The sequence below is a fragment of the Pseudomonas syringae pv. tagetis genome (assembly GCF_022557255.1).
GTDB lineage: Bacteria > Pseudomonadota > Gammaproteobacteria > Pseudomonadales > Pseudomonadaceae > Aquipseudomonas > Aquipseudomonas caricapapayae.
In genome coordinates this window covers 346029-403699 of record NZ_CP092923.1, presented here as the reverse complement: position 1 = coordinate 403699, position 57671 = coordinate 346029, and the positions used below count along the sequence as shown (strand labels likewise).

45 protein-coding genes (2 of these 45 cut by a window edge) are annotated in these 57671 nt (G+C 60.0%); 27 read left to right on the top strand and 18 right to left on the bottom strand.

The annotated features are described in order from the left end of the window. The 14 genes in view from MME58_RS01800 to MME58_RS01735 are tightly spaced (each overlapping or abutting the next) and all read left to right on the top strand, a layout consistent with a single transcriptional unit that may run on beyond the window. A protein-coding gene (locus MME58_RS01800; RefSeq protein ID WP_055004886.1) for a glycosyltransferase family 2 protein crosses the window boundary here: on the top strand, positions 1-420 show its 3' portion. 315 nt of this gene lie to the left of the window's left edge; the window shows 420 of its 735 coding nt (coding positions 316-735); its start codon lies off the left edge, out of view; its stop codon occupies positions 418-420. Further along, positions 417-1364, top strand: coding sequence for an LpxL/LpxP family acyltransferase (locus tag MME58_RS01795; protein WP_054988010.1), 948 nt, complete (start codon positions 417-419; stop codon positions 1362-1364). Before MME58_RS01800 ends, MME58_RS01795 begins: the two co-directional genes overlap by 4 nt. Further along, positions 1345-2892 carry an HAL/PAL/TAL family ammonia-lyase gene (locus MME58_RS01790; RefSeq protein WP_055004887.1) on the top strand — a complete coding sequence of 516 codons (1548 nt, stop codon included), beginning with the start codon at positions 1345-1347 and terminating at the stop codon, positions 2890-2892. Before MME58_RS01795 ends, MME58_RS01790 begins: the two co-directional genes overlap by 20 nt. After that, a complete protein-coding gene (locus MME58_RS01785; RefSeq protein WP_054988006.1) occupies positions 2882-3319 on the top strand; it encodes an acyl-CoA thioesterase in 438 nt (145 codons plus the stop codon). The genes MME58_RS01790 and MME58_RS01785 overlap by 11 nt, the downstream gene beginning before the upstream one ends. After that, entirely contained in the window at positions 3316-3930 is a 615-nt protein-coding gene (locus tag MME58_RS01780; protein ID WP_054988005.1) for an outer membrane lipoprotein carrier protein LolA, read from the top strand. The genes MME58_RS01785 and MME58_RS01780 overlap by 4 nt, the downstream gene beginning before the upstream one ends. Beyond that, a complete protein-coding gene (locus MME58_RS01775; RefSeq protein ID WP_055004907.1) occupies positions 3914-6262 on the top strand; it encodes an MMPL family transporter in 2349 nt (782 codons plus the stop codon). Before MME58_RS01780 ends, MME58_RS01775 begins: the two co-directional genes overlap by 17 nt. Beyond that, positions 6259-7431: a hypothetical protein gene (locus MME58_RS01770; RefSeq protein ID WP_055004888.1), complete on the top strand. Its 1173-nt coding sequence runs from the start codon at positions 6259-6261 to the stop codon at positions 7429-7431. Before MME58_RS01775 ends, MME58_RS01770 begins: the two co-directional genes overlap by 4 nt. Further along, positions 7418-8665, top strand: a complete 1248-nt coding sequence (locus tag MME58_RS01765) for an NAD(P)/FAD-dependent oxidoreductase (RefSeq protein ID WP_054988003.1) — start codon at positions 7418-7420, stop codon at positions 8663-8665. The genes MME58_RS01770 and MME58_RS01765 overlap by 14 nt, the downstream gene beginning before the upstream one ends. After that, the gene (locus tag MME58_RS01760; protein WP_055004889.1) at positions 8662-9396 is read left to right on the top strand and encodes a class I SAM-dependent methyltransferase; all 735 of its coding nucleotides are present in this window, start codon (positions 8662-8664) and stop codon (positions 9394-9396) included. The genes MME58_RS01765 and MME58_RS01760 overlap by 4 nt, the downstream gene beginning before the upstream one ends. Continuing rightward, complete coding sequence (locus MME58_RS01755; protein WP_055004890.1) at positions 9393-9875, top strand: hypothetical protein; 483 nt, start codon at positions 9393-9395, stop codon at positions 9873-9875. The genes MME58_RS01760 and MME58_RS01755 overlap by 4 nt, the downstream gene beginning before the upstream one ends. Further along, positions 9872-11068 carry a beta-ketoacyl-[acyl-carrier-protein] synthase family protein gene (locus tag MME58_RS01750; RefSeq protein WP_054988000.1) on the top strand — a complete coding sequence of 399 codons (1197 nt, stop codon included), beginning with the start codon at positions 9872-9874 and terminating at the stop codon, positions 11066-11068. Before MME58_RS01755 ends, MME58_RS01750 begins: the two co-directional genes overlap by 4 nt. Next, on the top strand, positions 11065-11520 hold the full coding sequence (locus MME58_RS01745; RefSeq protein ID WP_054987999.1) for a hotdog family protein: 456 nt from the start codon (positions 11065-11067) through the stop codon (positions 11518-11520). Before MME58_RS01750 ends, MME58_RS01745 begins: the two co-directional genes overlap by 4 nt. Continuing rightward, positions 11517-12245 carry a 3-oxoacyl-ACP reductase FabG gene (gene fabG / locus MME58_RS01740; protein ID WP_054987998.1) on the top strand — a complete coding sequence of 243 codons (729 nt, stop codon included), beginning with the start codon at positions 11517-11519 and terminating at the stop codon, positions 12243-12245. Before MME58_RS01745 ends, fabG begins: the two co-directional genes overlap by 4 nt. Beyond that, positions 12245-13471 carry a beta-ketoacyl-ACP synthase gene (locus MME58_RS01735; RefSeq protein WP_055004891.1) on the top strand — a complete coding sequence of 409 codons (1227 nt, stop codon included), beginning with the start codon at positions 12245-12247 and terminating at the stop codon, positions 13469-13471. Before fabG ends, MME58_RS01735 begins: the two co-directional genes overlap by 1 nt. A gap of 173 nt (positions 13472-13644) precedes the next feature. Here the strand turns inward: MME58_RS01735 and MME58_RS01730 are convergent, their stop codons facing one another. Beyond that, a complete protein-coding gene (locus tag MME58_RS01730; protein ID WP_054987996.1) occupies positions 13645-14535 on the bottom strand; it encodes a LysR family transcriptional regulator in 891 nt (296 codons plus the stop codon). Between the two features lie 115 nt (positions 14536-14650). Here MME58_RS01730 and MME58_RS01725 point away from each other — a divergent pair, with 115 nt between their 5' ends. After that, positions 14651-15907 (top strand): MFS transporter, encoded by a 1257-nt coding sequence (locus tag MME58_RS01725; protein WP_055004908.1) that lies wholly within the window; start codon positions 14651-14653, stop codon positions 15905-15907. Between the two features lie 141 nt (positions 15908-16048). On the opposite strand, the gene MME58_RS01720 is transcribed toward MME58_RS01725, so the two are convergent. Continuing rightward, the gene (locus MME58_RS01720; protein ID WP_054987995.1) at positions 16049-17185 is read right to left on the bottom strand and encodes a hypothetical protein; all 1137 of its coding nucleotides are present in this window, start codon (positions 17183-17185) and stop codon (positions 16049-16051) included. Between the two features lie 420 nt (positions 17186-17605). Here MME58_RS01720 and MME58_RS01715 point away from each other — a divergent pair, with 420 nt between their 5' ends. Genes MME58_RS01715 through MME58_RS01705 form a run of 3 tightly spaced genes read left to right on the top strand, consistent with a single transcriptional unit; the run spans position 17606 to position 21295 of the window. Beyond that, entirely contained in the window at positions 17606-18955 is a 1350-nt protein-coding gene (locus MME58_RS01715) for a GntP family permease (protein ID WP_054987994.1), read from the top strand. Then, positions 18956-19816, top strand: a complete 861-nt coding sequence (locus MME58_RS01710) for a MurR/RpiR family transcriptional regulator (RefSeq protein ID WP_055004892.1) — start codon at positions 18956-18958, stop codon at positions 19814-19816. 3 nt (positions 19817-19819) lie between these two features. Further along, positions 19820-21295 (top strand): N-acyl-D-amino-acid deacylase family protein, encoded by a 1476-nt coding sequence (locus MME58_RS01705; RefSeq protein ID WP_054987992.1) that lies wholly within the window; start codon positions 19820-19822, stop codon positions 21293-21295. 59 nt (positions 21296-21354) lie between these two features. Here the strand turns inward: MME58_RS01705 and hemE are convergent, their stop codons facing one another. The 13 genes from hemE to MME58_RS01640 form a co-directional block, all read right to left on the bottom strand. Then, complete coding sequence (hemE, locus tag MME58_RS01700) at positions 21355-22419, bottom strand: uroporphyrinogen decarboxylase (protein WP_054987991.1); 1065 nt, start codon at positions 22417-22419, stop codon at positions 21355-21357. Positions 22420-22560: 141 nt separating this feature from the next. Continuing rightward, positions 22561-25785, bottom strand: coding sequence for a dermonecrotic toxin domain-containing protein (locus MME58_RS01695; protein WP_055004893.1), 3225 nt, complete (start codon positions 25783-25785; stop codon positions 22561-22563). Between the two features lie 328 nt (positions 25786-26113). Then, positions 26114-27661 (bottom strand): amidase family protein, encoded by a 1548-nt coding sequence (locus MME58_RS01690; protein WP_054987989.1) that lies wholly within the window; start codon positions 27659-27661, stop codon positions 26114-26116. A 166-nt stretch (positions 27662-27827) separates the two neighbouring features. After that, positions 27828-29246 carry an FAD-dependent oxidoreductase gene (locus tag MME58_RS01685; protein ID WP_054987988.1) on the bottom strand — a complete coding sequence of 473 codons (1419 nt, stop codon included), beginning with the start codon at positions 29244-29246 and terminating at the stop codon, positions 27828-27830. Between the two features lie 122 nt (positions 29247-29368). Further along, positions 29369-33814: a glutamate synthase large subunit gene (gene gltB, locus MME58_RS01680; RefSeq protein WP_054987987.1), complete on the bottom strand. Its 4446-nt coding sequence runs from the start codon at positions 33812-33814 to the stop codon at positions 29369-29371. A 358-nt stretch (positions 33815-34172) separates the two neighbouring features. Then, on the bottom strand, positions 34173-35798 hold the full coding sequence (locus MME58_RS01675; RefSeq protein ID WP_054987986.1) for an SPOR domain-containing protein: 1626 nt from the start codon (positions 35796-35798) through the stop codon (positions 34173-34175). A gap of 10 nt (positions 35799-35808) precedes the next feature. Further along, complete coding sequence (aroB, locus tag MME58_RS01670; RefSeq protein WP_054987985.1) at positions 35809-36912, bottom strand: 3-dehydroquinate synthase; 1104 nt, start codon at positions 36910-36912, stop codon at positions 35809-35811. Positions 36913-37027: 115 nt separating this feature from the next. Beyond that, on the bottom strand, positions 37028-37546 hold the full coding sequence (gene aroK / locus MME58_RS01665; RefSeq protein ID WP_054987984.1) for a shikimate kinase AroK: 519 nt from the start codon (positions 37544-37546) through the stop codon (positions 37028-37030). 4 nt (positions 37547-37550) lie between these two features. Next, the gene (locus MME58_RS01660) at positions 37551-39656 is read right to left on the bottom strand and encodes a type IV pilus secretin PilQ (protein ID WP_054987983.1); all 2106 of its coding nucleotides are present in this window, start codon (positions 39654-39656) and stop codon (positions 37551-37553) included. Between the two features lie 47 nt (positions 39657-39703). Next, positions 39704-40231, bottom strand: a complete 528-nt coding sequence (gene pilP / locus MME58_RS01655; protein ID WP_054987982.1) for a type 4a pilus biogenesis lipoprotein PilP — start codon at positions 40229-40231, stop codon at positions 39704-39706. Then, positions 40228-40851, bottom strand: coding sequence for a type 4a pilus biogenesis protein PilO (pilO, locus tag MME58_RS01650; protein WP_055004894.1), 624 nt, complete (start codon positions 40849-40851; stop codon positions 40228-40230). The genes pilP and pilO overlap by 4 nt, the downstream gene beginning before the upstream one ends. After that, entirely contained in the window at positions 40848-41429 is a 582-nt protein-coding gene (locus MME58_RS01645; RefSeq protein WP_054987980.1) for a PilN domain-containing protein, read from the bottom strand. Before MME58_RS01645 ends, pilO begins: the two co-directional genes overlap by 4 nt. After that, positions 41429-42493, bottom strand: a complete 1065-nt coding sequence (locus MME58_RS01640; protein ID WP_002551652.1) for a pilus assembly protein PilM — start codon at positions 42491-42493, stop codon at positions 41429-41431. The genes MME58_RS01645 and MME58_RS01640 overlap by 1 nt, the downstream gene beginning before the upstream one ends. A gap of 209 nt (positions 42494-42702) precedes the next feature. Here MME58_RS01640 and MME58_RS01635 point away from each other — a divergent pair, with 209 nt between their 5' ends. Beyond that, positions 42703-45141 carry a penicillin-binding protein 1A gene (locus MME58_RS01635; protein WP_371913042.1) on the top strand — a complete coding sequence of 813 codons (2439 nt, stop codon included), beginning with the start codon at positions 42703-42705 and terminating at the stop codon, positions 45139-45141. 118 nt (positions 45142-45259) lie between these two features. Here the strand turns inward: MME58_RS01635 and MME58_RS01630 are convergent, their stop codons facing one another. The 3 genes from MME58_RS01630 to rpmE all read right to left on the bottom strand — a co-directional run bounded on the left by MME58_RS01630 (position 45260) and on the right by rpmE (position 47750). Next, a complete protein-coding gene (locus MME58_RS01630) occupies positions 45260-46528 on the bottom strand; it encodes a malic enzyme-like NAD(P)-binding protein (protein WP_054987978.1) in 1269 nt (422 codons plus the stop codon). A gap of 183 nt (positions 46529-46711) precedes the next feature. Continuing rightward, a complete protein-coding gene (locus MME58_RS01625; RefSeq protein WP_054987977.1) occupies positions 46712-47515 on the bottom strand; it encodes a thermonuclease family protein in 804 nt (267 codons plus the stop codon). Positions 47516-47528: 13 nt separating this feature from the next. After that, the gene (gene rpmE, locus MME58_RS01620; protein ID WP_002551648.1) at positions 47529-47750 is read right to left on the bottom strand and encodes a 50S ribosomal protein L31; all 222 of its coding nucleotides are present in this window, start codon (positions 47748-47750) and stop codon (positions 47529-47531) included. A gap of 171 nt (positions 47751-47921) precedes the next feature. Here rpmE and MME58_RS01615 point away from each other — a divergent pair, with 171 nt between their 5' ends. The 8 genes from MME58_RS01615 to phaZ all read left to right on the top strand — a co-directional run. Then, positions 47922-50141, top strand: a complete 2220-nt coding sequence (locus MME58_RS01615; RefSeq protein ID WP_054987976.1) for a primosomal protein N' — start codon at positions 47922-47924, stop codon at positions 50139-50141. A 97-nt stretch (positions 50142-50238) separates the two neighbouring features. After that, on the top strand, positions 50239-51981 hold the full coding sequence (gene argS / locus MME58_RS01610; RefSeq protein WP_055004895.1) for an arginine--tRNA ligase: 1743 nt from the start codon (positions 50239-50241) through the stop codon (positions 51979-51981). Between the two features lies 1 nt (position 51982). Beyond that, positions 51983-52678 (top strand): SPOR domain-containing protein, encoded by a 696-nt coding sequence (locus MME58_RS01605; RefSeq protein WP_002551645.1) that lies wholly within the window; start codon positions 51983-51985, stop codon positions 52676-52678. A gap of 413 nt (positions 52679-53091) precedes the next feature. Beyond that, positions 53092-53622 carry an ATP-dependent protease subunit HslV gene (gene hslV / locus MME58_RS01600; RefSeq protein ID WP_003392345.1) on the top strand — a complete coding sequence of 177 codons (531 nt, stop codon included), beginning with the start codon at positions 53092-53094 and terminating at the stop codon, positions 53620-53622. A 66-nt stretch (positions 53623-53688) separates the two neighbouring features. Beyond that, the gene (hslU, locus tag MME58_RS01595) at positions 53689-55026 is read left to right on the top strand and encodes an ATP-dependent protease ATPase subunit HslU (RefSeq protein ID WP_054987974.1); all 1338 of its coding nucleotides are present in this window, start codon (positions 53689-53691) and stop codon (positions 55024-55026) included. Positions 55027-55139: 113 nt separating this feature from the next. Next, positions 55140-55514, top strand: a complete 375-nt coding sequence (locus MME58_RS01590) for a gamma-butyrobetaine hydroxylase family protein (protein ID WP_162838970.1) — start codon at positions 55140-55142, stop codon at positions 55512-55514. Between the two features lie 311 nt (positions 55515-55825). Continuing rightward, complete coding sequence (phaC, locus tag MME58_RS01585) at positions 55826-57505, top strand: class II poly(R)-hydroxyalkanoic acid synthase (protein WP_055004896.1); 1680 nt, start codon at positions 55826-55828, stop codon at positions 57503-57505. A gap of 64 nt (positions 57506-57569) precedes the next feature. Next, positions 57570-57671, top strand: the beginning of a protein-coding gene (gene phaZ, locus MME58_RS01580) for a poly(3-hydroxyalkanoate) depolymerase (protein ID WP_055004897.1). The gene runs 756 nt beyond the window's last position; only the first 102 of its 858 coding nucleotides appear in the window; the start codon lies at positions 57570-57572; its stop codon lies off the right edge, out of view.

The window sequence follows — 57671 nt, the reverse complement described above, 5'->3', positions numbered from 1 at the left end:
TCGCGCCAGTACCCGGACGCGCTGATCTGCGGCTATCCACGGTTCGACGAGAGCGTCCCCAAAGGCCGCCTGTACGCGCGCTACCTGACTCACGTCTGGGTGTGGATCAACACGCTGTCGTTGCACATTCGCGACTCCATGTGCGGCTTCCGGCTTTACCCGCTGGCTCCGGTGCTGGCGCTGATCGACAGCGTGCGGATCGGCAGGCGCATGGACTTCGACTCGGAAATTCTCGTGCGCCTGTCCTGGCGTGGTCAGGCGATGCGCTGGCTGCCGACACGGGTTCATTACCCGCAGGACGGCCTGTCGCACTTCCGCCTGTTTCACGACAACGCATTGATCTCGAAAATGCACGCCAAACTGTTCTTCGGCATGCTGATCCGCCTGCCGGTGCTGCTATGGCGGCGGTGGCGCTCATGAGCGTCGACAAGTCGCCCAGGGAACATTGGGCCAGTCATCAGGAGCGTGGCAGCTTCATGCTCATGAAACTCACTGCCTGGGGGATGCGCGTGCTCGGTCGTCGCCTGCTCAGCCCGGTGTTGTATGGCATCGTGCTGTACTTCTTCGTGTTCGGCCGACGCGCCCGACACAGCATCCACGAATACCAGCAGCGCCTGGCGGACTGGAGCGCCAGGCCGGAACTGCGCCCCAGTCAGCGCAGAGTGTTTGGTCAGTTCATGGCGTTTGCCGATGCGTTGCTCGACAAGCTGGACGTCTGGAACGGCAGGCTGGGCATCGATCAGATCGAGATCATCGACCCGGCGCTACTGCGCCAGAACCTGCGCGGCGAGCGCGGGCAGATGCTGGTCGGGGCGCACCTGGGCAATCTTGAAGTGTGCCGCGCGCTGGCCGAACTCGGTGAAAAAGTCACTATGAACGTGTTGGTGCACACCAAGCACGCCGAACGCTTCAATCGCCTGCTCGGTGAGGCCGGAGCGACCAATCTGCGTCTGATCCAGGTCAGCGAGCTGGACCCGGCCATCATGCTGCAATTAAGCCAGCGCCTGGACGAAGGCGAGTGGCTGGCCATCGCCGGTGATCGCGTCGCGCTGCATGGCGGGCGCAATGTACGGGTCGACTTTCTCGGTCAGCCTGCCACCTTCCCGCAAGGCCCCTGGCTGCTGGCCGGCCTGCTCAAATGCCCGGTCAATCTGTTTTTCTGCCTCAAGGGAGCGAAGGGCTACAGGGTGATTCTCGAACCGTTCGCCGAGGCCATCGAGTGGCGGCGCAGCGACCGCGCCGAAGTCATCGCCCACTGGGCCACGCGCTATGCCGAGCGCCTTGGGCACTATTGCCTGGAAGCGCCGCAGCAGTGGTTCAATTTCTACCCATTCTGGAAGTCCGATGACGAATCAAGCTCCTGACCCGATCACTTTCGGCGAGCATGCCTTGCGTATCGAAGATGTGCTGGCACTGGCCAACCGTGAGGTGCCGAGCGTGCTGCAAAGCGACGGCGAGTTCCGTGCACGCATTGCCCGTGGCGCGCAGTTTCTGGATTCGCTGCTGGACAAGGAAGGCGTGATCTATGGCGTCACTACCGGCTACGGCGACTCTTGCGTGGTCGCCGTGCCGCTGGAGCATGTCGAGGCATTGCCGCGTCATCTGTACACGTTTCATGGCTGTGGGCTGGGCAAACTGCTGGATGCCAAGGCCACTCGCGCAGTGCTGGCGGCGCGCTTGCAGTCGTTATGTCAGGGCGTTTCCGGTGTGCGTGTCGAACTGCTGGAGCGTTTGCAGGCATTTATCGATCAGGATGTGCTGCCGCTGATCCCTGAAGAGGGTTCGGTGGGTGCCAGCGGTGATCTGACACCACTGTCGTACGTGGCGGCGACACTGTCAGGCGAGCGCGACGTCATGTTCCGCGGTGAACGCCGCCAGGCCATCGATGTGCACCGTGAATTGGGCTGGACGCCGCTGGTGCTGCGCCCCAAGGAAGCGCTGGCGCTGATGAACGGCACCGCCGTCATGACCGGTATCGCCTGCCTGGCGTTCGCCCGTGCCGATTACCTGCTACAACTGGCAACCCGTATCACGGCCATGAACGTGGTGGCGCTGCAAGGCAACCCGGAACATTTCGACGAGCGCCTGTTCGCCGCCAAGCCGCATCCGGGCCAGATGCAGGTGGCCGCATGGCTGCGTCAGGACCTGGCCATCGACGCACCGACTGCGCCGCTGCATCGTCTTCAGGACCGCTATTCGCTGCGTTGCGCGCCGCATGTACTCGGCGTGCTGGCCGACAGCCTGAGCTGGCTGCGTTCATTCATCGAGATCGAGTTGAACAGTGCCAACGACAACCCGATTATCGATGCCGAGGCCGGCCGTGTGCTGCACGGCGGACATTTCTACGGCGGGCACATCGCCTTTGCCATGGACAGCCTGAAAACCCTGATTGCCAATGTCGCAGACCTGCTCGACCGGCAACTGGCGCTGCTGGTAGACGAGCGTTACAACCACGGTCTGCCGAGCAATCTGTCGGGGGCCAGCGCCGAACGGGCCATGCTCAATCATGGCTTCAAAGCGGTACAGATAGGCACCAGCGCATGGACCGCCGAAGCCCTGAAAAACACCATGCCGGCCAGTGTGTTCTCGCGCTCTACCGAATGCCACAATCAGGACAAGGTGAGCATGGGCACCATCGCCGCGCGTGATGCCATCCGGGTGCTGGAACTGACCGAGCAGGTTGCCGCCGCCACGCTGATCGCCGCCAATCAGGGCGTCTGGCTGCGCAGCAAGGCCGCCGATGCGCGCCCACTGCCTCCGGCGCTGGCAGCCATGCATCAGCAGTTGGGCGAAGACTTTGCCCCCGTCATCGAAGACCGGGCGCTGGAGAGCGAACTGCGCCTGTGCCTGGAACATATCGCCAACCGCCACTGGAGGTTGCATGCGCAGTAAGGGTTTTCTGCACATCGACACTGAAATCGTGGTGCCCTTTTTCGACGTCGACATGATGAACATTGTCTGGCACGGGCATTACATCAAATACCTGGAAGTCGCACGTTGCGCGTTGCTGGACTGCATCGGGCATAACTACATGCAGATGCTCGAATCCGGTTATGGTTGGCCAGTGATCGACCTGCAATTGCGCTATGTGCGCAGCGCAGTGTTCGGCCAGACACTGAACGTGCGGGCCAGCCTGGTGGAGTGGGAGAACCGTCTGAAGATCAATTACCTGATCACCGACGCACACACCGGCGACCGCCTGACCCGCGCCAGCACCGTGCAGGTCGCGGTAGACAGCCAGAGCCGGGAAATGCAACTGGCCTCGCCCCGGGTCTTTATCGATGCCGTAGAAACAGCCATAGAGAGCGCCTTGCCATGAACCGCCCGCTTCGCACGTTGATTTTGCTGGGTTTGCTGTGTCTTTCTTCTCTGGCGCAGGCTTTCGACCTGCAGCAATTGAGCGACCAGCTCGCCCGACCTGCGGTGGTGCAAGGCCGTTTCATTCAGGAAAAACACCTGCGCGCCCTGCCGCAACCGTTGCTCAGCAAGGGCCGCTTCGTGCTCGCCAAGGATTTCGGACTGCTCTGGCTGCTGGAAACACCGCTTGAACAGGATTACCGCATCAATGCCAGCGGTATTGCCCGCCGTGAAACCGTGGGCGACGTCGACACCTGGAAGCCCGTCCCGAACAAGAACGCCGGGGCCGAGCAGAACCGTTTGTTTCTTGCTGTATTGCAAGGCGACAGCAGCGGCCTGCAACGGGACTTCGATTTGCAGCTCAAGGGTGACGCAAACGCCTGGCATCTCACGCTCACGCCGCGCTCGATGCTGCTGCAACAAGTGTTTAAACAGATCAACATTGAGGGCGGCGAACTGGTTCAGCGTATCGAGTTACTGGAAACCCAGGGCGACAGCACAGTCCTGAAAATGATCGACAGCAGCAGCTCCCCGACACTGACCGATGCACAGCGTCATGACTTCAACAACTGAGCGGCTGTTGCCGCGACTGTTCCTGCTGATTCTGGCGGGCGTAGTGGCGCTGGCCGGCTGGCAGTGGCACGACCGCTCGCCGTTGTCGGCCAACCTCATGGAGCTGGTGCCGGGCACTGACAACGACGCGCGGGTAGTCAGCGCCGAAAAGCGTATGCAGGAGCCGCTCAATCGCGAAATGCTGGTGCTGGTCGGCCACGCCGATCGCCAACAAGCCGTCGAGCTGGCACGCACGCTGGCCGAGCAATGGCAATCGAGCGGCCTGTTCGAGAAGGTCCAGTGGTCGCTGCAGGCTGATCTGCCTGCGTTGCGCACACAATTGCTGCAAGGGCGTATCGCCATGTTACCGGCAGTGGATCGCGCCCTGCTGATCGACGACCCGAAAACCTTCATCGAGCAGCGCGTACAGACGCTGTTCGACCCGTTTTCCGGGTTCAGCCTGGTGCCGGGTCAGGATGACTGGCTGGGGCTGACCGGACGTATCCAGAACGGGCTGCCGAAACAGGGCTCGGTCGAGGCGGATCTGGCCAGCGGCGCGTTGATTGCCAGCGCCGAGGGCAAAAGCTGGGTGCTGCTGCGTTCGCGAACCCGAACCGATGCCTTCGACTTGCACCTGCCAGGCCAGGTTGCCGACCTGCTGGCGAAAGCGCGGGTGCAGGCGCAGCAGGCCGGTGGGCAATTGCTCGCCGCCAGCGGCCTGCTGTACGCCGCCGACGGGCAGAAGCAGGCCAGTCGGGAAATCACCTGGGTCGGCGGTGGCGCAACGGTCGGCATTCTATTGCTGCTGTTGCTGGCCTTCCGGCGCTGGAGCGTGCTGCTGGCGTTTGTACCGGTGGTAGTCGGCATGCTCTTCGGTGCAGTGGCTTGCGTGGCGCTGTTTGGCAGCATGCACGTCATGACGCTGGTGCTGGGTTCCAGCCTGATTGGTGTGGCGGTGGATTACCCGCTGCATTACCTGTCCAAGAGCTGGAGCCTGAAACCCTGGCGCAGTTGGCCCGCCTTGCGCCTGACCCTGCCGGGCCTGACGCTGAGCCTGATCACCAGTTGCATCGGCTATCTGGCGCTGGCCTGGACACCGTTTCCGGCACTGACACAAATTGCCGTGTTCTCCGCCGCTGGCCTGATCGGCGCTTACCTGACAGCGGTGTGCCTGCTGCCGGCACTGCTCGCAAACGTCCAAATAAGCCCTGCGCAATGGCCGCTGAAGCTGGCGCAATTGATGCTCGATTGCCGCGCCGCGCTGTTGCAGCGCATCAGCACGCCAATCCTGCTGGCGCTGCTGTTGGCCTTCTGCGGCAGCGGGCTCTGGCACCTGACCACCAAGAACGATATCCGCCAATGGGTAGCGGCACCTCAGGCGCTGACCGATGAAGCCCAGGCCATTGCGCGGATCACCGGTTATCAACCCACCAGCCAGTTCTTCCTGGTGCGCGGCAAGGATCAACAGCAGTTGCTGGACCGGCAGTCCGAGTTGACCCAGCGGCTCGATCAACTGGTCAGCATGGACAAGCTGCAGGGTTACATGGCCCTCAACCAGTTGCTGGATTCGCCTGCCGAGCAACAGTTGACCCGCGACGCACTGAGCAAATTGCCGCAACACTGGGCCCCCTTGGTGCAGCTTGGCGTTCCGGCCAGTGCCCTGAAAGCTGAACTCACTCAATTGCAGGCGTTGCCCACGCAAGACATTGATGAGGCGCTCAAGGGGCCGCTCAGCGAACCGTGGCGAACGCTGTGGCTGGGGACCACCGATGAAGGCGTGGCAAGCATTGTCAGCCTGCGTGGCATGAACAGTATGGCGTTGCTCCGCGTGCAGGCCATTGGCCTGGAAGGCGTGCAACTGGTCGACCGTCTGGGCGAGCTCAATGAGGTGTTTGCCCACACGCAGATCAGCGCAGCGGAATTGAAGCTGGCGTCATGCGTATTGATTGTTCTGCTGCTGATTGTGCCGTTCGGCTTCAACGGCGCATTGCGCATCGTCGCCCTGCCCCTGCTGGCCGCCCTGTGCAGCCTCGCCAGCCTGGGCTGGCTGGGTCAGCCGCTGACCCTGTTCAGCCTGTTCGGCCTGCTGCTGGTCACGGCGATCAGCGTCGACTACGCCATTCTGATGCGCGAGCAGATAGGCGGCGCGGCGGTCAGCCTGCTGGGTACGCTGCTGGCAGCGGTCACCACCTGGCTGTCGTTCGGGCTGCTGGCTGTTTCCGGCACCCCGGCGATCAGCAATTTCGGTCTGGCAGTCAGCCTGGGTCTGGCCTTCAGCTTTCTTCTGGCACCGTGGGCCAGCCCGCGCAAAGCGCCTCAGGCACCTGCCGAGTCAGCGGAGACGCGCGCATGATGGTCGCAGTGTTCTGGCTGATGGCGCTGGCGTTGTTTGCACTGGCCACCTGGGCGGGGCGACGGCTTGGCCTGATTCCCATCGTCAGCCAGTTACTGCTGGCGACTTTCGGCCTGCCGCTGCTGATGCTGTTCTGGATCGAGCCTCACTGGCACCTCAGCGGCGCACAACTGGTGTCTCCGGTCTGGCTGAAAAGCCTGTACGGCCTGGCATTTGCCATCGTGCTGGGGCAGATTCTCAGCGACGTGATCGACCTGCGGCTCGATCGCCAGAGCCTGAAAATCGCCGTACCGAGCTTTCTGGTGCCCTTCCTGACCGGGCTGACCTGCGCCGTATGGCTATTGCCGGAGCAAACCTGGATCAGCTCGCTGGCCATCGGGCTGGTGTTCGCCATCACTGCGATTCCGGTGCTTTATCTGTATCTGCAGCACATCGATTACCCTCCCGCTGCCACCCGGCGTCTGGTGCAGACCGCGATCCTCATCGATCTGACCTGCTGGAGCCTGTTTGCCCTCGCTCAGGGCAGCCTGCACCTGAGCAGCCTGTTGCTGCCGCTGCTGGGGGCCTGCGTACCGCTGCTGTTTCGTCTGCTGCGCCTGCGCCAACCGCTGGTGTACAGCCTGACATTCTTCATTCTGCTGATGGTCGCCGAGCATTACCGGCTCAACGCACTGATTTTCGGCATCGGTTATCTGCTCTGCATGGCCCGTCTCGGCCAGGCCTGGGTGCCGCCACTGAGCACTGCGCGGCTGGGCTCCCTGCAAACCCGGCTGGCCATTCCGCTGCTGCTGACCTTCGGCATTGTGCAGATCAACGTGCACAGTGCGATCGGCGAGCTGGGCGCGGTGCAACTCGCCGCGCTGATCGTGCTGCCGATTGTCAGCAAAATGCTGGGCAACTGGATCGGCCTGCGCCGGGCTCCGCTGTCATTCGCCGGTGCCCGCCGCTGGCGCGAAAGCGTGCTGCTGAATATTCGCGGCTTGAGCGAAATCGTTTTCCTCAACCTGCTGCTGCAACAGCAACTCATCAGCCCGGCGTTGTACTTTGCACTGATGCTGATGAGCCTGCTCGCCACGCTCATGCCGGCCCTTACCGGCATGGGGCGTGCGCCCTTGCCGTCCCCTCCCGCCACCGTCCAACCGGAAAGGAATACCTGTGCCCATCACTGATAGGGAAATTCGTCAGGTCGTTGTCATCGGTGCCGGCCCGGCCGGTTCAATCGCGGCTGCCCTGCTCAAACGCCAGGGCCACGATGTGCTGATCGTCGAGCGTCAGCGGTTCCCGCGCTTCTCCATCGGCGAAAGCCTGTTGTGCCATTGCCTGGACTTCGTCGAAGAAGCCGGGATGCTCGACGCCGTGCAAGCCGCCGGCTTTCAGCTCAAGAACGGCGCTGCCTTTGCGCGTGGCGAGCAGTACAGCGATTTCGACTTTGGCGATACCTTCAGCCACGGCAAGCCGACCACCTTTCAGGTGCAGCGCAGCGAGTTCGATAAACTGCTCGCCGACCAAGCCGAACTGCAAGGCGTGGAAATTCGCTATCAGCAGGAAATCATCAGCGCCGACTTCGACAGCCCGCAGCCGGTATTGCATGTAAAGCGCGAGGACGGCAGCGAATACAGCGTGCAGGCGACCTTCGTACTCGACGCCAGCGGCTATGGCCGCGTGCTCCCGCGTCTGCTGGATCTGGAAGCTCCATCGGGCTTTCCGGTGCGTCAGGCCGTGTTTACCCATATCGAAGACCGCATCGAAAGCCCGCCCTTCGACCGCCAGAAGATCCTCGTCAGCATCCATCCACAGCACAGCGATGTATGGTTCTGGTCGATCCCTTTCAGCGAAGGTCGCTGTTCGATAGGCGTCGTGGCCTCGGCCGAGCGTTTCAAGGACAAGCCCGACGATCTGGACGCCTGCCTGCGTGCCTTCATCGATGAAACACCGCAACTGGCCAAGGTGCTGCAACACGCCGTCTGGGACACGCCTGCGAGAACCATCGGCGGCTATTCGGCCAACGTCAAAACCCTGCATGGCAAAAGCTTTGCGCTGTTGGGCAATGCGGCGGAATTCCTCGATCCGGTGTTTTCTTCAGGCGTAACCATCGCCATGCGCTCGGCCAGCATGGCCGCTGGTGTGCTGAATCGGCAGTTGCAGGGTGAAAGCGTGGATTGGGAAACCGAGTTCGCCGTTCCGCTGAAGCGCGGCGTCGACACCTTTCGCGCCTATGTCGAAGGCTGGTACGACGGTACGTTCCAGAACGTGATTTTCTATCCCGGCAGCGCTCCGGACATCCGCCGCATGATCAGTGCCATTCTGGCCGGTTATGCCTGGGATGAGCGCAACCCGTTTGTCAGCGAGCCCAAACGCCGCTTGCGCACGCTCTCGGAAATCTGCGCGGACGGTGGCTCATGAATCGATCGTTCCTGAGTGACAGCTACGTCGAAGAAACCCGCTTCGGTCTGTGGTTTCTGCGTAGCCATACCTGGCAGTACCGCGTGTTGCGCGTGGCGATAGACGACTTGCGCAGCCTGTTCGCCAGCGCGCCGCCGGTTGCGCCGGTGTTGCTCGACGCCGGTTGCGGGCAGGGCCGCTCGTTCCAGCACCTGAACAAGGTTTTCAAGCCGTCCAGATTCATCGGCATCGATGCCGACCCGCACAGCCTGGAGATGAGCCGTCAGGAAGCGCAGGCAAAAGGCGTGCAGGTCGAACTGATCGGCAGCGATTGCGCGGCTTTGCAAGTACCCGACGCCAGCGTCGATTTGCTGTTCTGCCATCAGACGTTCCATCATCTGGTCGAGCAGGAACGGGCGCTGGCCGAGTTTTATCGCGTGCTCAAGCCGGGTGGCTATCTGCTGTTCGCCGAGTCGACCGAGGCTTACATCGACACTTGGGTGATTCGCTGGCTGTTCCGTCACCCGATGCACGTTCAGAAAAGCGCGGCCCAGTACCTGCAGATGATCCGCGATCAGGGTTTCGAGTTCGATGCGCAGCATATTTCCTACCCTTACCTGTGGTGGAGCCGCGCCAGGGATTTCGGTCTGCTCGAAGCCCTGAAACTGCAAAAGCCCAGGCTGTTCGGGCAACGGGAGGAAACGCTGGTCAATGTCGTGGCCCGCAAACCTTTGGAAGTGGGAGCATCATGATTCGCGTACTGTTTTTAGCTTTCCTGCTGCTTGGCGGTTGTGCTGCACAGGCCCCGCTGCCGACCAGTGCACCGACCATGCAATTGCCGATGCAACTGCATATCGAACGCCGAAAAGCTGATCAGCGTCAGGACTGGGTGCTGGTCATCCAGCGCGAAAACGCCGGTTTGCGTTGGTCGATGATGGACCCGCTGGGTATCCCGCAGGCGCGTCAGTTGCTGATCGACGGGCAGTGGCAAGCCGATGGCTTGCTGCCGCCCAATCCCGAAGCCCGCGAGCTTTTTGCTGCACTGATGTTTGCCATGACGCCGGATCTGGAAATGCATGGCCGCTACCCCACGGCTTATCGCCAGGGTATGCAGCGCCGTCTGGACGATCGCTGGCTGGTCGAATACCAGTCGGCCAATGCCTTCACCCTCCGCCTCAAGGACGGGTTGAGTTACAAGGTCACACCGCTGAACAACGAGAACATGCCATGACTGCCTATCTCAATGCGCTGGGCCTGACATGCTCGCTGGGCGACAGTCGTGAAGAGGTGTCGCGCAGATTGTTTGCGGGCGACAGCTCGGGCATGGTGTTCGAAAGCGGCTGGGTGCCGGAACGCGCATTGCCGGTAGGCGCGGTCAAATCCGCACTGCCGCCCATTCCGCCTGCCGTGCATTTGCATCACAGCCGTAATAACCAGTTGCTGCTGGCTGCCGCCCTGCAGATCGAGGATGACATCAGCCAGGCCATCACCCGCTTCGGCGCCGGACGGATTGGCGTGATCATTGGCACCAGCACTTCGGGCATCGATGAAGCGAGCGAGAGCATGGCCGTCTGGCTGCGTGAGCGGACCTTCCCCGACGATTACGATTATCGGCAACAGGAACTGGGCGCACCGGCGAATTTTCTCGCCGCCTGGCTGCAATTGAGCGGCCCGGCCTACGTCATATCGACAGCCTGCACGTCCAGCTCGCGGGCGTTGCTCAGTGCGCGGCGGGCGCTGGACATGGGCCTGTGCGATGCGGTGCTGTGCGGTGGCGTTGACAGCCTGTGCAGGCTGACCCTGCAGGGGTTTTCGGCACTCGAGGCCATGTCGCCGCAGCTCTGCAACCCGTTCTCCAGCAACCGTAGCGGGATCAATATCGGCGAGGCGGCCGCGCTGTTTCTGATGACTCGCGAAGCCGACAGCAGGCACTCGATTGCCCTGCTGGGTGCAGGTGCCAGCTGCGACGCTCACCACATTTCGGCCCCCGAACCCACCGGACGTGGTGCGCGCGATGCCATGCTGCAAGCGTTGCGCAATGCCCGGCTCGAGGCGGAGCAGATCGGTTATCTGAACCTGCATGGCACCGCCACGCCGCATAACGACGCGATGGAAAGCCTGGCCGTGCAGGCGGTGTTCCCGAATGGCGTGCCCTGCTCGTCGACAAAACCGCTCAGCGGCCACACCCTGGGCGCGGCAGGCGCGCTGGAAGCGGCGTTTTGCTGGCTGAGCCTGGCACCGGAGAATACCGAACAGGCCCTGCCCCCGCACCTGTGGGACGGCGAGGCCGATCCGCTCTTGCCTGCGCTGCACTGGACCCACTCAGGCTCGCGCCTGACACCTGCAAATGCTCGTTACATGATGAGCAATTCGTTTGCCTTCGGTGGCAACAACATCAGCCTGATTATCGGAGATGCCCCATGATCGATTGGCCGCTCGCCGAACTCATCCCTCATGCCGGCGACATGATTCTCATCGATCAGGTGCTGGGTTTTGACGAAGAACAGATTCAAACCCGCCTGACCGTGCAAGCCAACGGCCTGTTCAACCAGCCGGACGGCAGCCTGCCTGCCTGGCTCGGCATAGAGCTGATGGCCCAGAGCGTTGCTGCCTATGCCGGCTGCCAGGCACGCAGCAAGGGCGAAGCGGTCAAACTGGGCTTTTTGCTTGGCAGCCGCAAGTTCGACTGCAACGTAACGCGCTTCCCGCTGGGCAGTGAACTGACTGTCCATGCCGTGCGCTCCTTGCAGGACGACAGCGGCATGGGTGTGTTCGAATGCACGCTTACCGGACCTGGGATCGAGGCTTTTGCCCGACTCAATGTATATTGCCCGCCCAACACTGCTGACTATCTGGCTGAAGGAGCCCCGGCATGACTGAATCAATACTGGTCACCGGCTCCAGCCGTGGCATCGGCCGCGCCATCGCCCTGCGCCTGGCCCGGGCCGGCTACGACCTGATCCTGCATTGCCGCACCGGGCGCAACGAAGCCGAAGCCGTGCAGGCCGAAATCGTTGCGCTGGGCCGTCAGGCCCGCGTGCTGCAATTCGATGTATCGGACCGGGCTGCCTGCAAGGCGATTCTGGAAAACGATGTGGAGACCTACGGCGCGTATTACGGCGTGGTGCTCAACGCCGGGCTGACCCGTGACGGCGCATTTCCGGCGCTTAGCGATGACGACTGGGATCAGGTGTTGCGGACCAATCTGGACGGTTTCTATAACGTTCTGCACCCCTTGACGATGCCGATGATTCGTCGGCGTGCGGCCGGTCGCATTGTCTGCATCACCTCGGTCTCCGGCCTGATCGGCAATCGTGGCCAGGTCAATTACAGCGCTTCCAAGGCGGGGCTGATCGGTGCGGCCAAGGCACTGGCCATCGAACTGGGCAAGCGCAAGATCACCGTCAACTGCGTCGCGCCGGGGTTGATCGACACGGCAATGCTCGACGAGAACGTGCCGGTGGACGAACTGATGAAAATGATTCCGGCGCAACGCATGGGCACACCCGAGGAAGTCGCTGGTGCGGTGAACTTCCTGATGTCGGCCGAGGCGAGCTACATCACCCGTCAGGTACTGGCCGTCAACGGGGGACTGTGCTGATGAAGCGTGTGGTCGTCACCGGTATGTCCGGCATTACCTCGGTGGGCAGCGACTGGCCGACTATCGAGGCGAGCTTTAGCGCCAATCGCAGTGGCATCCGCCGGATGGACGAGTGGAACCGTTTTGCAGAACTGAATACCCGACTGGCTGGTCCTGTGGACGACTTCGCAGTGCCCGTGCACTGGACGCGCAAGCAACTGCGCAGCATGGGCCGCGTGTCACGACTGGCGGTGGCCGCAGCAGAGCAGGCACTGATCGACGCCAGGTTGCTGAATGATCCGATCATTCGCGATGGTCGCATGGGTACAGCGTGCGGGTCGTCCACTGGCAGCACAGATGAAATCAAGGCCTTCGGCAACATGCTGATCAATTCCGTCGCAGTGGGCCTGAATGCCAACTCCTACGTGCGAATGATGCCGCACACCACCGCCGCCAACATCAGCATCTTCTTCGGCCTGACCGGACGCCTGATCCCGACTTCCAGCGCCTGTACCAGCGGCAGTCAAGGCATCGGCTATGCCTACGAGGCGATCAAGTTCGGTCGGCTGCCGCTGATGCTGGCGGGCGGTGCCGAAGAGTTGTGCCCGACCGAGGCGATGGTCTTCGACGCGCTGTACGCGACCAGCCTCAAGAATGACGCCCCCCACACCACACCACGCCCATACGACAGCGGGCGCGACGGCCTGGTGATTGGCGAAGGCGGCGGCATGCTGGTGCTTGAAGAGCTTGAGCACGCCAAGGCACGCGGCGCGCACATTTACGCCGAGATCGTCGGTTTCGGCAGCAACGCCGACGGTGCCCACAGTACTCGTCCCGAGCAGGCCACCATGCGCCGCGCCATGGAACTGGCTCTGGAAGACGCCGGCCTGCCGCCCGACGCCATCGGGTACGTCAACGGCCACGGCACTGCGACAGAACAGGGCGACATCGCCGAAACCCTGGCCACCAGCAGCCTGTTCGGCTCGCGCATGCCACTCAGCTCACAAAAAAGCTTCCTCGGTCACACGCTTGGCGCATGCGGCGCGCTGGAGTCATGGTTCAGTATCGAGATGCTCAACAGCGACCGTTATATCCATACGCTCAACCTGGTGGACATTGATACTCAGTGCGGCGAACTGGACTATATCGTCGGCGAACCCCGGCGGATGAGTAATGAATATGTGATGAACAACAACTTTGCCTTTGGCGGGGTGAATACGTCATTGATATTCAAGCGTTGGGGGTGAGACCACGCACGTCTCAACTATCGTGCGTCGCTGCGCGTCGCATGCCGTTCTGGACGCTCTGCGTCCGGTATTGATTCTACGGCGCGGCGCAGATTTGTGACGCAGAGCGTCACGACAGGCATTCCCACGCTGGAGCGTGAGAAACGATAGGTCTACCGGCTCCGCTTATCAAATCACCCGACATTGCGCGTTAACAGTTCGGTGAACGCCTTGGCCATGGGTGACTGTTCGTCCTTGCGCTGCACCAGCCACACGGCACTGGTCGCGCCGGGATCGAGGACGTTGCGATAGACCACGCCGTCGATGCGCATGCGACGATAGGATGCCGGCAGTACGGTGACGCCCAGCCCCGCTGCGACCAGACCGATGATGGTCATGACCTCACCCGCCTCCTGAGTGATCAACGGGCTGAAGCCTGCGGCACGCGCCAGGCTCAGGACTTGCGCGTAGATACCGCTGCCATAGGTGCGCGGGAAAAATACAAACGGCTCGGCGGCCAGCGCCGACATATAGATCCCGTCCTCGCTTTCGGCCGCCAGCGGATGGTCGGCGCGCATGATCGCAACCAGCGGCTCGCTCAGCAATTCAAACACCACCAGCGAATCGGGTAACGTCAGAGGGCGCATGATGCCGACCTGAATGGTCTTGTCCTCAAGACCTGCGGCCACTTCCTGACTGGTGATTTCGGTGAGTGTCAGGTGCACATCCGGGTAGGCTTGGCGGAAGGCAAAAATGGCCTGCGGAATGCTGGAAGTGAATGGCGCAGACGAGGTAAAGCCGATCTTCAGTTCGCCGATCTCACCCAGTTGCGCTCGCCGGGCAACGTCAGTGGCCTTGTCGACCTGCGCCAGCACCAGGCGCGCCTCATCGAGAAACAGCCGCCCTGATTCACTCAGCTCGACACGCCGGTTGGTGCGCTCGAACAGGCGTGTGCCCAGTTCCTGTTCCAGTGCCTGAATCTGCTGGCTGAGCGGCGGCTGGGAAATCCCCAGTGCCAGGGCTGCACGGCCGAAATGCAACTCTTCGGCAACCGCTATGAAGTAACGCAGATGACGCAATTCCATGCAGCCTCCATTAAGTCGTTTTACCTATTAAACAGGTCGAACAATATATTGGATGGAATGATTAGCGAGCTATATGATTTTTTCACCGCCTGCCCAACCGTGCTCCGAGGTTCTCGTGAATCCTGCCGTCGCCCCGCCCGCCTCAAACCTGAATACGTCCGCCGGACCGTCTGGCGACACCTACATCGAAAAGAACACACCGCTTTTCAAACGTACCGCCCTGGCGCTGTTCGCTGGCGGGTTCTCGACGTTCACCTTGCTGTATTGCGTACAGCCGATGATGCCGACACTGTCGGGCGAGTTCTCCCTGTCTGCGGCACAAAGCAGCCTGATCCTGTCCGTTGCCACCGCGATGCTCGCCATCGGCCTGCTGATCACCGGGCCGATATCCGACCGGCTGGGGCGCAAGTCAGTGATGGTCATGGCGCTGTTCTGCGCGTCGCTGTTCACCATCGCCAGCGCCTTGATGCCCAGCTGGGAGGGCGTGCTCATCACCCGGGCAATGGTCGGTCTGTCGCTGAGCGGCCTGGCGGCAGTGGCGATGACTTACCTGAGCGAAGAAATACACCCCACGCATCTGGGCCTGGCAATGGGGCTGTATATCGGCGGCAGCGCGGTGGGCGGGATGAGCGGCCGGCTGATCGTCGGGGTGATGATCGATTATGTCAGTTGGCATGTGGCGATGCTGGTGGTCGGCGGGCTGGCCCTGATCGCAGCCGTGGTGTTCTGGAAGATACTCCCGGACTCACGCAACTTCCGTCCGCGCTCACTGCACCCTCGCAGCCTGCTGGACGGCTTTGTCGTACAGTTTCGTGATGCCGGGCTGCCGCTGCTGTTTCTGACCGGCTTTCTGCTGATGGGCGCGTTCGTCACCCTGTTCAACTACATTGCCTACCGCTTTCTGAGCGCCCCCTACAACCTGAGCCAGGCGGTGGTTGGTGTGTTTTCCGTGGTGTATCTGTCGGGCATCTACAGCTCGGCGAAGATCGGCTCACTGGCTGACCGACTCGGCCGCAGACAGGTGCTGTGGGCGGTGATCGTGATGATGCTGGCCGGCCTGCTGCTGACCCTGTTCACCCCACTGCCGCTGGTGATCGTCGGCGTACTGATCTTCACCTTCGGCTTCTTCGGCGCGCATTCAGTGGCCAGCAGTTGGGTCGGACGCAGGGCCACCACCGCCAGAGGCCAGGCCGCGTCCTTGTACCTGTTCTGTTACTACGCAGGGTCGAGCGTGGCCGGAACCGGCGGCGGCGTGTTCTGGCACTACGCGGGCTGGAACGGTATCGGGCTGTTTATCGGCGTATTGCTGCTGATCGCGCTTGGGGTAGCGTTGCGGCTGGCAAGGCTGCAGCCGCTGGGGGCGAAGGTTTAGTCACACATCGGGCGATGGCGGTTGCGTGAACCGGGGCGCACTGACGCATCCGCCTGTCTTGGTAAAGAAGCCCGCATGAGCTATTGATCGTAAAAACCGGCCTCTGCGGAGATTCTTTCACCGTTTGTGGTAATGCATCCGTTATTTTTTGGTGGAGGCTACCGTTGCTTGCCAGCCATCAACCAACTGCATGTTTTGAGCAACAATTCGACAGGCTTTACCCGTTGCAACGCGGCAGTTGCCAAGCGCTTTTTGTCGGGCTGTCTTGATTGAACGCGCGCCGTAAAACCAGAAGATCCCATCTGCTTCTCCGGACTTTGCCATGGCCTTCTCGGTAACGCTCTGCAGATACGCTTCAGCTTCCGCACGGTCGTCGGGGGACAGTTTTGAAAGCAGCGGCATTAACGCTTCGTCGTCCATGCCAGGAAGATGATTGGCCTTTAGAAAGTCCTCGATGTGGGGTTTCAGAAGTTTATTGGCCACATTTTTATAAAGTGTATGACCGTCCTGACCAAACGGTGGCAGCGCCACATAATTTGCGTTACCACCCTGCGAGCGATAGCCAGCAACCATCTGTGTAACCAAGTCGGGGCTGAAATACGGATCATTTTCAGCATAGATCCAGAGCGTCGGCGTCGGGTTGTTTGTGCCGAAGGTGGTGAAGTTTCGTACCAGATCCGCTTGATACAGTGAGCAATTGGCTTCAGGAGAACCCACCTTGGAGTAGTGATAAACACCGCCGGAAATGTTGATCACCGCTGCCAATGGATGATCAGGTCGAGCGGCCAGGTCCAGCATGGAAGCTCCGCCGATCGAAATCCCTACACCCAGTGCCAAGGATGGATCGACATCCGGACGCTTGCGGAGAGTTGCCAGCGCGGCTCCAAGCTCTTTTCCATGTGTATCCAGAAATCGGGCCAAATCGGGGCTGGTGCAGTTGCCGGCTTCATCCATGAAGCGTCCGGTCGAGCGGCCATAACCGGGCCACACAATCGATGCGGCAAGCCAGCCCCGGTGCGCAAATTCATGAGCCATGTGAGCAAGCCAATCGGCATGTGCAGACGAGGGCTGTGCGGCAGAGCCATTAATGATCAATGCAACAGGGAACTTTCCGGCGCGCGCAGGACGGACAATCAATGCTTCGACTTTTTCACGGTGGGCGTCGATGTGAATGGGCAAAAGGAGTTGCTCTTCGCGCACTGCGTCATCGGCACAGGCCTGGCTTGAATAAACCAGCAACGCAAACACAAGGGTCATAAAACGTGGCATCGATTGCATGACAGAAAACTCGCCTACGTGCCCATCAGGTCTCTTCAAGTTAACCCGGATCGTCGTCTGCGGCTTGTGAAGCTTTCGAACATGTTCTCTCCCAAAGCGCTGCGCCAGGCCTGTCGCATAACATCAGCCTGTCAGCGTTGATGCAGAGGCGACTCAGGATGTGCGTCTACCTGCGCACACTGAAAAGAAGCCAGGAAGAGAAATTTATTTTCATATATTTGTTTATATTTCGTTTTCGTGTAATTTATTTTCATCACGAAAACAGAGATAAAAACAATGAATGCCTGTGATCGCCCTGAAACGCCTCTGCTCCACCTTATTGCGTCATTCCTGCCGAGTACCCCCGAGGCGCCTTCAAGCTGACGGCTTCAGCCGTTGGTGTTGCGCCCTCGCCTGTCCACTCTGCAAGGAACCGTCGCTATGTCGCCGTCACCCGGTATTTCGCTGTTGATCTACGCCGCCGTCGCCATCATCGCCTTGATCGTGCTGATCGCGCGGTATCGTCTCAATCCGTTTATTGTCATTACCCTCGTGTCGGTCGGTCTGGCCCTGGTCGCGGGAATGCCGGCCAGTGGCGTGGTTGCCTCTTATGAAGCGGGGGTGGGCAAAACGCTGGGGCATATCGCGCTGGTCGTGGCGCTGGGCACCATGCTTGGCAAGATGATGGCCGAGTCCGGTGGTGCCGAGCAGGTGGCGCGTACCTTGATCGACCGTTTTGGCGAACGTAACGCGCACTGGGCCATGGTCTGTATTGCGTTTCTGGTGGGTTTGCCGCTTTTCTTCGAAGTGGGCTTCGTGCTGCTGGTACCGATTGCCTTTACCGTGGCCAGACGTGTCGGGGTGTCGATTCTGATGGTCGGCCTGCCGATGGTCGCCGGTCTGTCGGTGGTGCACGCGCTGGTGCCGCCACACCCAGCGGCGATGCTGGCAGTTCAGGCCTATCAGGCGTCGGTGGGGCAGACCCTGTTTTACGCCATTTTGATCGGTATCCCCACGGCAATCATTGCCGGGCCTGTGTATGCCAGGTTTATCGTGCCGCGCATCCATTTGCCAGCTGAAAACCCGCTGGCAAGGCAGTTTCTCGACCGCGAACCACGCCAGAAGCTGCCCAGCTTCGGCTTGACCATGACGACGATTCTGTTGCCGGTAGTGCTGATGCTGCTGGGTGGCTGGGCCAACCTGATCAGCACACCGGGCAGTGCATTCAATAGCTTTCTGTTATTCATCGGTAATTCGGTGATCGCCCTGCTGCTGGCCACCCTGCTGAGTTTCTGGACGCTGGGCATCGCTCAGGGCTTCAATCGCGACGCCATCCTGAAATTCACCAATGAGTGCCTGGCACCGACCGCCAGTATCACGTTGCTGGTCGGTGCCGGTGGCGGATTGAACCGAATTCTGGTCGACAGCGGCGTTACCAATCAGATCGTTGGTCTGGCGCAGGACTTTCACCTGTCGCCCCTGCTGATGGGCTGGCTGTTCGCTGCGCTGATGCGCGTTGCGACGGGCTCGGCGACGGTAGCGATGACCACCGCATCAGGCATCGTTGCACCTGTGGCGATGGGCCTTGGCTACCCGCATCCAGAATTGCTGGTACTGGCGACGGGCGCAGGCTCGGTGATTTTTTCCCACGTCAACGACGGTGGTTTCTGGCTTATCAAGGAATATTTCAACATGACCGTAGCGCAAACGTTCAAGACCTGGACAGTGCTGGAAACACTGATTTCCATCGTCGCTTTCGCCCTGACCCTGGGCCTGGCGCAGGTGCTCTGAGTGGACATTCTGTACCAGATACGTGCCCGCCAGGATTCGCTCAGCGCGGGCGAAGGCCGAATCGCCAAACTGCTGCTCAGCGATATCGCCTTTGCCGCCAGTGCCAGCCTGGATGAGCTGGCCAGCCGCGCCGAGGTCAGCAGCGCGACCCTGTCGCGGTTCGCGCGCAGCATCGGCTGTCGGGATCTGCGCGATCTGCGGCTGCAATTGGCTCAGGCCAGCGGCGTTGGCAGCCGTTTTCTGCATCCGCAACCCGCTCCGGAGCAGTCGGCCTTTTTCACCCGCATCGTCGATGACATCGAAGCCACGCTGCGCCAGCACCTGGCCGGTTTTGACACATCACGCTTTGCCGCCGCTGTAGCGTGTGTCGCCGATGCACGCATGATTCACGCATTCGGCATGGGCGGCTGCTCAAGCCTGTGCAGCGAGGAACTGCAAACCCGCCTGGTGCGCCTGGGCTACCCGGTGGCCGCCTGCCGCGACCCGGTGATGATGCGTATGGTTGCTGCCACGCTTGGCCCGCTGCACAGCCTGATTGTCTGCTCCCTCAGCGGACGCACACCGGAACTGCTCGATGCAGTGACTCTGGCGCGCAGTTATGGCGCCCGAGTGCTGGCCATCACCCTGCCTGACTCACCGCTGGCGCACTTGGCCGAGGTGGTATTACCACTGCAAATTGCTGAAACCAATTTCATCTATAAACCTACTGCAGCGCGCTACGGCATGCTGCTGACCATCGATGTGCTGGCCACTGAACTGGCGTTGCTGAGCCCTGAAGACAATCAGGAGCGGCTGCGCCGGATCAAGCTCGCGCTGGATGAATACCGTGGCGGCGAAGATGGTCTGCCGCTGGGAGACTGAACCATGCTTTATGACCTGATCATTCGCGACGCGCTGGTCATCGACGGCAGTAATACGCCTGGGGTGCGTACCAATGTTGCGATTGGCGAAGGACGCATCCAGCGGATCGGCAACCTGGCCGGGGCCAGAGCACGAGAAGAGGTCAAGGCGGCCGGTCGCGTACTGGCTCCCGGTTTTATCGACGTCCATACCCATGACGACACGGTAGTCATCCGCAAACCCGACATGCTGCCGAAAATCAGCCAGGGCGTGACAACGGTGATTGTCGGCAACTGCGGGATCAGTGCGTCGCCGGTCTCGCTGCAAGGCAATCCGCCTGATCCGATGAACCTGCTGGGTGACGCGGCGGCGTTTGTCTATCCGCGTTTTGCCGACTATCGCGCAGCCGTGGACAGCGCTCGGCCAGCCGTGAATGTGGCCGCTCTGATTGGCCATACGGCTTTGCGCAGTAACCACATGGATAACTTGTTGCGCAGCGCCAGCCCGGAAGAAATCGCCGCGATGCGCGAGCAACTGCGCGACAGCCTGGAGGCCGGCGCGCTGGGGCTATCGACCGGCCTTGCCTACGCTTCCGCGTTCTCGGCCGAAACCGATGAAGTCAAGCAACTGGCTGAGGAGCTCAGCGCTTTTGGCGCGATCTACACCACCCACCTGCGCAGTGAATTCGAACCGGTGCTGGAGGCCATGGCGGAAGCTTTCGATATAGGCCGCCATGCGCGCGCGCCGGTCGTTATCTCGCACATGAAGTGCGCCGGCGCGGGTAATTGGGGTCGTAGTCCGCAACTGCTCGCAGCGCTGGAAAAAGCCGCGCTGGACCACCCGGTGGGCTGCGATTGTTATCCCTATGCGGCCAGCTCTTCGACGCTGGACCTCAAGCAGGTCACTGACGCGTTCCGCATTACCATCACTTGGTCTACCCCGCACCCGGATCAGGGCGGCAGGGATTTGCAGGCGATTGCCGCCGACTGGGGGCTTTCGTTGCTGGACGCCGCACGCACATTGCAGCCTGCGGGCGCGGTGTACTACGGCATGGATGAGGGCGACGTCGAGCGCATCATGGCTCACCCCCTGTCGATGATCGGCTCCGATGGTCTTCCGGAAGACCCCTTTCCACATCCTCGTTTATGGGGAGCGTTCCCGAGAGTGCTCGGCCATTTCAGCCGGGACAAAGGGCTTTTTGCGTTGCACACCGCCGTGCACAAAATGACCGGGCTTTCGGCTGCACGCTTTGCCTTGCACGAGCGCGGCCTGATCCGCGAAGGTTATTGGGCGGATCTGGTGTTGTTCAATCCGCAAACCGTGCGCGACGTCGCAGACTTCAAAGACCCTCAGCGAGCGGCGCAAGGCATTGATGGTGTCTGGGTGAATGGTCGATTGAGCTATGCCGAGGGCAAACCGCAAGGTCAGCGTCAGGGCAGATTCCTGCCCCGCAGCGGCTCGCTGGTGGAGGGATTTGCGGATACAAAAGCGCCGACATAGTCGTCGGCGCTGATATCAACCGATGCATCTGAGGTATCGACGCATCGTTGGCTCGGCAACTACACGTGGTACTGCGCCGACAGCTCGTGCACGGCGTCGATGAACGCGCCGGCATTGGCCGGATCGACTTCAGGCGTGATGCCGTGGCCGAGATTGAAGACGTGTCCGGTACCGCTGCCGTAGCTGGCAAGAATGCGTGCGACTTCCTGGCGGATGGCTTGCGGACGCGCATAGAGCACGGTCGGGTCCATGTTGCCTTGCAGGGAAACCTTGCTGCCGACACGCTGACGCGCTTCGCCGATGTCGCAGGTCCAGTCCAGACCCAGGGTGTCGGCACCGATGTCGGCGATGCTTTCCAGCCACAGCCCGCCGCCTTTGGTAAACACGATGACTGGCACTTTACGCCCGTCGTGCTCACGAATCAGGCCATTGACGATCTTGCGCATGTAAGCCAGCGAGAACTCCTGATACGCCGCCGAAGACAGGCTGCCGCCCCAGCTGTCGAAGATCTGCACGGCCTGGGCACCGGCCAGAATCTGACCATTGAGGTAAGAGGTCACTGACTGTGCCAGCTTATCGAGCAGCATGTGCATGGCGTGCGGGTTGTCGTAGAGCATGGCCTTGGATTTGCGGAAGTCCTTCGACGAGCCGCCTTCGACCATGTAGGTCGCCAGGGTCCAGGGGCTGCCGGCAAAACCGATCAGCGGCACGCGCCCGTTGAGTTCGCGGCGGATGGTGCTGACCGCGTCCATAACGTACCCCAGATCCTTTTGCGCATCCGGGATTGGCAGTGCTTCGATGTCAGCCAGCGTGCTCACGGTTTTCTTGAAGCGCGGGCCTTCGCCGGTCTCGAAATACAGGCCCAGCCCCATTGCATCGGGAATGGTCAGGATGTCGGAGAACAGAATCGCCGCGTCCAGCGGGTAGCGATCCAGCGGCTGCAAGGTGACTTCACAGGCGAACTGCGGGTTCTTGCACAGGCTCATGAAGTCCCCGGCACTGGCGCGGCTGGCGCGGTATTCCGGCAGGTAGCGACCTGCCTGACGCATCATCCATACCGGCGTGACGTCTACGGGTTGCTTGAGCAAAGCGCGAAGGAAACGGTCGTTCTTCAGGGCAGTCATGTCGGCATCCGCAATAAAAGTGTCGGCATTTTCTCAGAGCTCGACGCAAAAGGCACGGCGAGAGCCGTGCCTTTTGTCTATCGTACCGATTTGCAATACCCATTCAGCGCATCAGGCTGCACCAGATTACGTCGGACGGCCCTATTTATGGGGGTCCTTGACATCCACAGCCTTGATCACGCCTTTTTCGCTCGGCTTGAGTATCAAACGCCAGGCGCCTCTTCCCGTGCTTTTGCCAACACCTGGAAGATCCAGTGAAAACCCCGTTTTACCATAGCTATGCAGGCTGCCATTGCCGTCCAGCACGAACCGTTCAGCCGCCTTGTTGACGGCGACGACCAGATCATCCTCAATGTTTTTCTGGGCGTTCTTGAAGGCGCGGCTTTCAAAGAACCCTTCCAGATCAACTTTGTACCGTTTTACCCGATCCTTGTTGTCCGGCGACCCGCTGTCACTGCCAGAACCAGTGGATGGCCTGGCTTTTGAATGCTTCTTGCCGCCGCGCAGCCCTACCGAGGCATGCACCCAGACACCCTGGTTATCAAGCTGGATAGGCAATTGATAATACGCATCTGGCCGTCGGGGATCGATTACCCTCCACACGGCGGAATCGTCATCGTACCTGACGGCATAGGTTTTACCTTGCTGCACCGCATAAAAGCGGCTTGGCGCAGCGTCCTGAGCCTTTTCGTAAATACCTCTGTACACACCGTCGTCGCGCAATTTCACGCCACCGGGGTTTTTTGCCAACGCTGTTTTCGGGTCAAGGACAGAACGGCCGATAGAGGTTGCCGACGAGGTTCTGACCCTTCGCCCCCTGGGCAGCGTTAAACCATCGGCCAGCAGCAGCGCTGCCTGGACAAAATACAACGGGGCACTGCCTTCTTGACTGGCAGCCTTCGCAACGCCCTGCCAGATGGCGTAGAAACTGCGCAATGCGGCAATGGGCAGCCGCACTTTGAAAGGCGCGAAAGCAAGCACGATGTCGCCGACGATTTTGGTGATTTCCCAGGCACTTTCCCAATAGGTCTCCCAGTTGGTATTGGTCTGCTCATCGACAGCAGAAATCACCCGTGCGACTTCAGACTCATAAACCGCCTCAAGAAAACTCCCGGTGCAGGGGCGCAGCTCCATGGACAGCGTGTCACGACCCGCCGTCAGCAGATACCTGATATTGACCTGGGATGCCAAAGGTGCCCTGCTCACCAGATAGTCCAGCAGCTCGGGTTCAAGCAATACCTGTTGCTGAAATGCTTGCGGATCGCTCATTTCCCGAAAGCATCGACCGTCAGGAGTCTGCGGCGTAAAAATCACCAGATTGGCAACACTGGAACGGGACTCCGCACCAATCACAAGTATTCCACTCAGCGGTACATCATTGATGACCAACTGACTGACCTGGATGCTGTGACCTTCCACAAGCGCACGATCATCACCATCGACCGGATGATCCAGCACAGCGGCAAGCCATTTGTAACCTCTGTTCGCCAGCTCGGGAGGTAGCCCGCCATCGTCCAGAAAATCTCCTGCCATTCTTGCTTCAATTGCGTCCAGACGCATTTGCGCGCGCATGACGCTCGCGAAACGCTCACGGTGCCACTGGCCGGCCGCCGAGGTCGAGAGAGTGGTCATGAGGAATCTGGCGTAGTCTTCACCGATGTTCAGATCACGAATCAGCCGGAACAGATAACCGGCGCTCAGCGCGCTGATCAGTTGCCCCTGATCGTCGTATGCACGACTGGTCAGCAGAAAGTTGATGTTGGTAACCGCAATGTTTTCCAACGACAGATCAGTCAGGCTGCGGTCCTGGATTTCGTAATGCGGCTCCACCTCTGAAGGGCCGACATACACGTAATCCGTATCTATGATGGTACCCGGATCAATCTCGATGCTTACCGTGCGCACAGTGATATCGTCAGGGTTCAAGACCACTCCGTGGTCAAGCGTGATGCGCTCTTGCAACTTCTCCCGGGCATATTTCCGCAACTGGTCAGGCTGTCCGTAACCGGAAGGATCCAGCAGGTCAGGCGCCTGAGCTTCGAGCAATGCCTGGCTGTAGTCCTGCACCGCCATTTTCCAGCTTTGTTTTTCCAGTTCGGTCGCGCTCGCGAACCACTCAGGTAAAAACCCGGTTTCAATTTCGGTCGGGTTGTGGGGATCAAACCAGCCGCGATTTTCCTGGATCGCCTGCCGGGTCAGAACCTCGCGAAAACCTTTCACATCCTGCTCGAACTGCATGCCCAGCGACGGCCGCTCATCGGCCTTCACTTGCGAACTGATCGCCAGATAAAAGCTGTCGGTGCCTGGCTTGAATGACGTTATCTCGCCGTTACCGTTATCCCGTGCACTGTAATTGCCGTAGCCGTCATGCAGCAAAACGATGCGGGTATCGTCCGGGTCGGCAGGGACGTACTGACTGACGCCGTGATCGATGATCAGCAGATCGCGTTTCAATGTTTCAGCCAGTAACTCCCTGGCAAGGTTGCGCGCCAGCTCGTCTGTGTACTGATTGAAACTCCGCGTTCGCGACAGGCCATCAATCGCCAGACTGCTGCTCCACTCATCCAGCGAAATGTTCATCGCTTCGCCCAACGCGTCTGGCAGAACGAGATTTTCAAGGAAATCAGCTTCTTCCTGTTCCGTCAGCGGCACTTGCTCCAGCAGCTCTTCAAAGCGTCCGACCGGAACCTCGGGGCATAAGGCACACAGCGCGCTCAAGGCAGGAGACAGCGGAGTCTGCCGACGAACCCACAATGGCAGGAAGGGATTGTGTGTGCGGGTATCCAGCCGGCTTTTTGAAGTGCCTTCGTCTGTCACCACAAGCGCATCGAATAACAGGGGTCTCTGGTCTTTTGCCAATCCTGCTATTTGCTCGCGCAGAGTAACGATTCGCCCGGCAACGCTGTGACTGCCAGGAAAGTTGCCGCCCATCCCGACACCGGAACCTGCCGGCAACTGACTGAACACCCAGTGCAGCAACGGCTCGTCATCGGTGACCTGGACATCGTCCGGAACCACATACGTGTCGCCGCTCTGCATGAGGACAATGCTGTCCTGAACGAGGCTTTCATCGCGGCCTTTCAGAAAAACCGCGAGGGGTTCATCGTTTTCGTTCTGGATCCTGATCGACAGGTCTGCCGGCCATTCCGGCAACTGAACCAGCAAGGCAAACAACGCCTCTTCACCGTCGTCAGGGAAAAAATTCTTTTCGGTAAAGCGCTCGACGAACTGATCGATGATCCGGTCAGCACGCTCTCGGCTCCGGTGTTCGCGTACCGCAACGGTGCTAGGCACAAACCTGTCCGGCTCGAGAAGTTTCTGCTCAGTGGATCGAGCAAGTTTGCCCATGGGTGCTGCTTTCAACATGGCTATTTCCTTATAGCGACATGGAGGGCGGGAGTGTCGATGCGGCGATGACCCTCCCGATGAAAGCGCAAGAGCGTAATCCTTTCCAGAAGCAGGCACAGTGGGTGGCAAAGAGAGGTAACAAACGCCTGTCGCATACGCCGGAACAGGGCACGATCGAGATTCAGAGAAAGGGATTGAAACCCTGATACACCGCCCTTGGCAGGGCGGCGTGGAGCGATAAAACGCGTGTTGTAACAACATAAACAGGTTGTATCAAAACATCACAATCCGTTTTTCAAACCCGGAAACCCTGTCATCCAGCCTTTGCCTGCGCTGGAATCGGACATCAACCCTCTTGGCTGATGCCTGAACGGCTCAAGGTTGCAGAGGCCGCAAGCGCCTGTTCAAGTGCGTAGGCATAGCTCAGCAATTTAGCCTCATCCCAGGCAGTAGAAAGAAAATACAACCCTTTTGGCAGGCCTTTATCGTCGAGCCCGACAGGCACCGTGATTCCCGGATAACCCGCGATGGCACCTGTGGATTTGAAAGAATATTCTGACCAGTCAATGAGCGCGTCAAGTGAGTGTTGCTGCAAGAGGCCATCGATCAATTGTCGATGCGCATTGCGCACATTCGTTGCAATGGACAAGTAATCTTCCTGATCGACAGACGCGTTAGAGGACTCAATCAGTAAATCCTGATCATAGGCGTGCACCCCAGGAGACGCCGTGTTGAATGCAATTATCTCATCAAGCGTGCTGACCCCCAGCCCGGGGCGGGTTTCAAGGTAAGCGTTAAGCTCACGCTTGAAGTCATGTAACAACACTAGAAACTCCGGGGTGCTGTCGATAGAGGGGGCGTCGATTGGAACCAGTGTCGCCCCGGCAGACTGCAAACTGTTCTTTACCTTTTGGAATTCAGGGTCATCGTTCATTGCCACGCCCTCAGGCGTCTGGCTTGGATAGCCCAGGCGCTTGCCTCTCAAAGCTTCCGTTCTGAGGTGATCGACATAGTTCACAGCGTGGGTGGCGACCCGATCGGTAGCTTGATCCAGAGGGTCAGTGCCGCTCATCACCGTTAGCATGATGGCAGTATCAGTGACCGTTCGCGCCATTGGGCCGGGCGTGTCCTGACGACTGGAGATTGGAATCATACCGGCTCGGCTGAGCAGCCCAAGCGTAGGCCTTAGCCCTATGACGCCACTCGTGGCCGCCGGCTGAATGATCGAGCCGTTGGTCTCGGTGCCCACCGCCAGAGGCGAAAATCCGGCCGCAAGCCCCACTGCCGAACCTGAGCTGGAGCCAAGCGGATCAGCACTCAGGTCATAGGGGTGACGCGTCTGCCCGCCTCGGCCGCTCCAGCCGCTCGGCACCTCGAATCCCCGAAAATGAGCCCATTCGCTGAGATTGGCCTTGCCGATAATGATCGCGCCGGCATCGCGAAGCCGCTGCACCACAAAAGCATCATGTTGCGCAGGACGCCCGACCATCGCGAGCGCGCCCGCCGTCGTCTGCATCTTGTCCGCCGTATCGAGATTGTCTTTCACCAATACGGGAATGCCATGCAGTGGCCCACGTTTCTCGCCGCGGGAACGCTCCTCGTCCATTCGAGCGGCTATCTGTAGAGCGTCGGGGTTGATTTCAATGACAGCGTTAAGCGCCGGTCCACTTTTGTTCAGCGCTTCAATCCGCTGGAGCAGTCCTGTCACCAGTTCGGCTGAGGTCAGGCTGCCCGCGCTCATGCGGCGCTGAAGCTCGACACTGGATTCGAAATAAACGGCTTTGTTTTCGATGACCGAACCGAAAACGGGGCCATCAAAGTTTGCGTTCGCCTGACTGGCAAATGCAAATGGCGCAATCGATAGCGCGAGGCAGAAACCAAACTGAATGTTCATAACGTCCTTCCCTGATTGATAAAACGCTCGTCTTGAGCGAGTCACATCGAGCTTAGGAAGGACGTGGCAGGAGGAATGTCAGAAAAAGCAGGCAAGTTACCTGCGAGTCGTCGACGCTTGTTGTCAGAGTACGCCTCAGTAACGGCGTACTCTGACAACGCGAAACTCAGACGCCCAGATAATCCAGAATCCCCTCGGCCGCATTGCGGCCTTCGAAGATAGCAGTCACCACCAGATCGGAACCGCGAACCATATCGCCACCGGCGAAGATTTTCGGGTTGCTGGTCTGATGCTTGTACTGCGCCTGTTCCGGTGCCACGACACGGCCCTGGCTGTCGGTGCTGATCGTGAACTGCTCGAACCACGCTGCCGGGCTGGGGCGGAAGCCGAAGGCGATGACCACGGCATCTGCCGGGATGATCTCTTCGGAACCCGGAATCGGCTCGGGACTGCGACGACCTCGGGCATCAGGCTCACCGAGACGCGTCTCGACGACCTTGACCCCTTCGACCTTGCCATCGCCCACGATGGCGATAGGCTGACGGTTGTAAAGGAACTTAACGCCTTCTTCCTTGGCGTTTTTCACTTCCTTGCGCGAACCCGGCATGTTTTCTTCGTCACGGCGATAGGCGCACGTCACTGACTTGGCACCCTGCCGGATCGACGTGCGGTTGCAGTCCATCGCCGTGTCGCCACCGCCCAGAACCACGACCCGCTTGCCTTTCATGTCGACAAAGTCTTCCGGCGCCTTTTCAAAGCCCAGGTTGCGGTTGACGTTGGCAATCAGGAAGTCGAGCGCATCGTGCACACCAGGCAGGTCTTCACCGGCAAAACCGCCTTTCATGTAGGTGTAGGTGCCCATGCCCATGAAAACGGCATCGTACTCTTCGAGCAGTTGATCGATGGTGACGTCCTTGCCGACTTCGGTATTGAGCCGGAACTCGATGCCCATGCCGGTAAACACTTCACGCCGATGGCTCAGCACGGATTTTTCCAGTTTGAATTCCGGGATACCGAACGTCAGCAGACCGCCGATTTCCGGGTTCTTGTCGAACACCACCGGTGTCACGCCGCCACGCACCAGCACGTCGGCGCAGCCCAGGCCCGCAGGCCCTGCACCGATGATTGCAACGCGTTTGCCGGTCGGCACGACTCTGGACATGTCCGGACGCCAGCCCATCGCAAACGCAGTATCGGTGATGTACTTCTCGACCGAGCCGATGGTGACGGCACCAAAACCGTCGTTCAGTGTGCAGGCACCTTCACACAGACGATCCTGCGGGCACACGCGGCCGCAGACTTCCGGCAGGGTATTGGTCTGGTGAGACAATTCCGCCGCCGCGAGGATATTGCCCTCGGCGACCAGCTTGAGCCAGTTGGGAATGAAGTTGTGCACCGGGCACTTCCACTCGCAATACGGGTTGCCGCAACCCAGGCAGCGGTGCGCCTGATCGGCGGACTGCTGGGGCTTGAAAGGTTCGTAGATCTCCACGAATTCTTTCTTGCGTTGACGCAGCAGTTTCTTCTTCGGGTCTTTACGTCCGACGTCGATGAACTGGAAGTCGTTACTGAGACGTTCAGCCATTCTCTGGAGCCTCTTTACGGCAGCTTCAAGCGACTGGCTTGAAGCTGCAAGAAATCATGATCGCAGGCAATTCGCGCACTGCCGTTGGCTTGCGGCTTGAAGCTGACCGCGAGCAGCTGCTTTTATTGCGGATTCGCCCGGGTACTGGAGAGCAGCGATTTCAGGTTGGCCGCCTTGGGCTTGACCAACCAGAAACGACGCAGGTAATCGTCCAGGTTTTCCGCAAGATTGCGGCCCCATTCGCTGTCGGTTTCCGCGACATATTCATTCAGGACGCTTTGCAGGTGAGTGCGGTAGGCCTCCATCGATTCGCCGCTGATGCGCTGGATCTCGACCAGCTCATGGTTGACGAGGTCAACGAAGGTGTTGTCCTGATCGAGCACGTAGGCGAAACCGCCGGTCATGCCGGAACCGAAGTTGTAGCCGGTCTTGCCCAGTACGCAGACGAAACCGCCGGTCATGTATTCACAGCAGTGGTCGCCAGTGCCTTCCACGACGGTGTGGGCACCGGAGTTACGCACCGCGAAACGCTCACCTGCTGTGCCCGCCGCAAACAGCTTGCCGCCGGTTGCGCCGTACAGGCAGGTGTTACCGATAATGGCGCTTTCGTTGGTCTTGAACGGACTGCCCTTGGGCGGCACGATCACCAGCTTGCCAGCGGTCATGCCCTTGCCGACGTAGTCGTTGGCATCGCCTTCCAGGTACATGTTCAGGCCACCGGCGTTCCAGACGCCGAAGCTCTGCCCGGCAGTGCCTTTGAAGCGGAAAGTGATCGGTGCCTTGTTCATGCCCTGATTGCCGTGCAAGCGGGCGATTTCACCGGAAATCCGTGCACCGATGGAACGGTCGCAGTTACAGATGTCCAGCTCATACTCACCGCCGCTGAGGGATTCGATGGCCGGCTTGGCCATCTCCACCATCTGCTCGGCCAGCAGCCCCTTGTCGAACGGCGGATTGCGATCCACCAGGCTGAACTGAGGCTTGTCGGCCGGAATATGGTCGCTGCCCAGCAGTGGTGTCAGGTCCAGATGCTGCTGCTTCTCGGTTTCGCCGGGCAGGATGTCCAGCAGGTCGGTACGGCCGATCAGTTCTTCCAGCGAGCGAACACCCAGTCTGGCCAGCCACTCGCGGGTTTCCTCAGCCACGTAGGTGAAGAAGTTGATCACCATGTCGACGGTGCCGATGTAGTGGTCCTTGCGCAGCTTCTCGTTCTGGGTCGCGACGCCTGTGGCGCAGTTGTTCAGGTGGCAGATACGCAGGTATTTACAGCCCAGCGCGATCATCGGCGCGGTGCCGAAGCCGAAGCTTTCAGCACCCAGAATGGCTGCCTTGATCACGTCCAGACCGGTTTTCAGGCCACCGTCGGTCTGCACCCGGACCTTACCGCGCAGGTCATTGCCGCGCAGGGTCTGGTGAGTTTCGGCCAGCCCCAGTTCCCACGGTGCGCCGGCGTACTTGATCGAGGTCAGCGGCGATGCGCCGGTGCCGCCGTCGTAACCGGAAATGGTGATCAGGTCGGCATAGGCCTTGGCCACGCCAGCGGCAATGGTGCCGACGCCGGCTTCTGCCACCAGCTTGACCGAAACCAGCGCCGCCGGATTGACCTGTTTCAGGTCAAAAATCAGCTGCGACAAGTCTTCGATGGAATAGATGTCATGGTGCGGCGGCGGCGAAATCAGCGTCACGCCCGGTACCGCATAGCGCAGCTTGGCAATCAGGCCATTGACCTTGCCGCCCGGCAGTTGCCCGCCCTCGCCCGGCTTGGCACCCTGCGCAACCTTGATCTGCAGCACATCGGCGTTAACCAGGTACTCGGGCGTCACACCAAAGCGACCGGTAGCGATCTGCTTGATCTTGGAGCTGCGGATGGTGCCGTAGCGCGCAGGGTCTTCGCCGCCCTCACCGGAGTTGGAGCGCGCACCCAGACGGTTCATCGCCTCGGCCAGCGCTTCATGAGCCTCCGGCGACAAGGCGCCCAGAGAAATGCCGGCCGAGTCGAAGCGCTTGAGGATTTCGCTCAGCGGCTCGATCTCGTCGATATTCAACGGCTGATCAAGTGTCTTGACCTGCAGCAGGTCGCGAATCATCGACACCGGACGCTGATCCACCAGCGAGGTGTATTCCTTGAACTTGCTGTAGTCGCCCTGCTGCACGGCAGCCTGCAGGGTGCTGACCACGTCCGGGTTGTAAGCGTGGTATTCGCCACCAAACACAAACTTGAGCAGGCCGCCTTGCTGGATTGGCTTGCGCGTGCTCCAGGCTTCGGCAGCCAGGGCCTTCTGCTCGGCTTCGATATCGACGAAGCGCGCGCCTTTCAGACGACTCGGTACACCGCGGAAACTGGTATCGCAGACTTCTTCGGACAAGCCGATGGCTTCGAACAACTGCGCACCGCGGTAAGACGCAACGGTCGAGATACCCATCTTCGACAAGATCTTGAGCAAGCCTTTGGTGATGCCTTTGCGGTAGTTCTTGAAGACTTCGTAAAGATCACCCAGCACTTCGCCGGTACGGATCAGGTCGCCCAGCACTTCGTAGGCCAGGAACGGATAAACCGCCGACGCGCCGAAGCCGATCAATACAGCGAAATGGTGCGGGTCACGCGCCGTCGCCGTTTCGACCAGGATGTTACTGTCGCAACGCAGCCCCTGCTCGGTCAGACGGTGGTGAACCGCGCCGACTGCCAGCGAAGCGTGAACCGGCAGTTTGCCCGGTGCAATGTGTCGGTCGCTCAGTACGATCAGGGTACGACCGGCGCGCACTGCCTCTTCGGCCTGATCGGCGACGCTGCGCACCGCAGCTTCAAGACCGAGGCTTTCGTCGTAGTTCAGGTCAATGATATGGCGTTCGAACCCCGGACGTTCCAGGTTCATCAGCGAACGCCATTTGGCCGGCGAAATGACCGGCGAACTGAGAATCACGCGTGACGCGTGCTCTGGCGACTCCTGGAAGATATTGCGCTCGGCACCGAGGCAGATTTCCAGCGACATGACAATGGCTTCGCGCAGCGGGTCGATCGGCGGGTTGGTCACCTGCGCGAACTGCTGGCGGAAATAATCATAAGGCGAGCGCACCCGGCGCGACAGCACGGCCATTGGCGTGTCGTCGCCCATCGAGCCCACGGCTTCCTGGCCCTGCTCGCCCAGCGGACGCAGCACCTGATCGCGCTCTTCGAACGTGACCTGATACATCTTCATGTACTGCTTGAGCTGCTCGCTGTCGTAAAAAGCCGAACCATGATCGTTGTCTTCCATGGTGGCCTGAATGCGCAGGGCGTTCTTGCGCAGCCATTGCTTGTAAGGATGGCGCGACTTGAGGCGGTTATCGATGGCATCGGTGTCGAGGATCTGGCCGGTTTCAGTGTCCACGGCAAAGATCTGCCCAGGGCCGACACGGCCCTTGGCAATGACGTCTTCAGGCTTGTAGTCCCACACGCCGATCTCCGACGCCAGGGTGATGTAACCGTTTTTAGTGGTGACCCAGCGCGCCGGGCGCAAGCCGTTGCGGTCGAGCAGGCAGACGGCATGGCGACCTTCGGTCATCACGATACCGGCCGGACCATCCCATGGCTCCATGTGCATGGAGTTGTATTCGTAGAACGCCCGCAGATCAGGGTCCATGGTCTCGACGTTCTGCCACGCAGGCGGAATGATCATGCGCACGCCACGGAACAGGTCGATGCCACCGGTCACCATCAACTCGAGCATGTTGTCCATGCTCGACGAGTCGGAGCCCACGCGGTTGACCAGCGGGCCCAGCTCGTCCAGATCCATCAGGTCGTTGGTGAACTTGGTGCGGCGCGCCTGAGCCCAGTTGCGGTTGCCGGTGATGGTGTTGATCTCGCCGTTGTGGGCAAGAAAACGGAACGGCTGCGCCAGCGGCCATTTCGGCAGGGTATTGGTCGAAAAGCGCTGGTGGAACACGCAGATGGCGGTCTGCAGACGCTCGTCGCTAAGGTCCGGGAAGAAGGCCGTGAGATCGGCCGGCATCATCAGGCCTTTATAAATGATGGTCTTGTGCGAAAAGCTGCAGATGTAATGATCGGTATCCGCTGCATTGGATACCGACGAACGGCGGCGCGCACTGAACAGCTTGATGGCAAATTCCTGATCGCTCAGGCCTTCACCGCCAATGTATACCTGCTCGATTTTCGGCAGGCGCTCCAATGCCAGGCGACCCAGAACACTGGTATCGATCGGCACCTGACGCCAGCCGACCAGATCCAGACCCTCGGCCAGGATTTCGCGATTCATGTTTTCGCGTGCAGCGTCGGCCTTGGCGTCGTCCTGATTGAGGAACACCATACCCACAGCGTACTGGCGGGGCAGATCGACGCCGAAGTGATTCTTGGCGATTGCGCGCAGGAAGCCGTCAGGCTTCTGAATCAACAGACCGCAACCGTCACCGGTCTTGCCGTCGGCGTTGATACCGCCACGGTGGGTCATGCAGGTCAGGGCCTGAACGGCCGTCTGCAACAGGTGATGACTGGGCTCGCCCTGCATATGAGCGATGAGGCCAAAGCCGCAGTTATCCTTGAATTCATCTGGTTGGTACAGACCTGCTTTCATAGACACTTTCTCACCAGGCTGCCTCTATGCGAGGCAAATTTCCTTTTAATTCAACCAATTACCCGTCACGCCGAACGTACGCCAGCTTCGGACAGGCAAAACGGAGGTCATTGTACACAGCGACACAAGGGCTCACAAATTTAACGACGACTGGCTGATAATCAATGTCGCAATTATGAAAGTTTTAAAGCGGGTCGCTGTGCTAGTCAAAGCATTTCTTCAAGTATCTGACTGACGCGACGGGAGACTGTAAGGCGTTTGTAACGCAGACGCCGCAAGGTGCGCGCCAATCAGGCGGCGCACCGGGCGGGTTAAGTCAGGTGTGTCGGCGGACGGCCCGGATAGGGCCGTTGCGACTTCAACGAGTGGCGCCGAGCTCTTGTTGGACGCTGGCGACAGTACGAGGCCAAGGTTTACCAGCCTGGACCTTGGCTGGCAATACCTTGATGGCTGCCAGGGCGGCAGCACGGTCAGGAAAGTTGCCGTACGTGATGACGTACAACGGCTTGCCCTGCAGGGTTTTCTTGAAATAACGGTACTCACCACCCTGCTCTGCGATGTAGGCCTGAGCGGTGGCTTCGGAGCTGGTGCCCAGAATCTGGACCACATAATGGCCCGGTGCCTGACTGCTGTACCAGTTGCTACCGGCTGCCGGTTTGGCGGCCGCAGCAGCGGGTTTTTCTGCAGGTTTGGCAGCCGGAGCCGGAGCAGGCTTGGCGGTGGCGACCTGTGCAGGTGCGGGTGCCGGTTTTGCGGCTGGCGCGGGTGCAGGTGTTGGCGCAGGAATAGACGAGCGCGGTGTCTGAGCAGCGGCCTGACCTGCGGGAACACCCGCCGGCGGCGCAGTGGTCGTCACGGTCGGCGGCTGGGCAGGCGAACCTGTCGGCACCGCGTCTTCGTCGCTATCACTCGACGCGGCGGCTTCGGCCAGCGGACCGCGCATCACCGGCTGCGAGTTGCCATTCATCGGCAACGGCATGGGCTGGGAGTTGCCCGCAAACTCGATGGCCGGGCTACCGTTGTTCGATTGCTGAGCAGTTGGCTTGCCCTCGCCCAGTGGCAATTGCGCCTGAGCAGAAGCAGGAGCATTGGCAGGCGTGCCCGTCTTGTCACCGCGACCCGGGATCAGCACTGCTGCTGCCACGGCCACTATGACGACGGCACCCAAGGCCAATACGTGTTTTTTCGGCATGTTGAACCCCACACTTGGACGCTTGACCGCGGAACGACTCGCGATCATCGCCTCGATCATTGAATCGCGGGCTACCTGGTTGATTGCCCCAGGCCAGCCATCGGACTGTTCATGAATATCGGTAATCTGGTCGGCAGTAAACAACGCGATTCCTTGCCCTGCACCCTCCAGACGCTGAGCCAGATACTCCCGGGTTTCCTCTTCCGTGTAGGGTTGCAGCTCGATGACGTGAAAGCGTTCGCCTTCGACATCGCCCTGCAGGTCGGCACACATCTGATCGAGACGATCGAGCAGCGAGGGCTCTCCGAACAGGAACACATGCGGACGCCCTTCAGGCGTTCCCGCAGCAAGACCCAGCAACGCTTCGAGCGCCGAATCGCCAAGTTGTTCCGCATCGTCAACCAGCAGGTAGACTTCCTGGCCCGTCAGCCCCAACTGCACGACCTGCGAAAGGATCGATTGCATTTCAGCCTGAGCGACGCTCAGCGCCTCAGCGACCTGTTGCAGCACACCTGCAGCGTCGCCTGCACCGCGCGCAGAAATCACGACACTTTGCACCGACTGTTTGTTGGTGCTGGCCACCAGCGCCTGGCGCAGCAGGGTCTTGCCGCTGCCCTGTGGCCCGGTAACTGCCAGCAACAGCTGGCTGTAGCGCGCCAGATGATGAAGCTGACCCAGCACAGGCTTGCGCTGGGCAGGGAAGAATTTGAAGCCAGGTACCCGCGCCGCAAAGGGGTCATGACTCAACTGGTAATGGCCGAGGAAGGCCTCGTCGGCATGCAAACTAGTCATGGGTTTTCCGTTAACCTCTAAGCTGATCCACCAGGGCGCGATAGTCCGCAACCAGGGTGGCCTGTAATACTTCTTTTGGATAATCGTCCGTGATAACCGCTTCACCCAGCCGGCGCAACAGCACCAGACGCAGGCGACCGTCGATGACTTTCTTGTCGATCGCCATGTGTTCGAGGAAATTGTCTTCCGTCATGTCCTGCGGTGGCACGACCGGCAGCCCGGCACGCTGAAACAGGCGAATACCGCGATCCCGCTCCTGCGTGCTGATCCAGCCCAGACGCGAGGACATTTCCAGCGCCATGACCGTACCGGCAGCTACCGCCTCGCCATGCAGCCAGACACCATAGCCCATATGCGTCTCGATGGCGTGACCGAATGTGTGACCCAGGTTCAATGTCGCACGAACACCGGACTCACGCTCGTCGGCCCCGACGACCAGCGCCTTGGCCGCACAGGAGCGTTCGATGGCTACGGTCAGCGCAGCCTGATCCAGCCCGCGCAGCGCGTCGACATGTTCTTCGAGCCAGGTCAGGAACGGTTCATCGCAGATCAGGCCGTACTTGATGACCTCTGCCAGCCCGGCGGACAGTTCACGCTCGGGCAGGGTATTGAGCGACGTGGTATCGATCAGCACGACGCTCGGCTGATAGAAAGCACCTACCATGTTCTTGCCCAGCGGATGATTGATGCCGGTCTTGCCGCCGACCGACGAGTCCACCTGGGACAGCAGCGTGGTCGGGATCTGGATAAAATTCACACCGCGTTGATAGCATGCGGCAGCGAACCCGGCCATATCGCCGATCACACCACCTCCCAGCGCAATGACTGTGGTGCGACGATCGTGACGAGCGGTCAGCAGGCCATCGAAGACGGTTTGCAGGGTTTCCCAGTTTTTGAACGCCTCGCCATCGGGCAGAACGATCGGCAGAACGTTGTAGCCGGCCAGGGTCCGGGTCAGACGCTCCAGATACAGCGGTGCCACTGTCGTGTTGGAGACGATGGCCACCTGACGCCCGACGATATGCGGAGTCAGGAGCTCAGGCTGATCCAGCAGGCCTTCGCCAATATGGATCGGGTAGCTACGCTCACCAAGCTCGACCTTAAGTGTCTGCATGTATCCCCACATTGATTACCGATTGGACGGTTTGTGCTTCGGCAGGTCATGACCCAAGGCCATGCGCCGTCACTGTTTTGCTGGTCGACGAGAATAGCGCATTTTCGCCTGCGCTTTAACGGGGGGGAAGCTCTGCCAGTCGCGCCAGTATCTCGAGAACCACCATTCGGGGTGGCCGCTCATCGGTTTCAATCACCACGTCGGCTATTTCCCGGTACAGCGGGTCACGGATCGCCAGCAACTCACTCAAGACACGGGCCGGATCGGCGGTACGCAACAGCGGGCGATTGCGATCACGTGCGGTGCGTCCGACCTGTTGCTCGATCGAAGCGTGCAAATACACGACTCGGCCTCCCGAGCGCAGCGCCTGACGATTTTCGCTGCGCATGACCGCACCGCCACCGGTCGCCAGAACCACGCCATCGGCGTCGCACAGCTCGGCAATCATGGCCTGCTCGCGATCACGAAAACCCGGCTCGCCTTCCTTGTCGAAGATCCAGGGAATATTGGCACCCGTACGCAGCTCGATTTCCTTGTCGGAATCCTTGAACGGCAGTCGCAACTCTTTGGCAAGCAAGCGGCCGATGGTGCTCTTGCCAGCACCCATCGGCCCCACAAGTATTAAATTTCGCACAAAATCAACGACTCACAGAAATCGCCTGGTTGTTCATGATACGCGGAGTCAGAAATACCAACAGCTCGGATTTGGACTCGGATACCACATCACGCCTGAAAAGCCGGCCAAGATACGGTACATCGCCAAGAAATGGCACTTTATCGACAACTTTACTTTGCGTATTCGAGAACACACCACCGATGACGATGGTTTCGCCATCGGAAATCAGCACCTTGGCGTTGACCTCGTTTTTCTTGATGGGCGGCACACCCAGCACCGCATTCAGGTAGTCCGGCTCGTCCTTGGTGACCTTCACTTCCATGATGATGCGATTATCGGGAGTGATCTGCGGTGTGACTTCAAGCGACAGTGAAGCCTCCTTGAAGCTCACCGTCGTTGCGCCACTGGAGCTGGATTCCTGATACGGAATTTCCGTGCCCTTGAGGATCTTGGCGGTCTCCTTGTCGGAGGTAACGACCTTGGGCTGCGAGACGATTTCACCGTTGCCGGTTTTCTCCATAGCGCTCAGTTCCAGGTCCAGCAACGTGTTGTTGGTCACGAAGCCAAGACCAATCCCGGAGGTCGCGCCAGAGGCGCCGAGGTCGACGAACGGCACGTTGGACGTCACGTTGCTGCCGGTGTTGCCAGCCTCATCGCCGTTATTGTCCAGACCGTAGGTTGTCCACTTTCTATTGCCGCTGGTGTTGGTCGAGCCGCCCCAGCGAACACCCAGCTGCTTGTTGTAATCGACATTGGCCTCGACGATACGCGCCTCGATCATCACCTGGCGCACAGGAATGTCCAGTTGCGACACGATACGGCGCAGTTCGTCGAGCCGCTCCTGGGTCTGATAGGCAATGATGTTGTTGGTCCGGTCGTCTACCGTGATCGAGCCGCGTTCGTCGGTCTTGGACTCGGCACTGGTCACCGACTGGAAAAGCTTGGCAATGTCGGCAGCCTTGGCGTAATTGACCTGCAGCAGCTCACGACGCAGGGGTGCCAGCTCGGCGATCTGCTTGAGCGACTCAAGCTCCTGACGCTCACGGGCGGCAATTTCATCGGCAGGCGCGACCAGCAGAACGCTGCCGACCTTGCGCTTGTCCAGCCCTTTGGTTTTCAGCACCAGGTCCAGTGCCTGATCCCACGGCACATTCTGCAGACGCAGGGTGATGCCGCCCTGAACAGTATCGCTGGCAACCAGATTGAGGTTAGTGAAGTCGGCAATCAACTGCAGTACCGAACGCACGTCGATGTCCTGGAAGTTCAGTGACAGCTTTTCACCGGTGTACACCGGCTTGTCGGCGGCGCGGCGGTCCAGGTCTTCGTTGGTCAACGGACGCACACTGATGGTCAGCTTGTTTTCGGTCTGAAACGCCGAGTAATCGAAGGCACCCGAAGGTTCGATCAGAATACTGGCCTTGTCGCCCGAAGCCGAGGCACTGACAAACTGCACCGGCGTGGCGAAGTCCTTGACGTCCAGACGGACGCGCAGCGGCTCGGGCAGTTGGGTTTTGGCGAAGTCCACACGAATCTTGCCGCCCTGCTCCTGAATGTCCGGAGCGATGCTGGGATTGCTCAGGTCTATGACCACATTGCCTTCACCCAGCTCGCCGCGCTGGAAGTCGACATTTCTGATGGCTCTGGCACCTGCGGGAATAAACGGTCTGGCAGATGCCGGCGTCGGTGGCGGCACCGCTACGCGCTGCGCGCCCATCGCGGTGGTTGGCTGGGAAGCCTGCGCAGCGGCGGCACCCTGGCCGATAACCACGTACAGGTTGTTGCCGTCGACACGGGAGCTGTAAGGCGAGAGCGTGGTCAGGTTGATGATGACCCGCGTGCGGTCCTGGGCCTGCACCACGACCACGCTGCGTGCATTGCCGGTGCCCAGGTCACGGCTTTTGGTCGCCAGCTGACTGGTCACACCCGGCAGGTCCAGCGCGATACGCGCCGGTTGCGCCGTGGTATAGCCGCGCGGCGCAGGCACCGGCGCGTCGAATGCCAGCTTGAGCTCGATGCGATCACCCGGCAGGGCGGCGACATCCAGGGTCTTGAGGTTGGCAGCCTGGAGAACCGGCGACAGCATCGCGATGCATAACGACACGCCGATAATCGAGAAAATCCGGGTCATGATCAATTTCCGTTGAGCGCTACTGTGCATACTTGGCCTTGCCCACTTCATGAGCGTTCTTTGAGGGCGATAGTGCGTGGCCTTTCCAGCCATGCCCCCTCTCCATCAGGAACAATTTCAATGACGTCCACCTGCGCATCACCGATTGACACTACCCGGCCGTTGTTACGACCCAGGTAATCCCCGACCTTGACGCGATGAACGCCTCCCGCCCCGCGCAACAGGGCAAATGTCCCTGACTCGTTGCCGATCGTGCCGACCATCTCGAACGACTCGATATTGAACCCTTCAAGAAACTGCCTAACGCGGTGTTCGTCCGGTGCCACCAGCCGCGAGCCCCTCTGGCGGTTGAGAAGATCGATTTTTACCGGCGGCTGAAACGGACTGCGCAGCGTGGACGCGTTATATGTGAAGGCCTCATACGGTCGAAACTTCGGCAGGGCCTCGATAGTACCGCTCGGGCGCGCTCGGGCCTGATCCATGAACGCAGTCAGATCGGCAAAATCATTGTCATTACCGCACCCGGCCAGCCCTGTCAGAACCACACTGACGCACAGCAATCGCGCCGCCCTCATTTCTTCAACCCTTCATCGTTGTAGCGGTAGGTCTTGGCCAGAATGCTCATGCGCAACTTGGTCGGCACCTTCGGATCGACCGGCTTGATCTCGAAATCATGCAGCGTGACGATGCGCGGCAGGCTGGCAACGCCGCTGACGAAGGTCGCCAGGTCGTGGTAGCCACCGACCACAGTGATCTGTATCGGCAGCTCGATGTAGAACTGCTGGACCGCCTCGGGCAACAGCTTGATTTCCTCGAACTCAAGCCCGCTGCCCAGACCAGTGCGGGTGATGTCTTCGAGCAGGCCAGGCACCTCGGTATCGCTGGGCAATTGCCGCAACAGGGCACCGAAGGTGTTTTCCATTTCTTCCATCTGTTTCTTGTAAGGCTCCAGGTTGGCCGCCTGAAAAGCCTTGTTGGAAAACTGCTCCTTGAGCGTCACCTCACTGCTTTGGGCCGTTTCCAGCTGGGTTTCCAGATCCTGAATAAAGAAGAAGTAGCCCAGCGCGAAAATCAGCACCGCGACCAGCACACCGGCAATGGCCTTGACCGCTGCAGGCCAGGAACCGAGGTTGTTCAGGTCAAGCTCGCTCAGGTCAACCTTGCGAAGCCCTTCCAGCCATTCGGACATATTCATGGCTTGGCTCCTGCGGGCGCAGCTGCGGCAACCGGTGGCTGGGTCTGTCGCACCGTAAGTTGAAAGACGTTGGCCTGATCCACGGCACCGGCAGTCGTGGCCTTCACCTCGGTCAGGCTCGGTGCCTCCAGCCAGTCAGACGCTTCGAGGTTGCGCATCAGGTCGGAAACCCGGTTGTTCGATTCGGCAGCACCGTTGATGGCAATCAGCTTGTCGGTCATTTTGACCTGCGAGTAATAGACGCCATCCGGCAAGGTGCGCGCCAGTTGATCGAATACGCGCCCCGTGATCGGGCGGTTGCCTTGCAGGTCCTGGATGATCTTCATCCGCTCGAGCAGCTGTTTGCGACGCGCCTTCAGGTCGCTGATCTCCTTGATGCGGATATCCAGCTGGGCGATCTGCGTTTGCAGAAACGCATTACGCGCCATCTGATGCTCTATCGCGTTGCTGACATAGCGATCGATCAGAAACAGAATCCCGACGGACACCACCAGTACGCCGACCAGCGCGGTCAGGAAACGCTTTTTACGTTCTTCACGAAGTTCTTCGCGCCACGGTAATAAGTTGATCCGCGCCATCAGTCGAAGCTCCTCAACGCCAGACCGCACGCGATCATCAAGGCGGGTGCGTCACTGGCCAGGGCCCCGGCATTGACCTTGGAGCTCAAGGCCATGTCGGCAAACGGGTTGGCAACCATGGTCGGGGTGCCGATACGTCGCTGAATCAAGTGTTCCAGCCCTGAAATCGAAGCCGTGCCGCCTGCCAGCATGATGTGATCCACAGAGTTGTATTGACCGGCCGCAAAGAAGAACTGCAGGGAACGGGAAACCTGCTGCACCAGCGCGTCCTTGAACGGGTCCAGGACCTCGCTCACATAATCGTCGGGCAGCCCGCCCTGCTTCTTGGCGAGCCCGGCTTCTTCCATGGAAAGCCCGTAGCGACGCTGGATTTCGTCCGTCAGTTGGCGACCACCGAACAACTGCTCGCGGGTATAAATGATCCGGCCATGGTGCAGCACGCTCAGGGTGGTCATGGTGGCGCCGATATCGACCACGGCAACGGTAAGCTCGTCGTGACCGTTGCCCAGTTGCGCAGCCAGCAGACCGAACGAACGCTCAAGGGCATAGGCCTCGACATCCACCACCCGCGCGGTCAGCCCGGCCAGCGCCAGTGCCGCCTCACGCACCTCGACGTTCTCCTTGCGGCAGGCAGCCAGCAACACTTCGACGCGTTCGGGATTGCGCACCGAATAGCCCTGCACTTCGAAATCGATGGCGACCTCTTCGAGCGGGTAAGGGATGTACTGGTCAGCTTCAAGCTTGAGCTGGTTTTCCATGTCGTCATCGGAAAGACCGGCGTCCATCTCGATTGTCTTGGTGATCACGGCAGAACCGGCTACGGCGACCGCCACAATCTTGACGCTGGTCTTGGCCTTGGCCAGCACGCGAGAAAGCGCCTGGCCAACCCCTTCGAGTTCGGCAATATTCTTTTCGACGACGGCGTTGGCCGGCAATGGCTCGACTGCGTAAGACTCGACCTTGTAACGGGTGCCGGAACGACTCAATTCCAGGAGTTTTACCGAGGTGGAGCTAATATCGATCCCTAGAAGGGTGTTGGCCTTCTTACTGAAGAGTTCGAACACAACCTGATTCCTATGAGTTTCCGTCACTTACGGAGTTATTTCGGGTCAACGTCACTGTCGACAGCCTTGACAGTAGCGCAAATCACGCTTGGGGACGAAAAATGCTTATAATGCCCAGCGTTTTTTTCGTTTAACAAAGCTTCAAGGCGTGTTCATTTGTAAATGCCTGCGCTTAACCCATTATTTTTTCTGGAAATCCAAAAGCCTTGATACGCCTGCTGAAGTTTTTCTGGTGGTCCCTCGTCGCGGTATTCTGCTCGCTGTTGCTTGGCCTGAGCGGCGCGTTTCTTTACCTGAGCCCGACCTTGCCATCGGTTGAAGCGCTGCGAAGCATTCAACTGCAAATCCCCCTTCGCGTATTCAGCAGCGACGGCAAGCTGATTGCTGAGTTCGGCGAAATGCGCCGGACACCCATTCGCTTCGCGGAAATCCCGCCCAATTTCATCAACGCCCTGCTATCGGCCGAGGACGACAACTTCGCCAACCACTACGGCGTCGATCCGAGTAGCCTGATGCGCGCCGCTACGCAACTGGTAAAGAGCGGCCATATTCAGTCAGGCGGCAGTACCATCACCATGCAGGTTGCGAAAAACTTTTTCCTGACCAGCGAAAGAAGCTTTTCGCGCAAAACCACCGAGATTCTTCTGGCCTTGCAAATCGAGCGCCAACTTACCAAGGACGAGATTCTCGAGCTGTATGTAAACAAGATTTATCTGGGTAACCGCGCCTACGGAATCGAAGCGGCGGCGCAAGTCTACTATGGCAAATCGATTCGCGATGTAAGCCTTGCGCAAATGGCCATGATTGCCGGTCTGCCAAAGGCACCGTCCCGCTTCAACCCGCTGGCCAACCCGACCCGTGCCAAGGAGCGCCGCGACTGGATCCTCGGCCGCATGTACCGCCTGGGCAAGATCGACCAGAGCGCTTACCAGGCCGCCTTGAACGAACCGCTCAATGCCAGTTATCACGTACCGACGCCGGAAGTGAACGCGCCGTACATTGCTGAAATGGCACGTGCGGAAATGGTCGGCCGTTATGGCAGCGAGGCCTACACAGAAGGCTTCCGCGTCACGACCACCGTGCCGAGCGACCTCCAGGAGCACGCCAACAAGTCCATCCAGCAGGGCCTGATCGATTACGACCAGCGCCACGGCTATCGTGGCCCGGAAAGCCGCTTCCCGGGCATGACCCGCGCCAACTGGACACAAGAGCTGACCAGACAGCGCATGATCAACGGCCTTGAGCCCGGCATCGTGACTCAGGTCGACAAGACCGGCTTGCGCGTTCTGACCCGCAACGGCGAGAAAGAAGAAACCGTCGACTGGTCCACCATGAAATGGGCGCGGCCTTATCTGAATACCAATAGCCTGGGCGCCAATCCTAAGCAACCCGGTGATGTTGCACATGTCGGCGATCTGGTTCGCCTGTTGCGCCAGGACGACGGCTCGCTGAAATTCAGTCAAATTCCCGTCGCGCAGAGTGCACTGGTTTCGCTTGACCCGCAAAATGGTGCCATTCGCGCACTGGTCGGCGGCTTCGCTTTCGAGCAAAGCAACTACAACCGGGCCATGCAGGCGAAACGTCAACCGGGTTCCAGCTTCAAGCCATTCATTTACAGCGCTGCCCTTGATAACGGCTATACCGCTTCCAGTCTGGTAAACGATGCACCTATCGTGTTCGTCGACGAGTACCTGGACAAGGTATGGCGTCCGAAAAATGACACCAATACCTTCCTGGGGCCGATCCGCCTGCGCGAAGCGCTGTACAAGTCACGCAACCTGGTGTCTATCCGCCTGCTGCAGGCACTTGGCATCGACACCACCATCGACTACATCACCCGCTTCGGCTTCTCCAAACAGGACCTGCCACGCAATCTGTCGCTGGCTCTGGGCACTGCAACGCTGACCCCGATGGAGATTGCCACCGGCTGGGCGACCTTTGCCAATGGCGGTTACAAGGTCAGTCCCTATCTGATCCAGACCATCGAGAACCGTGACGGCCAGACCCTGTTTGTCGCGAACCCGCCAAGCGTTCCGGCCAACGACGTCAACACGGCACCCAATACGTCGACCTTTGCCGTGCACGACAGCCCGAGCGTGGTCGCAGGCCCACCGGGAACACCGGCCCAGCCGCAAGCGCCAGCCGTTGCAGAGCGCATTGTCGATGGCCGCACGACCTACATTCTGAACAGCATGCTGCAGGATGTGATCAAGCGCGGCACCGGACGCCGCGCACTGGCTATGAACAGGCCGGATATCGCCGGCAAGACCGGTACGACCAACGACTCCAAGGATGCGTGGTTCTCCGGCTATAACGCGGACTACGTGACAACGGTCTGGAGCGGTTTTGATCAGCCTGAAAGCCTTGGCCGTCATGAATTTGGCGGTACGGTGTCGCTGCCGATCTGGATGGATTACATGAGCGCTGCACTGAAAGACAAGCCACCTCATCAGCAGGCAGAACCGCCAGGCATTCTCAGCCTGCGCGTCGACCCTCTGAGCGGTCGTGCGGCCACCCCGAGCACGCCCAACGCGTTCTTCGAGCTGTTCAAAAGCGAAGACACACCGCCAAGCGTCAACGAACTGGGCGGCAGCGCACCAGGCAGCCCGCTGCCAGCAGACGAATCAGCGCCGATCGACTTGTTCTGATAGCACTGCGCAGGCATGTGACGCTGAGCGTCACATGGAGAGTGAGGAACGATAATCTCAACTCCAGACATAAAAAAAACCCCTGCATCGCTGCAGGGGTTTTTTATTGCATCAAGGATCAGCCCTTGAACACGTCATCCACGCTGGTCAGCGGGTAGTGCTTCGGATACGGCAGGGTAGCAACGCCGCTTTCGATGGCGGCCTTGGCTACTGCGTCGGCGATCAGGCCCAGCAGGCGGGTATCCATTGGTTTAGGGATGATGTACTCACGCCCGAATTCCAGCTTGATACCGCCGTAGGCATCGCTGACTTCCTGTGGCACAGGCAGCTTGGCCAGTTCGCGCAGGGCGTTGGCCGCGGCGATTTTCATTTCCTCGTTGATGCGCTTGGCGCGAACGTCCAGCGCACCGCGGAAGATGAACGGGAAGCCCAGAACGTTGTTGACCTGGTTCGGGTAGTCCGAACGGCCGGTGGCCATGATCACATCGCTGCGCGTGGCGTGAGCCAGTTCCGGGGAGATTTCCGGATCAGGGTTCGAGCAGGCGAACACGATCGGGTCCTTGGCCATCAGCTTGAGGTTTTCAGCGCTCAGCAGGTTAGGACCTGACAGGCCCACGAATACGTCAGCACCTTCCAGCGCATCGGTCAGCGAGCGCTTCTCTGTAGCGTGCGCAAATACAGCCTTGTACTGGTTGAGGTCAGTACGGCCGGAGTGAATGACGCCAGTACGGTCGACCATGAAGATGTTTTCGATCTTCGCGCCCATGCTCACCAGCAGCTTCATGCAGGAGATCGCTGCAGCGCCAGCGCCCAGGCAGACGATCTTCGCGGAATCGAGGGTTTTGCCGACGATTTCCAGCGCGTTGATCATACCGGCTGCGGTCACGATGGCGGTGCCGTGCTGGTCGTCGTGGAATACCGGGATATCGCACTGTTCGATCAGCGCCTTCTCGATTTCAAAGCACTCGGGTGCCTTGATGTCTTCCAGGTTGATGCCGCCGAACGTGATGGAGATGCGTTTTACGGTGTCGATGAACGCCTGCGGGCTTTCGGAATCGACTTCGATATCGAAAACGTCGATACCGGCGAAGCGCTTGAACAGAACCCCTTTACCTTCCATGACCGGCTTGGAAGCCAACGGACCCAGATCGCCGAGGCCGAGAATCGCGGTGCCATCGGAAATAACTGCTACCAGGTTGCCTTTGCCGGTGTACGTGTAGGCCAGCTCGGGGTCACGGGCAATTTCACGCACGGGTTCAGCAACGCCGGGGCTGTAGGCCAGAGCCAGGTCACGAGCGGTTGCGGTCGGCTTGGTGAGTTCGACGCTCAGCTTCCCCGGACGAGGACTGGCATGGTATTCGAGCGCGGCAGTTTTCAAATCTGACATGTATTGGATTCCGCTTTTTTTACTGTGGGACAGACGGACCGCCGAGGATACGCAAGATGCATAGTCCTAACAAGACTGACCAGTCACTGCTGTCAATAGGCACAGGATTAGACTTTACGCTTAGATGCCTGAAACGTGAACATGCAGTCACTCACCGTCAGACAACTGGCCGGAAGGCAGTTTTCAGCGGCCTGACGCGCTGAGCATCGCGGGATGAGTCAAGGGCAGCAGCCAGCGTGACTGGCCTGCTTTCAGACCACCACGCCGGGAACGATCGACCACCCAGCCGCGCGCTTCAACCTGCCGCCCCTTGAGACGCTCCAGCATCGCCGTGTCGAAGGCGGATAACCGGTCAGGCGCGACACGCAGGACCAGCGAGCCTTGCAGCTCGATCCAGATACCGCCGCGATTGCGCTGCACGCTCCTGACCTGACCGGACACAATCGCAAAGCCGCTTTTGCTCAGGCTGGCGGAAGGCTGCACCGGTGAATCGCGCCACACCCCCAGCCGTGCCTGGCGTGCCTGACGCTCGGCACCTTGCTGGCAATCGACCAGAGCAACATTGGGCGCAACGGCCACCAGATAACCCAGCCCCTCGCTTAGCAACTGCGCTTCGAAGTTGGTGCCTTTGCCGCCATAGACGTTGGCCAGCGTGCGCCCGTAGTGATCCTTGCTCTGCTGACCGACACGCAGGCTGACCTGACCGCCGCTTTCATCAACCAGCGCCTGCAGGCGTCTTTTGGCAGCCTCGGCAAACGGCTCGGCAGACTGGCCTTTCTTGCCGGTTTCAGGCGTGTTAAGCCCGATCATCCGCACACTGCGGCCATCAGCCAGCTTCAGTGTGTCGCCATCGACCACACGCTGCACCTGTGCAACCGGCAAAGAAACAGGCGACGGGCAGAAGGCCTGTACGCCGGATACCCAAATCGCAGGCATAAAAAAGACGCCCACAAGGAGCGCCTTTTCAAGCAGCCTGGAAATGCCCATGGGGCAGCCAGTCTTACTTCGCTTTGGTAGCGCCGAACGCACCGAAACGGGATTTGAACTTGTCGACACGGCCGCCAACGTCAAGCGTCTTCTGCTTGCCGGTGTAGAACGGGTGGCACTCGTTGCACACGTCCAGGCTCAGCGGAGCGGCCAGGGTGGAACGGGTCTTGATGACATTGCCGCAGCTGCAGGTAGCGTCAATGGCTTCGTAAACTGGATGGATATCAGCTTTCATCGGTACTTCCTCGGTCTAACGCGCCGCCATCCAACACTATTGTTGAATACCGCACGGAAATAGGCTGCGGATAGTACCAGACAATTGCAACGACGCAAGCAAACCTTCACACCGGTCGTCTGCTAAGATCGCGCCTCCGTCATCACTCTCACCATCACAGGGAAACACCGCGTGCCCGACGCCATCCTGCGCCTTGCCCTGCCCTCGCCGCTTCGCCGCCTGTTCGACTATCGCGCGCCTGCAGGTGTGTCGCGCAGTGCGTTGCAGCCGGGCATGCGCCTGCGGGTGCCGTTCGGTCGACGGGAGATGATCGGAATCCTGGTGGAGGTGGTCGATCACAGCGAAGTGCCTGCCGACAAGCTCAAACCGGCTATCGCTCTGCTCGACAGCGAAGCGCCGTTGCCACCTGCGTTGTTCAGGCTGTGCCTGTGGACATCGCAGTATTACCAGCACAGCCTGGGCGACACGTTGAGCTGGGCCTTGCCCGTGCTGCTGCGTCAAGGTGAACTGGCCGAAAGCCGCCAGGAGCGCTTCTGGCACGTGGCACCGGGTGCCAGTGCCGATGATCCGCGCATCGCCCGCGCGCCCAGACAGCGTGAGGCGCTGATTACCCTCGCCCAGCACCCGCACGGCGTGGCGCATCAACTGCTCAGCAAACTGATGCTGAACAAGGACAGCCTCAATCTGCTGCTGGCCAAGGAACTGGTCTACGTCGAGGTGCGCAGTCATGCGCCCAGTGCACGTCACGAACACTGGCTGGCCCAGCCCGAACTGCCGCTCAACACCGAGCAACGCGCCGCTTACGAAGCGATCCGTGCCGGCTTCGACAGTTTTCATGCGTTCCTGCTGGCAGGCGTTACCGGCAGTGGCAAGACCGAAGTCTATCTGCAACTGATTCGCGAGACCCTTGAGGCAGGCAAGCAGGCGCTGGTACTGATTCCGGAAATCAACCTGGGGCCGCAGACCCTGGCGCGCTTCGAGCAACGTTTCAATGCGCGCATTGCACTCGTGCACTCGGCCGTCAACGACCGTGAGCGACTCGACGCCTGGCTGGCGGCGCGCGATGGCGAGGCCGACATCATCATCGGCACGCGCTCGGCGCTGTTCACCCCGATGAAAAACCCTGGCCTGATCATCATCGACGAAGAACACGACGGTTCCTATAAACAGCAGGAAGGGCTGCGCTATCACGCTCGCGATCTGGCACTGGTGCGGGCGCGTCAGGAAAACATCCCGATCGTCCTCGGCTCCGCCACGCCCTCCCTGGAAAGCCTGCACAACGCGTACACCGGGCGCTACGGCCTGCTGCGTCTGAACCAGCGAGCGGGCGGTGCGCAGCAACCACGGTTCATGCGCCTGGACGTCAAGAGCAGGCCGCTGGACAGCGGCATTTCCGGGCCGATGCAACAGGCCATTGGCCAGACCCTCGCGGCAGGCCAGCAGGTATTGGTGTTCCTCAACCGTCGTGGCTTTGCGCCGACATTGCTGTGCCATGACTGCGGCTGGATGTCCGGCTGTCAACGCTGCGATGCGCGCATGACCGTCCACCAGCGCTCGGGCGAGCTGCGCTGCCATCACTGCGGTTACGTCGAGCGCGTGCCGCGCCAGTGCCCATCGTGCGGCAAGGTGGACTTGCGACCGGTAGGCGCGGGCACCGAGCGCGCCGAAGAGCGGCTGGCAATACTGTTTCCCGACTATCCCGTTCTGCGCGTCGACCGCGACAGCACGTCGCGCAAGGACGCCATGAATCAGTTGTTCGCGACCATTCAGCGCGGCCAGCCGTGCATTCTGGTTGGCACGCAAATGCTCGCCAAGGGTCATCACTTCCCCCGCGTGACGCTGGTGTCGATCCTGGATGCCGATGGCGGACTGTTTTCCGGAGATTTCCGCGCAAGCGAGCGCATGGCGCAGTTGATCGTGCAGGTTGCAGGCCGGGCCGGACGCGCGGAAGAACCGGGCAAGGTGATCATCCAGACCCATCTGGCCGATCACCCGCTATTGATTCAACTGACCGAGCAGGGTTACTTCGCGTTTGCCGAACAGGCCTTGAGCGAACGCCGCTCGGCGGGCCTGCCTCCCTTTTCGCACCTTGCCCTGCTGCGTGCCGAAGCCCACAAACCCGGACAGGCCGAAGCGTTTCTCGATCAGGCCTGCAGCGACGCCGAACAACGGGTTGCGCAGTTGGGCCTGGGCGGTATCGAGCTGCTGGGGCCGGTTCCCGCCCCCATGGAGCGCCGTGCCGGGCGTTACCGGGCGCAACTGCTGATACAGTCCAGTGCACGCGCGCCACTGCACAAATTGCTTGCCACCTGGCTGCTTGCGCTGGAGCAAATGCCCAGCGGGCGACAGGTCAGATGGTCACTGGATGTGGACCCGGTAGATCTTTATTAAGTCACGCCGTTGGCAAGCAGGCTTGAGCAACGGATAATGCGGAGTTTTTCCACCCGCGCATCGAAGCGCCACCGCGCTTGCGGTCGAAGAGAGCCTCATGAAAGACACGATTCGCCAGCTGATTCAACAAGCCCTGACCCGTCTCGTCACCGAGGGCGTCTTGCCAGAAGGGCTGACGCCGGCGATCCAGGTCGAAAACGCCCGCGACAAGACGCACGGCGACTTCGCCAGCAATATCGCGATGATGCTCGCCAAGCCTGCCGGGATGAAGCCGCGCGACCTGGCTGAAAAGCTGATTGCCGCGCTGCCTGCCGACGAGCAGGTCAGCAAGGTCGAAATTGCCGGCCCGGGCTTCCTTAACTTCTTCCAGAACACTGCCGCACTGGCCGCGCGCCTCGATACTGCGCTGGCCGACGCGCACCTTTCGGTGCGCAAGGCCGGCGCTGCTCAGCGCGTAGTGGTCGACCTGTCGGCACCGAACCTGGCCAAGGAAATGCACGTTGGCCACTTGCGCTCGACCATTATCGGTGACGGCGTGGCGAACGTTCTGACGTTCCTCGGCGACACGGTCATTCGTCAGAACCACGTGGGCGACTGGGGCACCCAGTTCGGCATGCTGCTGGCCTACCTGCAGGAAAAACCCGCGACCAGCGACGAGTTGTCCGACCTGGAAGACTTCTACCGCGCCGCCAAGCAACGCTTCGACGAGTCCGAAGCGTTCGCCGAGCGCGCGCGTGGGCTGGTGGTCAAGTTGCAGGCCGGCGATGCCGAGTGCCTGGCCCTGTGGACGCGCTTCAAGGACATTTCGCTGTCGCACTGCCAGGAAACCTACGAGCGTCTCAACGTCAAGCTGACCCCGGCAGACGTGATGGGCGAAAGTGCCTACAACGATGATCTGGCCAATGTCGTCAACGACCTGAAAGCCAGTGGCCTGCTGGTCGAGAGCAATGGCGCGCAGTGCGTGTTCCTCGAAGAATTCCGCACCGCCGATGACACGCCCCTGCCGGTGATCGTGCAGAAGGCCGGTGGCGGTTATCTGTATGCCACGACCGATCTGGCGGCCATCCGCTACCGCAGCAAGGTGCTCAAGGCCGACCGCGTACTGTATTTCGTCGATCAGCGTCAGGCCCTGCACTTCCAGCAGGTATTCGAAGTGGCGCGCCGCGCCGGTTTCGTCCATGACGGCATGCAGCTCGAACACATGGGCTTCGGCACCATGAACGGGGCCGACGGTCGCCCCTTCAAGACCCGCGATGGCGGCACGGTCAAGCTCATCGACCTGCTCGATGAAGCCGAAGAGCGCGCCTACGCGCTGGTCAAGGAAAAGAACCCGGAAGTCGCCGAGGCAGAATTGCGCAGCATTGCCAGGGCAGTGGGCATCAGCGCAGTAAAATATGCCGACCTGTCCAAGCACCGCGCCAGTGATTACAGCTTCAACTTCGATCAGATGCTGAGCTTCGAGGGCAATACCGCGCCTTATCTGCTGTACGCCTATACCCGTGTGGCCGGTGTGTTCCGCAAGCTGGGCACGCCGTTCGATGCCGGCAAAGGGCAGATTGTCCTGGCCGCGCCGCAGGAGCAGGAGCAGGAATTGGCTGCACGTCTTGCGCAGTTCACTGAAACATTGAATAACGTCGCAGAAAAAGGCACACCGCACGTACTTTGTGCTTACCTGTATGACCTTGCGGGTCTGTTTTCGAGCTTTTATGAAAACTGCCCGATCCTTGGTGCGGAAAACTCCGATCAGCAACAGAGCCGTCTGCGTCTGGCTGCTCTGACCGGCCGTACCCTCAAGCAAGGCCTGCACCTGTTGGGTCTGGAAACTCTGGAGCGTATGTAAGTTGGCAGTTGCGAAGAAGAAACCGGCACCCAAGCGGGGCGCCAGCCGTTATCAGGCACCCGCGAAGAAGCCGATTCCAGGATGGTTGTGGCTGGCGATTGGCTTGACCGTGGGCGCATTCGTGGTCTTTCTGATGAAACTCGAACCGGGCGGCGAAGACGTCAAGCGGGTCAAGGCAGACGCCAAGGCCGCGAAAATCGCCGAAGCGAACAAAACTCCGCCCAGCCCGACGGCTCCGGTTAAACCCAAGTACGACTTCTATACGCTGCTCCCGGAATCGGAAGTGATCGTGCCGAACGAAGCCGTGCCGGAAAAAACGCCACCTCCCGTGGCACCGACTGCGCCGGTCTCGCCCGAACAGGCAGCCAAGATCGATACGGCACGTGCCCAGGCAGCCCTCAGCGGTCTGACGCCACCACCGGCACCACCGGTCGCCACGACCAAGCCGGCAGCGGTCACGACGTTTTTCCTGCAGGCGGGCTCGTTCCGCAAACAGGCTGACGCCGAAAAAGTCCGCGCGCAGATCATCCTGCTGGGCCAGACATCCACCGTCGAATCAGGCACTGTCAAGGATGAAACCTGGTATCGCGTACTGGTCGGCCCGTTCAGCAACCGCGAACAACTGACCACTGCCCAGAAACAACTGGCAAGCGGCGGATTCAGTAACCTGTTGTTGCAACAGCGCCAGAGCCGATAGTCAAAGTACCTCTGTTTCCGTGCTCATCGCGATGTTTCGATGAGTGCGGAAACAGAGGCTTCTGCCCGAAGGGCGTAGGAGCGGACTTGTCCGCGATCTGCCGGGAACCGGCAGCAAAACCAGCCGCATCGGTGTATCAGACCCAGCCGAGGCAGCCTGTTTGGGGGTCGCTTCGCAGCCCATCGCGGACAAGTCCGCTCCTTGCCCGTTGGGCAGAATCAAAACGGCCTTCTGTCCGCTACAAAAAACCGGGAGATCGCGGACAAACGAAGCGTCGCGCGGTCCGCTTAAAGGTTGGGACAAGAATCATACGGTCATTCCCCCCGATTCATCCCCAAGGTTGAAATACTCACCCACACCCCCATATGAGTTTGCATCAGGGCATTTTCGCCCCGCAGTGTGGAGACTCTCCCTTGACCACCATCGTTTCAGTGCGCCGCCACGGTAAAGTCGTCATGGCTGGCGACGGCCAGGTTTCTCTGGGCAACACCGTCATGAAAGGCAACGCCAAGAAGGTGCGCCGTCTTTATCACGGCGAAGTGATCGCCGGGTTCGCTGGCGCGACCGCCGATGCATTCACGCTGTTCGAACGCTTTGAGGCCCAGTTGGAAAAACACCAGGGGCATCTGGTTCGTGCAGCGGTCGAACTGGCCAAGGACTGGCGTACCGATCGCTCGCTGAGCCGTCTCGAGGCCATGCTGGCAGTCGCCAACAAGGATGCTTCGCTGATCATCACCGGCAACGGCGATGTCGTAGAGCCCGAGGATGGCCTGATCGCCATGGGCTCCGGCGGCGCATTTGCTCAGGCCGCCGCGCGCGCCCTGCTGCTCAAGACCGACTTGTCGGCACGTGAAATCGCCGAGACTTCCCTGCATATAGCCGGCGACATTTGCGTGTTCACCAACCACAACATCACTATTGAGGAGCAGGACCTCGCCGGTTAAGCCCCTGCCGGGCCGCACCGTTTGTGGCCCCGTCGGCTTTACCGTACTTGAGGACCGTGAATAACCATGTCCATGACTCCCCGCGAAATCGTCCATGAACTCAATCGCCATATCATCGGCCAGGACGATGCCAAGCGCGCCGTTGCCATTGCCCTGCGCAATCGCTGGCGCCGTATGCAACTGCCTGAAGAGCTGCGCGTAGAAGTAACACCCAAGAACATCCTGATGATCGGCCCGACCGGTGTCGGCAAGACTGAAATTGCCCGCCGCCTGGCCAAGCTCGCCAACGCACCGTTCATCAAGGTAGAAGCGACCAAATTCACTGAGGTGGGTTATGTCGGCCGCGATGTCGAGTCGATCATTCGCGATCTGGCTGATGCGGCAATCAAGCTTCTGCGCGAACAGGAGATCATCAAGGTCCGCCACCGCGCTGAAGACGCAGCCGAAGACCGTATCCTCGACGCCCTGCTGCCGCCTGCCCGCGTCGGCTTCAACGAAGACCCGGCGCAGAGCAGCGATTCCAACACGCGTCAGCTGTTCCGCAAGCGTCTGCGCGAAGGCCAGCTGGACGACAAGGAAATCGAGATCGAGATCAACGAAGCTGTAGGTGTCGATATCTCCGCGCCGCCTGGCATGGAAGAAATGACCAATCAGCTTCAGAGCCTGTTCGCCAACATGGGCAAAGGCAAGACCAAGAGCCGCAAACTCAAAGTCAAGGACGCGCTCAAGCTGGTACGTGAAGAAGAAGCGGGCCGTCTGGTCAACGACGAAGAATTGAAGGCCAGGGCTCTTGAAGCGGTCGAGCAACACGGTATCGTGTTCATCGACGAGATCGACAAGGTTGCCAAGCGCGGTAATTCGGGCGGTGTCGATGTATCCCGCGAAGGCGTACAGCGCGATCTGCTGCCGCTGATCGAAGGCTGCACCGTGAACACCAAGCTGGGCATGGTCAAGACTGATCACATTCTGTTCATCGCGTCAGGCGCGTTTCATTTGAGCAAACCGAGTGATCTGGTCCCTGAGTTGCAAGGCCGCCTGCCGATTCGCGTTGAGCTTAAGGCGCTGTCGCCGCAGGATTTCGAACGCATCCTCAGCGAGCCACACGCGTCGCTGACCGAACAGTACCGTGAACTGCTCAAGACCGAAGGCCTGAAGATCGAGTTCAAGCCTGAAGGCATCAAACGTCTGGCCGAGATTGCCTGGCAGGTCAACGAGAAGACCGAGAACATCGGTGCCCGTCGTCTGCACACGCTGCTTGAACGCCTGCTTGAGGAAGTTTCTTTCAGCGCCGGTGACATGGCCATCAGCCCTGACGCAGCGCCGATTGAAATCGATGCAGAATACGTCAACAGCCACTTGGGCGACCTGGCTGAAAACGAAGACCTGTCGCGGTATATTCTTTAAGCACGAGCTGCAAGCGGTCAGGTTAGCTGCAAGCTGCAAGAGGTCGTTCACTCCTGCAGCTTGTCGCTCCTGCTTGCAGCTTAAACTTGAAGCTGCTCTTTTTGAGGCTGCCTTTGATGCTCCCCACCGCCATCCAGCTGCACAAAGCCTCCAAGACCCTGACACTCAAATACGCGCCAAATGAGGAATACCATCTGCCCGCCGAATTTCTGCGGGTACACTCCCCTTCTGCCGAGGTTCAGGGTCACGGCAAGCCCATCCTGCAATTCGGCAAGCTGGGCGTCGGCCTGACCAAGGTCGAGCCGGCCGGGCAATATGCACTGAAACTGACCTTCGACGACGGACACGACTCAGGACTGTTCACCTGGGATTACCTGTACGAACTGGCAAAGCGCCAGGAGTCTCTGTGGGAGGACTATCTGCAAGAGTTGAAAAAGGCAGGCAAATCCCGCGACCCTTCCGAACAAGTCATCAAGCTGATGCTGTGATTCTTCCAGCCGCGCGCCGCTCTGCAACATCCCTCGCCCAACCTCACCACTCGCCGTTTTAGGACGCGCTTTCTAATAGATTTTGTTTCAATGTTCCGCGCAGCGGCCAATGAATGGCTGACGCTGCTTGCGATTTTTTTAAATCTCGGGTAACCAATGATTCTGGCAGATTCCATGCATCAACATCGGTGCGGAAAAACAGCCGGCAAGGCATATGAGTTACACGAGCAGTAGTACTGGCTGACCGCCTGTGTCACTGGTTCACAGGCAAGGAATGTCGGTGTTCGTCTCAAGACAATGGAGCGTCGTAGATGAGTAACGCGAAAGACGATGACCTGCAGCGCCAGGCTTCCGAGCACACCCTGGGCCTAAATCCGGTCGTTGGCCTGCGACGCAAGGACTTGCTGAGCACTGCGCGCATGGTTTTGCGCCAGGCTTTCAAGCAGCCGATCCACAGCATCAAGCACGTCGCGCACCTGAGCGTCGAACTCAGAAACGTGATATTCGGCAAATCTGCCTTGCAACCCACGCCGGAAGACCGTCGCTTCGCCGATCCGGCCTGGAGCCAGAACCCGCTGTATCGCCGCTATTTGCAGACTTACCTGGCTTGGCGCAAGGAACTGCATGACTGGATCGGTGGCAGTGACCTCACCCCGCAAGACATCAGTCGTGCGCACTTTGTGATCAACCTCATGACCGAGGCCATGTCACCGACCAACTCTGCCGCAAACCCGGTAGCCGTGAAGCGTTTCTTCGAAACCGGTGGCAAAAGCCTGCTTGATGGCCTGTCGCATCTGGCCAAGGACCTGGTGAACAACGGCGGGATGCCGAGCCAGGTCAACATGGACGCATTCGAGGTCGGCAAGAACCTGGGCACCACCGAAGGCGCTGTGGTGTTTCGCAACGATGTACTGGAGCTGATCCAGTACACGCCGATCACAGAGCAGGTTCATGAGCGACCGCTGTTGGTGATCCCGCCGCAGATCAACAAGTTCTATGTCTTCGACCTGAGCCCGGAAAAAAGCCTGGCGCGGTTCTGCCTGCGCAGCAATGTGCAGACCTTCATCATCAGCTGGCGCAACCCGACCAAGGCTCAGCGCGAATGGGGGTTGTCGACCTACATCGAGGCGCTCAAGGAAGCGGTCGATGTGGTGCTGGCGATTACCGGCAGCAAGGACATCAACATGCTGGGGGCCTGCTCCGGCGGCATCACCTGCACGGCACTGCTGGGTCACTACGCTGCCTTGGGTGAGAAGAAAGTCAACGCCATGACATTGCTGGTCAGCGTGCTCGACACCACGCTGGACACCGAAGTCGCGCTGTTCGTCGACGAGCAGACCCTGGAAAGCGCCAAACGCCATTCCTATCAGGCAGGCGTACTGGAAGGTCGTGACATGGCCAAGGTGTTTGCCTGGATGCGCCCCAATGACCTGATCTGGAATTACTGGGTCAACAATTACCTGCTGGGCAACGAGCCGCCGGTCTTCGACATTCTGTTCTGGAACAACGACACCACACGCCTGCCCGCCGCCTTCCACGGCGATCTGATCGAGATGTTCAAGAACAACCCGCTGACCCGCGCCAATGCGCTGGAAGTCTGCGGCACACCGATCGACCTCAAGCAGGTAACGGCCGATGTGTTCTGCCTGGCGGGCACCAACGACCACATCACGCCGTGGGGCTCCTGCTACAAATCGGCACGCCTGTTTGGCGGCAAGACCGAGTTTGTACTGTCCAGCAGCGGCCATATCCAGAGCATTCTCAACCCGCCGGGCAACCCCAAATCGCGTTACATGACTCACGACGAGCTGCCTGCAACGCCCGCCGAGTGGCAGGAAAACGCTACCAAGCACACCGATTCCTGGTGGCTGCACTGGCAAGAGTGGCTGACCACGCGCTCGGGCAAGTTGAAAAAAGCACACGCCGGACTTGGCAATAAAGCTTATCCGGCAGCCGAGGCAGCGCCCGGAACCTACGTTCACGAACGTTAGACCCGGTCAGTCTTGAGAAAACCCGGGCTGCGTTCCCGGCGGTTCAATCAACAGGGCTTCGCGCATGCCGCAACCGTTTGTTTTTCGCTCCATAGACCTGAACGGTCACACCATCCGTACCGCCGTGCGCCCGGGCAAAAGCCATCTGACACCGTTGCTGATCTTC

Bases quoted from the DNA above. Each gene is read 5' to 3' on its own strand.
- pilP (WP_054987982.1), bottom strand. From the start codon at position 40,231: ATGAGGGCGGCGCGATTGCTGTGCGTCAGTGTGGTTCTGACAGGGCTG.
- MME58_RS01660 (WP_054987983.1), bottom strand. From the start codon at position 39,656: ATGACCCGGATTTTCTCGATTATCGGCGTGTCGTTATGCATCGCGATG.
- hslU (WP_054987974.1), top strand. From the start codon at position 53,689: ATGTCCATGACTCCCCGCGAAATCGTCCATGAACTCAATCGCCATATC.
- MME58_RS01760 (WP_055004889.1), top strand. From the start codon at position 8,662: ATGAATCGATCGTTCCTGAGTGACAGCTACGTCGAAGAAACCCGCTTC.
- MME58_RS01675 (WP_054987986.1), bottom strand. From the start codon at position 35,798: ATGACTAGTTTGCATGCCGACGAGGCCTTCCTCGGCCATTACCAGTTG.
- MME58_RS01730 (WP_054987996.1), bottom strand. From the start codon at position 14,535: ATGGAATTGCGTCATCTGCGTTACTTCATAGCGGTTGCCGAAGAGTTG.
- hemE (WP_054987991.1), bottom strand. From the start codon at position 22,419: ATGACTGCCCTGAAGAACGACCGTTTCCTTCGCGCTTTGCTCAAGCAA.
- MME58_RS01625 (WP_054987977.1), bottom strand. From the start codon at position 47,515: ATGGGCATTTCCAGGCTGCTTGAAAAGGCGCTCCTTGTGGGCGTCTTT.
- MME58_RS01705 (WP_054987992.1), top strand. From the start codon at position 19,820: ATGCTTTATGACCTGATCATTCGCGACGCGCTGGTCATCGACGGCAGT.
- MME58_RS01685 (WP_054987988.1), bottom strand. From the start codon at position 29,246: ATGGCTGAACGTCTCAGTAACGACTTCCAGTTCATCGACGTCGGACGT.
- argS (WP_055004895.1), top strand. From the start codon at position 50,239: ATGAAAGACACGATTCGCCAGCTGATTCAACAAGCCCTGACCCGTCTC.
- fabG (WP_054987998.1), top strand. From the start codon at position 11,517: ATGACTGAATCAATACTGGTCACCGGCTCCAGCCGTGGCATCGGCCGC.
- MME58_RS01750 (WP_054988000.1), top strand. From the start codon at position 9,872: ATGACTGCCTATCTCAATGCGCTGGGCCTGACATGCTCGCTGGGCGAC.
- pilO (WP_055004894.1), bottom strand. From the start codon at position 40,851: ATGAATATGTCCGAATGGCTGGAAGGGCTTCGCAAGGTTGACCTGAGC.
- MME58_RS01630 (WP_054987978.1), bottom strand. From the start codon at position 46,528: ATGTCAGATTTGAAAACTGCCGCGCTCGAATACCATGCCAGTCCTCGT.
- MME58_RS01785 (WP_054988006.1), top strand. From the start codon at position 2,882: ATGCGCAGTAAGGGTTTTCTGCACATCGACACTGAAATCGTGGTGCCC.
- rpmE (WP_002551648.1), bottom strand. From the start codon at position 47,750: ATGAAAGCTGATATCCATCCAGTTTACGAAGCCATTGACGCTACCTGC.
- MME58_RS01690 (WP_054987989.1), bottom strand. From the start codon at position 27,661: ATGAACATTCAGTTTGGTTTCTGCCTCGCGCTATCGATTGCGCCATTT.
- MME58_RS01745 (WP_054987999.1), top strand. From the start codon at position 11,065: ATGATCGATTGGCCGCTCGCCGAACTCATCCCTCATGCCGGCGACATG.
- aroB (WP_054987985.1), bottom strand. From the start codon at position 36,912: ATGCAGACACTTAAGGTCGAGCTTGGTGAGCGTAGCTACCCGATCCAT.
- MME58_RS01775 (WP_055004907.1), top strand. From the start codon at position 3,914: ATGACTTCAACAACTGAGCGGCTGTTGCCGCGACTGTTCCTGCTGATT.
- MME58_RS01780 (WP_054988005.1), top strand. From the start codon at position 3,316: ATGAACCGCCCGCTTCGCACGTTGATTTTGCTGGGTTTGCTGTGTCTT.
- MME58_RS01795 (WP_054988010.1), top strand. From the start codon at position 417: ATGAGCGTCGACAAGTCGCCCAGGGAACATTGGGCCAGTCATCAGGAG.
- MME58_RS01645 (WP_054987980.1), bottom strand. From the start codon at position 41,429: ATGGCGCGGATCAACTTATTACCGTGGCGCGAAGAACTTCGTGAAGAA.
- MME58_RS01770 (WP_055004888.1), top strand. From the start codon at position 6,259: ATGATGGTCGCAGTGTTCTGGCTGATGGCGCTGGCGTTGTTTGCACTG.
- gltB (WP_054987987.1), bottom strand. From the start codon at position 33,814: ATGAAAGCAGGTCTGTACCAACCAGATGAATTCAAGGATAACTGCGGC.
- MME58_RS01715 (WP_054987994.1), top strand. From the start codon at position 17,606: ATGTCGCCGTCACCCGGTATTTCGCTGTTGATCTACGCCGCCGTCGCC.
- MME58_RS01790 (WP_055004887.1), top strand. From the start codon at position 1,345: ATGACGAATCAAGCTCCTGACCCGATCACTTTCGGCGAGCATGCCTTG.
- MME58_RS01755 (WP_055004890.1), top strand. From the start codon at position 9,393: ATGATTCGCGTACTGTTTTTAGCTTTCCTGCTGCTTGGCGGTTGTGCT.
- MME58_RS01695 (WP_055004893.1), bottom strand. From the start codon at position 25,785: ATGTTGAAAGCAGCACCCATGGGCAAACTTGCTCGATCCACTGAGCAG.
- MME58_RS01720 (WP_054987995.1), bottom strand. From the start codon at position 17,185: ATGCAATCGATGCCACGTTTTATGACCCTTGTGTTTGCGTTGCTGGTT.
- phaC (WP_055004896.1), top strand. From the start codon at position 55,826: ATGAGTAACGCGAAAGACGATGACCTGCAGCGCCAGGCTTCCGAGCAC.
- MME58_RS01735 (WP_055004891.1), top strand. From the start codon at position 12,245: ATGAAGCGTGTGGTCGTCACCGGTATGTCCGGCATTACCTCGGTGGGC.